This window comes from Streptomyces sp. NPDC058678, from assembly GCF_042714835.1.
Lineage (GTDB): Bacteria > Actinomycetota > Actinomycetes > Streptomycetales > Streptomycetaceae > Streptomyces.
Map to the genome: position 1 here is coordinate 56100 of NZ_JBHXSG010000042.1, position 44469 is coordinate 100568.

Consider the following 44469-nt stretch of genomic DNA (forward strand, 5'->3'; position numbering starts at 1 on the left):
GTTCGGGAGGGGGTGGTGGCGGGGGCTCGTCCGCAGGTGGGCGCGGGAGGGCGGTGACTAGGGCACCGCCACCGGCGCCGTGCTCGCCCTCACCACCAGTTCCGTGCCGAGTTCGACCCGTGGTGAGTCCGGCTGTTCGTCGCGGGCCAGGCGCAGGACCGTGCGGGCGGCCAGCTTGCCCATGTCGGCGAGGGGCTGGCGAACCGTGGTGAGGGGCGGGGCCGACCAGCGGACTTCCGGAAGGTCGTCGAAACCGACCAGGCTCATGTCCTCCGGGACGCGCAGGCCGCGCCGGCGCAGCGCCTCGATCGCGCCGAGTGCCATCTGGTCGCTGGCCGCGAACACGGCGGTCGGCGGCTCGGGCAGGTCGAGGAGGGCGTTGCAGCCGGCGAAGCCGGACTCCGGGCGGAAGTCGCCGGGGGCGACGAGCGAGTCGTCCACCGCCAGGCCGGCGCCCTCGAGGGCGGCCCGGTAGCCGTCGAAACGGGCCCGCGAACAGAGCAGCCGGGGCGGGCCCGCGATCAGGCCGATCCTGCGGTGGCCCAGCGACAGCAGGTGTTCGGTGGCCGCCATGCCGCCCGCCCAGTTGGCGGCGCCGACCGTCGGGACATCGAGGGCGGGGGAGCCGGCCGGGTCGACGACCACCAGCGGGACGCCGAGGATGCGCAACTCGTCGTGCAGGACCGGCTCCAGCGCCGAGGTGACGAGGATGACACCGTCGGAGGCGCGGGCCCGCAGGTTGCGCATCCACTCGCGGGCGTCGCCGGTGCGGCCGTGGATCGCCGACACCACCGTGCCGACCCCGGCCGCGTGCGCGACCTCCTCCACGCCCCGGATGATCTCCACCGCCCAGGGACTGTCGAGGTCGTTGAAGACGAGGTCGAGGAGGGCGGCGCGGGTGCCGGGTGCCGCGGGCCGCTTGCGGTAGCCGTGCCGTTGCAGCAGGTCCTCGACCCGTGCCCGGGTCTGCGGCGAGACGTCGGACCGGCCGTTGACCACCCGGGACACCGTCGGCACCGAGACTCCGGCCCGCCGGGCGATCTCCGTGATCGTCACCTTGCCCCGGGCCTCGGGCGCCGTCCCGGCGTCGGCCTCGCGTGCTGCCACTTCCCCACCTCCGTACCCGACTGCCCTCGAAACTTCCAGGAGTCTTCCGGAAAGAGGGTGACCGTGGGAAGAGGCCGCGCCCGTGAGCGGAGGAGACAGGGCACGACGGACCATCAGAACCCGCACGAGGGGCTACGCGGAGTGACCGTCCCAGGACAAGCGTCGGGGCCGGTGCGCAGTCGCCGCTGCGAGCCGGCCCCTCAGTACTCCGGGCGGGTGCGGTGTGCCGCCCGGCGCCGCTCAGGCGGCGGTCATCACCTGTGCGGTGCCCAGCGGGCGGTGCGGGTCGATGACCCGTCCGTCCGGCAGGAGCTCACCGGTGTCCTCGAAGAGCAGAACGCCGTTGCACAGCAGGCTCCACCCCTGTTCCGGGTGGTGCGCCACGAGACGGGCGGATTCCCGGTCGGCGGAGTCGGCTGTCGGACACGGTGTCTGGTGCTGGCACATGGGTGGGATCTTTCGCTCTGTCGTGATGAATGGGATGGCTGTGTTGTCTGTCCCGCGGCTTGAAGCGTCGTTCATGCCGGCCCCCGTTGTGATAAGTCGGTCGGAACCCAGTGTTGCCCCACGGGCGTCGATCCGCAGGGATTTCGCAGCACCGCTTCTCACAGGTTGATGACGCATCACTCGCGCGGACGGTTCATTCCAACTGCACTGTCGTTTCGGGTGGTTCGCGGTGGCCCGATAGGGCTAGTCCGGACGGGCAACACGCCAAATCCGGCTCGTACGAGCCATAAAGAGCTCGTACGAGCGAATGGGCCGACGAGGAATCACGGTATGAGCCCAAAGGCGTCGCACACAGCGTCGTACCCCGCCACCCGGGAGATCGGGAACGGGGTACGAAGGCCGCCGCGAGGGGAGCGTCAGGCCGGTGAACTCAGCAGGGGTGCCGGAGTCGCCCGATGCGTCAGCACCGGAAGCAGATCGGCCACCCGGTGCGGACGGTGCGCGGCGATTCCGGGCGGCGCCGGCGCCAGCGGCACGAGCAGGTCGGTGGCGGCGGGGTGGCCGGTGGCGCCGTCCGCGGTGCAGTCGTCGTGCAGCCAGAGCGTGAGCATGTAGAGACGGGGTACCGACAGCAGGCGAGGTTGATAGGGCCGCGTCATGTTCTCCGCCTGGCGCAGCGCGAGCTCGGTGGAGGCGATGTACGGGCCCTCGAAGAAGCGGGAGAACGCCCAGCCGTCGGGGGTCAGCATGGTCTCCGCCGCGGCCACCGCACGGTCGCCGCAGCGGATCAGGAAACGCCAGCCGGCCAGCCGGGTGACCGGGACGCCCGCGGCGTCGACGCCGTCCAGGACGTGCACCGGCAGTGGGAACTCAGGAGTGACGGGGCCCTGGGCGTGCAGCAAGGAAGGAGTTCGGGCTTCACGGACCGCGGTGGGGGAACCCAGCGCGGTGAGGACGGAGCGAAGTGCGGGCGCGGGAGCCGGGAGGACATGCAGCGGCATGGTGGGTCGCCTCTCATTCGACAGGCACAGTGGCGCGAGGGCGGGGCTGGGCGGACGACGCTGTCAGCTCACGTGGTCAGAGAGGCGGGGGCCGTGGTCCGGTAACCAGGGGTGCACGCGAGGCCTGCCGTACGTCACCTGGTGGCAGGATCGAGGGCCGCGGGCGCCAGCCTTCTGCCTTGTTCGCGGAGTTTATACGACACATGTTCAGACGATGTTTCGTCTAGCCGTTTCCGGCGAGGAGAGCAAGGGGCCATTCGGTCGGCGATTCGCGGTAATCATCCCGATTCCGCGCCGACTGCGCGGCGGTGACCTCGGAAAATGCCGGGAGGGCGGACGGCCCATTCTTGTCGGCGTTTTTCACGAGCTCCGGTGGGAACTCGAAACTGCACGGTGCACCATGCCTGGTGAATGTGCCACGGGGCACATCCATCAGAGTAGCGGTTGCCGGTCCCGCCTGTGACGTTATCGATCGTCTCGGCTGGGCATCATCCCACCTGACCCGGACACCGGCGGCCGTTCGTCGGCCCGCCCATGCGAGGAGGGACGTTGCGATGGGGGAGAAGGTCGTGGCAGGTCAGTTCGACCTGTCCGATCGCCAGCGCTACCGCGACAAGCTCCGCCGGAATCTGACGGGGCTGGAGCGGCTCCTGGCCGAGAAGCGGTTCGACCGCCCCAAGAACCTCATGGGGCTGGAGATCGAACTGAATCTCACCGGCGCCGACGGTATGCCGAAAATGCTCAATGCGCAGGTGCTCGAACGCATCGCAAGCCGAGATTTCCAAACAGAACTCGCCATGTTCAACCTGGAAGTCAACATAGCCCCACACCGATTGGGTGGGCGGGTATTCGACCGGCTGGCCGAGGAACTCCGCACCTCGTTGGCATATGCCGACAGGAAAGCGGGAGAGCTCGACGCGGGAATCGTGATGATCGGCATTCTGCCGACCCTCGACCGCGACGACCTGGTCTCCTCGAACCTCTCCGACGTCGACCGCTATGTCCTGCTCAACGACCAGATCGTGGCCGCCCGCGGCGAGGACTTCGCCCTCGACATCGACGGCGTGGAGCGTCTGACCTGCAGCTCGAAGTCCATCGCGCCCGAGGCCGCCTGCACCTCCGTACAACTCCACCTCCAGGTCACTCCGGGCCGCTTCGCCGACGTGTGGAACGCCGCCCAGGCCGTCGCCGCCGCGCAGATCGCCGTGGGTGCCAACTCGCCGTTCCTGTTCGGCCGCGAGCTGTGGCGCGAGTCCCGGCCGCCGCTCTTCCAGCAGTCCACCGACACCCGCCCACCCGAACTCCAGGCCCAGGGAGTGCGCCCGCGCACCTGGTTCGGCGAGCGGTGGATATCCTCCGCGTACGACCTCTTCGAGGAGAACCTGCGCTACTACCCGGCCCTGCTGCCCATCTGCGACGACGAGGACCCCCTGGAGGTCCTCGACGAGGGCGGAATCCCGAAGCTCGCCGAGCTCGTCCTGCACAACGGCACGGTGTACCGCTGGAACCGCCCGGTCTACGGCATCGCCGACGGGGTCCCGCACCTGCGCGTCGAGAACCGTGTGCTGCCCGCCGGTCCCACCATCACCGACGTCATCGCCAACGCGGCCTTCTACTACGGCCTCGTACGCGCGCTCGCCGAGGAGTCGCGGCCGGTCTGGAGCAGGCTGCCGTTCGAGGCCGCCGCCGCCAACTTCGACGCCGCGTGCCGGCACGGCATCGACGCCCGCCTCACCTGGCCCCGGCGCGGCCGGTACGGCGGCACGACCGAGGTCGACGCCGTCAGCCTCGTACGCGACGAACTGCTGCCGCTGGCCGCGGCCGGCCTCGACGCGTGGGGCGTCGAGCCCGCTGACCGGGACCTGTACCTCGGCGTCATCGAGGAACGGTGCCGACGCCGGGTCAACGGCGCGTCCTGGCAGGCCGCGACCTTCCACCGGGCACTGGAGAGCGGCCTGTCCCGGGAGGCCGCACTGGCCGCCACGACCCGGTGGTACCGCGAGCTGATGCACAAGGGCGAGCCGGTGCACACGTGGCCGGTGGGGCTGCCGGAGCCGGTGCCGCTGGGCTGAGTGGTGCTGCGCCGGAGCCGGCCCGCCGTCGCGGTTCGCCCCGTGCGCGCGGCGGGCCTCACCGTCGCCCCGGCCGCCCGCCGCGTCACCTGAAGCGGGGGCGTCGGTCGGTGCACTGGGAACACTCCCGCCGCCGCCACCGGCTTCAGGATCACCGAGTGGATCCGGGAGGGCTCGCCGACCTCGCCGACCTCGCCGACTCGCCGACCTCGCCGACCTCGCCGACTCGCCGACCTCGCCGACTCGCCGACCTCGCCGACTCGCCGACCTCGCCGACCTCGCCGACCTCCTGGACCGAGCCGCCGGTCGCTTCGGCGATCGGTCATGAGCGGGGGTCGCTGCCGCCCGTCCGATACTGATCGGGCAAGCTGTGACGTCCCATGACGGTGGCGGGCCTCCCTGTCGAGTACCGGCGCTGTGGGGATGCGCGGGAATATCAACTGGAGGCCGGTGTGCAGTCGGAGGCGGGCTCGGTGGCCGATTCCTTTCCTGAGGAGCGGCCCTCACGACGGATCCTCCGGGACGAGACCCTGCTCGTTCTGGGGCTCTCGCTCGGCGCGAGTGGGGTGTCCGCCCTGATCAGCTTTGTCGGATCGGTCACCAAACCCGGAGGTCTCAAGGACCAGGCGGCCACCCTCAACGCATCGGCCGCGCCCGGCCGACCCTGGCTGGATCTCGCCTGGCAGCTGTTCGGGATCGCCTCGGCGCTGGTGCCCGTCGCGCTGGTCGCGCACTTCCTGCTCCGCGAGGGGCAGGGTCTGCGCACCCTCGGCTTCGACCGCACCCGTCCCTGGCCGGACCTGGGCCGCGGGGCCGCGGTCGCGGCGGTCATCGGCAGCACCGGAATCGCCTTCTACCTGGCCGCACGCGGTCTCGGCTTCAACCTCACCGTGGTGCCCGAGGCGCTGCCCGAGGTGTGGTGGAAGTACCCGGTGCTGATCATGTCCGCGATGCAGAACGCGATCCTCGAAGAGGTCATCGTGGTGGGCTATCTGCTGCGGCGCCTCGGCCAGTTGGGCTGGACGCCCGGCACCGCGCTGGTGGCCAGCTCCGTACTGCGCGGCTCGTACCACCTCTACCAGGGCATCGGCGGCTTCATCGGCAACATGGTGATGGGCGTGGTGTTCGTGTACCTGTACCGCCGCTGGGGGCGCGTCGGCCCCCTGGTGGTGGCACATTCCCTGCTCGACATCGGGGCGTTCGTGGGTTACGCGCTGCTGGCGGGCAAGGTGGGATGGCTGCCGACGGCGTGAGCCACCGGCAGCATGCCGTACCCCGTTGCGGACCTGCCTGGCTAGACCAGTAGCTCGCCCTCGATCACCGTCACCGCGCGGCCGGTAAGCAAGGTGCGGTCGCCACGGAGTTCCGTCCGGACGCGCCCGGAGCGCGGGGAGGCCTGGAGGCCGGTGAGGTCGGGTCGGCCTAGGCGCTCGGACCAGTAGGGGGCGAGCGCCGTGTGGGCGCTGCCGGTGACCGGGTCCTCGTCGATGCCGATGCGTGGGAAGAAGCAGCGGGAGACGAAGTCGTAGCCGCGGGCGGGGTCCTCGGCGCGGGCGGTGGCGATGATGCCGCGCTCCGAGTGGGCGACGAGGGCCTTGTGGTCGGGCGCGAGGGAGCGGACCGTCTTCTCGTCGGGGAGCTCGACGAGCAGGTCCCGGATGTTCGGGCCGGTGTCGAAGGCGGTGAGCGGCTCGGCACCGAGGGCCCCGGCGACGCCGTCCGGGAGCTCGACCGCAGTGAGCGGCGCGGTCGGGAAGTCCAGCGTGATCGAGCCGTCCTCGTGGGGGGTCGCGACGAGCACACCGCTGCGCGTGGCGAAGCGCACCGGGCCGTCGTGGGCGCCGGTGGTGTGCAGGACATGGGCCGTGGCGAGCGTGGCGTGACCGCACATGTCGACCTCGGCGGCGGGCGTGAACCAGCGCAGCGCCCAGTCGGCCTCGCCGCCTCCGGGCAGCCGGTGGGCGAACGCCGTCTCGGCGTGGTTGACCTCCAGGGCGATGTTCTGGAGCCGGTCGTCCCGCGGGAAGGCGTCGAGGAGCAGGACCCCGGCCGGGTTGCCGGCGAAGGGGCGGTCGGTGAAGGCGTCGACGATTCGGATGCGCATGTCCCGACGCTAGGGGCTCCGCGGAGGCGGGAACCAAGGCCAATTCCGGAGTGCTGGACCCAATTCGGGGGCCGGTGCCGTGTGAGGAAGCCCTGTCCTGGGGGCTTGCCTTGCGAACAGTCCCGATATATCGTTGACGCATCGCGACAGATCAACGATGGATGGAGTGATAGCGATGCGTTCCCATGGATTCGAACGTGGACATGGTGGTGCAGGTCGCCAGGGCGGCCGGGGCGGTTTCGACGGTCGGCGTGGTGCCTTCGGGCCCTTCGGGCCGGGTGGCCCCGGTGGCGGTCCCGGCTTCGGCGGACCGGGTTTCGGGCCGGGGCCCTGGGGGCCCAGGGGTCGAGGCGGACCGCGGGGGAGGGCGCGGCGCGGTGATGTACGCGCGTCGATCCTGGCCCTGCTGAAGGACCGGCCCATGCACGGGTACGAGATGATCCAGGAGATCGCCGAGCGCAGTGGCGGGGCGTGGAAGCCCAGCCCCGGCTCGGTGTACCCCACCCTCCAGTTGCTGGAGGATGAGGGGCTGATCACCAGTGCGTCCGAGGGCGGCAAGAAGCTGTTCTCGCTCACCGACGCCGGCCGTACCGCGGCCGAGGAGGGACCCGAAGCGCCCTGGGAGGAAGCCTCCCGCGGCGTCGACTGGGAGGCCCTCGGTGAGATCCGCCAGGCCGGCTTCGGTCTGATGGAGGCCTTCGGGCAGGTCTGGAAGACCGGCAGCAAGGAACAGCGCGAGAAGGCGGTCGGCGTGATCAACGACGCCCGCAAGAAGCTGTACCTGATCCTCGCCGATGAGGACTGACGGCCGTACGGCAGTGAAGTGGCGCCCCGCGGAGTGATCCGCGGGGCGTCTTCACGTGGGCGGTCGGGCAGTCGTACGGCGTACGGCCGTCAGCCCACCAGGCCTGCCAGCTTGCGCAGTGACTCGTTCAGGGCCGCCGTCGCCGAGTCCTTGAGCTTGCCCGCCATCAGCGAGACGGCGGCGCCGGTGAACTCGCCGTCGATGCGGACCGTCGTGGTGTCGGCGTCGGGGATGAGGGTGTAGCGCGTGGCGACGGTCACGGCCATCGGGCCCTTGCCGCGGATCGCGAGCACCCGGGCCGGCTCCAGTTCCTCGATGGTCCACTCGACCTCGGCGGGGAACCCCATCAGCCTCATGTTCTCCTGGAACGTCCCGCCCACGGCGAGGGTCTCCGGGCCGCCCTCGGGGAAGCTGGTGTGGGTCGTGTTCCACTCGCCGTACGCGGACCAGTCGGTCAGCCGGGCCCAGACCTTCTCCGCGGGTGCCTCGATACGTGCCTCCGCGCTGACTTCGGCCATGCGACCACCTCTTCGTGTCGGGCTGGGTGTCGCGGAACGTAGCCGTAGGACCCGGAACATTCAATACTGACGAGTCGTCAGAAATGCTTCGTGGGGGAGACCTCGGTCGGAGGTTGCGGGGCGCAGGGCAAGGCGGCGCGCCTCTCTCGGGGCACAAGGGCGTGATCTCATCCGTAAGGAGGAGATTCCGGCCTCGTGGGTCCGCTTCCCGTGGGACGCGAAGATGCTTCCTTTCGCGGATGACCCGAGAGGGCGGGACTGATGGGGTAGGGGATGTGCAACACCGTATCCCCCGGCAGTCGGCCCAAGAGCCCGTCGACCGGCCCCCGGTCCCTTCGGACAACGATGCCAGGCCCAGTGCCGAACTGGCAGCGGTGGTCTCCGGTGCCCGCCGGAGGGCGGTCAGGGACGGCGACCGGCAGATCGACACGGCCCATCTGCTGCACTCCCTGTTGGAGAGCGACCCGGAGGTGCGGGACTTCTTCGACGCCGAACCGCAGTTCGCCCGTCTCCTCGGCTACCTCGTGCAGCGCAGCATCGGCTACGGGCTGCGCTGGCAGGGCACCGTCGAGGATTCCGGTGCCGTGCCGGTCGTGACCGAGGCTGAGGGCTTCTCGCCGCTGGCCGCCGGGGCGATGGAGTACGCCTGGGCGCGCGCCGCCCGGCGTGGCGGCGGCCCGCCCCGGGGGATCGACCTGCTCGCGGCGATCGTCGTGGACCCGCAGGCACGGGCCGTCGAGGTGCTCGGCCGAGCCGGGATCGACGCGGCTGAGGTTCTCACGCGAGTGCACCGCCACTTTTCGGCTAACCCTGTGAACGGGACCTAGGCAAACCGTGTGAGCGAGACCTAGGCGAACCGTGTGAGCGGGACCCGGGGGAAGCCCCGCGGTCCAGCCGCTGAGACAGGTGTCAACAGGGATGACGCTCATGTCATCGCCTGTCATCATGTGCCGGTGCATACGTCTGAGAGCAGTCAGGGCAACCGCGGAAGGGGCGTCGGGCTCAGCCTCGCGCTCGGGTCCGCGCTCGCCTTCGGCGGATCCGGAGTGGCGGCCAAGCCGCTGATCGAGGCGGGCCTCGACCCGCTCCACGTGGTGTGGCTGCGCGTGGCGGGCGCGGCCGTGGTGATGCTCCCGGTCGCCGTACGCCACCGGGCGCTGCTGCGCCGCCGCCCCGCCCTGCTCGCGGGCTTCGGTCTGCTCGCGGTGGCCGGCGTCCAGGCCTGCTACTTCGCCGCGATCTCCCGTATACCCGTCGGGGTCGCGCTGCTCGTCGAGTACCTCGCGCCCGCCCTCGTGCTCGGCTGGGTGCGGTTCGTGCAGCGGCGGCCGGTGACCCGTGCGGCCGCGCTCGGCGTGGTCCTCGCGGTCGGCGGACTCGCCTGTGTCGTCGAGGTCTGGTCGGGTCTGAGCTTCGACGCCCTCGGCCTGCTGCTCGCGCTCGGTGCCGCCTGCTGCCAGGTCGGCTACTTCGTCCTGTCCGACCAGGGCAGCGATTCCGGCGACGAGGCACCCGACCCGCTCGGGGTCATCGCGTACGGCCTCCTCGTCGGCACCCTTGTGCTGACCCTCGTGGCGCGCCCCTGGACCATGGACTGGTCCCTGCTCGCCCGCAGCGCGGACATGGACGGCACGCCGGTCGCCGCCGGTCTGCTGCTCGCCTGGATCGTGCTCGTCGCCACGGTCCTCGCCTACGTCACCGGGGTGGTCTCGGTGCGCCGACTCTCCCCGCAGGTCGCCGGCGTCGTGGCCTGCCTCGAGGCGGTCATCGCCACCGTCCTCGCCTGGGTGCTGCTCGGCGAGCACCTCTCGGCACCGCAGATCATCGGTGGCGCGGTCGTCCTGGCGGGAGCGTTCATCGCCCAGTCGTCGGCGCCCGCCAAGGGCTCTCCGGAGCCGGTGGCGAGTGGCGGCTCGGAAAGTGAGTTGTCGGCCCGCGGAACCGCCACCTAGGCTCCCGATCATGCATCTCCACCGCATCGTTCTTCCGCCGCCGGCCGCCTGAGGCGGGCCATCCGGCGAAGCGGGGTGTTCTGAGACCCCCCGAGCCCGGCAGCACACCGCCGGGCGGAACGGTGCTGCCCGCAGACGAAGTCCGTGGACCCCGCCCAGCGGGCGTCCTTTCCCGAACTTCAGCGCACCTTGCGCACTGCGGAGAGAACGCGTGTCGAATGCTGCTTCCGGCCTGCCCATCGGGCGAGGCCTTCTCTACCTGATCGTCGCCGGTTTCGCCTGGGGCACCGCCGGCGCGGTCGCTTCCCTGGCCTATGGCGCCAGTGACATCGGACCCGTCGCCCTGTCCTTCTGGCGCTGCGCCGCAGGGCTCGTGCTGCTGCTCGCCGCCCGCCTCCCGCGAACGGGCGGCGCGCGGACGGTTGTACGGGAACCACTGCGTCACAAGGCGCGGCGGGCCGGTGTCACGGGTCTGTGTCTGGCCGTGTTCCAGACGGCCTACTTCGCGTCCGTCGAGGCCACCGGTCTCGCCGTGGCCACCGTCGTCACCCTCGGCGCGGGTCCCGTCCTCATCGCGCTCGGGGCGAGGCTGACCCTGGGGGAGCGGATCGGGCGGGGCGGGTCGCTCGCCGTTGTCGGGGCGCTCGCCGGACTCGGGGTGCTGATGCTCGGGGGTGAGGACGCGTCCGTGCGCCCGTGGGGGGTGCTGTTCGGGCTGGTGTCGGCGGCTGGGGGCTGTGTGATGACCCTGGTCACGCGGAGCCGGGGCCGGGAAGGCGGTGCGGATGCCGCGAGTGCGTCCGTGTGGACGCTCGCGGTCACCAGCCTGTGCCTGCTGCCGTTCGCCCTGGCCGAGGGACTGGTGCCGCACACCGCGGAACCCGGCCTGCTCCTGTGCCTGTTGGCGTACATCGCGGCCGTCCCCACGGCGCTCGCCTACGTCCTCTACTTCGCGGCCGCCGCCGTCGTCCGGTCCACCACCGTGTCCGTGGTCATGCTGCTGGAGCCGGTGGGAGCCGCGGTGCTTGCCGTGGTGCTGCTCGGTGAGCGGCTCACCGCGACCACGCTGGCCGGCACCCTGCTGATGCTCGGGTCGGTCGCCGGGCTCGCGGTGGCGGAGGCGCGGGGCGCGGCGGACAGGGAACCGGTGCTGGTGTGACGACGAGTGGCCCTTCCTGTCCGGAAGGGCCACTCGGAGCTCAGGTCGCGCGCCGGTTCAGCAGGTGCTCGCGCGCCGCCGCGTCCCCCGGACCGTTGCGGTCGGCGAGGCCGGCCGCGATCCGGTCCTGGACCTCCGCGGGCCGGTGCCCCGCGTACTTGAACTTCGCCCGTACGGCGACCACGTCGAGCCGAAGACCCCGGATCCCGGACAGCAGCCGGCCGTACGGCGCCTCACCCACCGCCGCCGGTGCGGAACCGCCCTCCGGCTGGAAGTGGCCGACCTGCCGGTTGAGGAGCGCGGCCTTCTCGGCCGGGTCGTCCACGATGTGGGCCGTGCAGCGGAGTTGGACCGCCGCGTACAGGCTCGTCGGCGTGCCGTGCTCGGAGGGGACGTCCGACGGCGCCTGCCAGGGGCCGGGGATGAACGCATAGTCGTCGACCACGCTCAGCAGAACCTCGGGGGTCGTCTCCAGTGCGTCCCACAGGGGGTTCGGACGGGCCAGGTGCGTGAGCACCTCGCCGCGCTCGGCGTCGTAGGCGAAGTGCAGGGGCTGGACGTACGGCGGCTCTCCCGGAAGGCCGTTGACGGCGAGCTGTCCAAAGTCGTGGACGTCCAGCCAGCCTTGCCATTCGGCGTCGTCGCGGGGCGCGTCCCAGGGGTGGATCAGCATCAGAGGGCCTGGAGGTAGTCGGGGACCTCGGTGCCGGCGGCCAGATCGGCGTCGGCGAGGGGAGTCCCGTATCCCTTGCGCAGCGGGACGACGCCGGCCCAGTGCGGGAGGGCGAGGTCCTCGGGCTCGTCGTTGACGCCGCCGGTACGGAGCTTGGCGGAGACCTCGTCGAGGTCGAGGCGGATGACGGCGGTGGCGGCGAACTCCTTCTTGTTGGCCGGCCGCGAGTCGCGGGACCGGCCGGGTACGACGTGGTCGACCAGCGCGTCCAGGGCCACCCGCTTCTCCTCGGGGTCCGTCACGTCGTGGGCGATGCCGTGCACGACGACCGAACGGTAGTTGATCGAGTGATGGAAGGCCGAGCGGGCCAGGATCAGCGCGTCGACGTGCGTGACCGTCAGGCACACCGGGAGTCCGGGGTCGGCCTGTCCGGTCATCCGCAGCGGGCGCGAACCCGTCGAGCCGTGGACGTAGAGCCGCTCACCGACCCGGCCGTACAGCGTGGGCAGCACGACCGGGGCGCCGTCACGGACGAAACCCAAGTGGCAGACGTAGGCCTCGTCGAGTATCGCGTGCACCAGTTCCCTGTCGTACGAGGCCTTGTGCGCGGCGCGCGTGGGGACGCTGCGGTCGGTCGGGGCGTAGTCGGCGGGCTGCGTCGTCGTCTGCGGGGTCCCCTGCATTGCGCTCTCCATTGTACTAGTGCATAATTGGCTTTGTGCTAGGAGATTACCGGATCACAGGTCGGCGCGCAGCGGAGATTTCGGCGAGCATCGAGCAGGCGGTGGGTGCCGGTGAGCTGGCCCCCGGCCAACCTCTGCCTCCGATGCGGGAGTTGGCCATCGAACTCGGGGTGAATCCCAATACCGTCGCGGCCGCCTACCGCACCCTGCGTGAGCGCGGGGTCATCGAGACCGACGGGCGCCGGGGCAGCCGGGTGCGGCCCAAGCCGGCCACCACGGGGCGCGAGCACATCCGCGTGGACGTGCCCGAGGGTGTGCGGGACGTGTCGCACGGCAACCCGGACCCCGCGCTGCTGCCCTCCCTCGCGCAGGCGTTCGCGGCGGCCGCCGAGCAGAGCGACCGGCAGCCGGTCATGTACGGAGATGCGCCCGTCGAACCGGAGTTGGCCCGGCTCGCACGGGCCGGACTGGACGCCGACGGGGTGCCGGACGGGCCCCTCGCCGTCGTGTCGGGGTCGCTGGACGCCATCGAGCGGATCCTCGCCGTCCATCTCAAACCGGGGGACGTCGTCGCGGTGGAGGACCCGGGGTGGGGCGGTCTGCTCGACCTCGTCCCGGCGCTCGGGCTGCGCACCGCCCCCGTGCGGGTCGACGACGAGGGGCCGCTCCCGGACGACGTACGGGGCGCTCTGGAGTCCGGCGCGCGCGCCCTGATCGTCACCGACCGGGCCCAGAACCCGACGGGGGCGGCGGTGAGCGCCACGCGCGCGCGTGCCCTGCGGTCCGTGCTGCGGAGGCACCCGGAGACCCTGCTGATCGAGGACGACCACGGCCACGGAATCGTCGACCTGCCCTTGCATCCCCTAGCGGAGGTCACCCGCAGCTGGGCCTTCGTGCGCTCGGTCGCCAAGGCGTACGGTCCCGACCTGCGGCTCGGCGTGTTCACCGGGGACGCCGTCACCGTCGACCGGGTGCGCGGGCGGCAGCGGCTCGGGCCCGGCTGGGTCAGCCGGATCACGCAGGGGGCCGTGCGGCGGCTGTGGGCCGACGGGGCGCTGGACACGCCGGCGGTGGCGGCCGCGTACCGGACGCGCCGGGATCTGCTGATCGACGCGCTCGCGGCCCGCGGCATCGAGGCACACGGGCGCTCCGGCCTGAACGTGTGGATCCCCGTGCCCGACGAGACCGGGGCGGTCGCCCGGCTGCTGCACTCCGGCTGGGCCGTCGCACCCGGCGCCCGCTTCCGGATGAGCGCACCGCCGGGAATCCGGATCACCGTCTCGACACTCGCCGCGGCCGAGACCGGCCCGCTGGCGGACGCGGTCGCCTCCGCCGTCAGGCCGGCCCCGGTTCGCAGTTACGTATAGGACCTGGCTTCGGTGCAGGACTGCGCGGGGCTGTTCTGGCTGTCGGCCGGAGCGCCGGGCACGGAGCCGGAGCCGGAGTCGGCCGCGGATTCCCACGCGGCGATGGCGCCACCGGTGGATCCGGTCGCGGGCGTGGACTCGGTCCCCGCCTCGGCGCGGCGGTCGCGCCCCTTCGGCCTCGCCTGCGTCAGCGCCGCCCCCGCCAGCACGATCGCCGCGCCGACCGGTGTCGACCAGCTCAGCGACTCCCCGAGGATGGCGACGCCGGCGGCGGTGGCGATGACCGGGATGAAGTAGGTGACCATCTGGGCCGTCGTGGGGCCGACCTCGGCGACCAGGCCGTACTGGAGGAGGACCGCGAGCCCCGTGCCGAGGGCGCCCAGGGCGGCGATCGCCAGCAGGGGAGTGACGGGGAAGTGGCTCGGCAGGCTGGTGAACAGCGGGGTGACGACCGCCAGTTGCAGCGTGGCCAGCAGCAACTGGGCGCCGGTGAGCGACAGGTTCGAGTGGCTGGAGCCGGCCAGGGTGCGACGGACGTAGATCCAGCCGATCGGATAGCTGAGCGAGGCCAGCAGGGCCATCGCCGTGCCCGTGGCGTCCAGGCCGTGGAAGCCCTGCCAGGCGCCGAGGACCGTCAGGACGCCGAGGAAGCCGAGGCCGAGGCCCGCGACCCTGACCCGGGTCGGCCGGTCCTCGGAGAGGGCGACCAGGGACAGGGCCATGCCCCACAGGGGCGAGGTCGCGTTGCAGATGCCGGCGAGCGTGGACGGGATCGTCAGCTCGGAGTAGGCGAAGAGCGAGAACGGCAGCGCGTTCAGGAAGAACGCGGCGACCGTCAGATGCGCCCAGGTGCGCGCGCCGCTCGGGAGGCGTTCCCCTCGCACGGCCATCGCGGCGGCGAGCACCGCCGTGCCGAAGACCAGGCGGCCGAGAGTGACCTGGAACGGGGCGTAGCCCTCGGTGCCCACCTTGATGAGCAGGAAGCTGAAGCCCCAGATCAGCGAGAGGGCGCCGAAGCGCAGGCGCCAGTCGAGGGCGGGGCGGGGGCCGGAAGGGGTCCGGGCCCCGGTGCGGGTGGCGGTGACGGTGCTCATGGCCACAACGATGGTGCGTGCGATCTCGTAGCACAATCGAAAATTCGCGAGCGGTATCTCGTAGTATTGCTTACATGTTGAACCTGGAGCGCCTGCGCACCCTCGACGCCCTCGCCCGGCACGGCTCGGTCAGCGGCGCCGCCGAGGGTCTGCACATCACGACCTCGGCCGTCTCGCAGCAGATGTCGAAGCTGGAGCGGGAGGTCGGACAGCAGCTCCTCGCCAAGAACGGGCGGGGAGTGCGGCTCACGGACGCGGGCCGACTGCTCGCCGAGCACGCGTCGCGCATCCTGTCGCAGGTCGAACTCGCCCAGTCCGACCTGGAGGCCCAGCGCGGACAGGTCGTCGGCGAACTCAGGCTGTCGGCGTTCCCGACCGCCGCGCGCGGCCTGTTCCCCACCGCGCTCGCCGCCCTGCGCGCGCACCACCCGGCGCTGCGGATCCGCTCCTCCGAGCTGGAACCCGAGAGCGGCATCGCCGGGGTGATCCGCGGCGACCTCGACCTCGCGGTCGTGCTCGACTGGTACAACAAGCCGATGCCGCTGCCCGACGGCCTGGTCAAGGCGCCGATCCTGGACGACCCCGCCGACGTGGCGATGCCGGCCGGCCACCGGCTCGCACACCGCGACGAGGTGGACCTCGCCGAGTTCGCCGAGGACGAGTGGATCACCTGGGGCGAGGGCGAGTTCTGTCACGAGTGGCTGATGTTCACGCTGCGCTCCAAGGGCATCGAGCCGATCGTCGGCCACCGTGCCGCCGAGACACACACCCAACTCGGCTTGGTCGCCGCGGGGTTGGGGGTGTGCATCGCGCCCCTGCTGGGACGGCACCCGATGCCCGCGGAGGTCGTCACCGTCCCGCTGAAGCAGCGGGTGCGCCGGCATGTGTACGTCGTCTGGCGCGCGGACGCCGACCGCCGCCCGTCGATCCGGGCGGCGGTGGAGGCTCTCAAGGCCTCGGCCGAGAAGCTGGGTTAGGCCCGTTGTCGCACCACCGGGCCCTGTCGTCGAAGGGGTCCGGCTACAGCGGCCCCAGCTTGCGGAAGTCCCAGGAGACGATCTTCTCCGGGGTCAGCCGGATCCACGCGTGCCGGCCGTCGTGCGGCATCTCGTCCAGACGGAAGTTCTTGCGGGCGAACAGGGTCTCGGGCAGGTCGAGTTCCGCGCGCAGCTCCCCGATGCGCGGGGCCTCGCCCACGAAGTCCACGATGCCGGACAGCTCGACGCCGCGCAGTTCGTCGTACTCCTCGCCCGTGTCGACCACGATCGCCACCCGTGGATCGCGCCGCAGATCGGTCCACCGCTTGCTGCGCACCACCGAGTAGAGCCACATCGACGTGCCGTCCCAGGCGAACCACAGCGTGCTCACGTGCGGGGCGCCGTCCGCGGACACGGTGGCGACCCGGCAGGTGCGCTGGCTGGTGAGGAACTCGTCCAGCTCACCGGGTGTCATCATGATCTTCCGGCCCCGGCGCTGAGTGACGGTCATGCGGCCCCCTCTTTCTCTCACGTCGTGTCAGAGGAGATCCTCTGACATCACGTCAGAAAAGGATGGGACGTCTTCCGTCCACACGCAACGGTGACTACTCTCACCCGCTGCACACCGTTGGCGACCAGGGGGAACCATGCCGTCGTACGACCGGCTCGGCGAGCTTCTCGACCCCGCGACCACCGTCCTGCTCACCGTCGAGTGCCAGCAGGGCGTCGTCGGCCCCGACAGCGCCCTGCCCGAACTCGCCGAGGAGGCACGCTCGTCGGGGGCCCTCGCCAACGTCGCCCGGCTGGTCGCCGCCGCGCACCAGGGCGGCGTCCAGGTGATCCACGCGATCGCCGAGCGCCGCCCCGACGGCCGGGGTGCCAACCGCAACGCCCGCCTGTTCCGCGCCGCCGAACGGCTGCCCGTCCAGCAGCTGTCCGGCACCACCGCGGTACGTCTGGCGGCGCCGATCGAGGCCGCCGAGGAGGACCTCGTCGTACGACGGCTGCACGGGCTGTCGCCGATCCAGGGCACCGAGGTCGACGCGCTGCTGCGCAACCTGGGCTGCCGGACGCTGATCGTCACCGGGGTGTCGGCCAACGTGGCGATCCCCAACGCCGTGTTCGACGCGGTGAACCGCGGCTACACCGCCGTCGTACCGACGGACGCCATCGCGGGGGTGCCCTCCGACTACACCCCCGCGATGATCCGCAACACCCTCGCATTGGTCGCCACGGTCGCGACCACGGACGAGGTGCTGGTCTGCGTCAGCTGTCAGCGCCGTACGGTCCGGCGCTGACGGTCACGCGAGGGTGATCGAGTCCCCGCTCACGGCTATCTGCATCTCGGGCAGCGGCTTCTTCGCCGGACCGCTCTTCACGCTGCCGTCGGTGATCGAGAAGTTGCTGTTGTGACAGGGGCAGTTGATGACGCCGTCGGCGACGCTCTTCACCGCGCAGCCCTGGTGGGTGCAGGTGGCCGAGAACGCCTTGAACTCGCCCGCCGTCGGCTGCGTGACCACCACCTTCTGGTCGGCGAAGACCTTCCCGCCGCCCTCGGGGATGTCGGCGGTCGACGCGAGCGCCGTGCCGCCCCCGGCCTTGCCGCCGGCCGAACCGTCCCCGGTGGGGCTGCTGCTGCCGGACGAGTCGGCGGGGGCGGACGAGCTCGACGAGTCGTCGTCCGAGCCGCCGCACGCGGTCAGCGCGACGGCGAGCCCAGCCGCTCCGGCCGCCGCCACGACGGTACGACGGCCCGGCCCCGGCGTGGACTTGAACGATGCGCTGGTCATGGTGCGCTTCCCTTCGGGGAGGTTGCGTGGTCTGCCGACAGGTACGGTCGGCGGAGATCGCCTGTTCAGACGATGTCGAAATCTTGACCTGCTCTCGTTGAGCCGCGGGTAAAGCGGAGCTATCGGTTCGCTGTCCGGCCCTGTCGGTTTCCTGTCGGAGCCGGCGCACCGCCGTCCGGGGCCGCCTCCGATGCCCGTCCATACGTCGGTAATCCGGGGCGATGCTCAAGCGGGCAGGGAGGTGAGGCGGGGCCAGGTCGGCTCAACCTCACCGTCGCCCCAGTCGCGCCCTTCGCCGTCGACGGCACCCAGGGCCTCTGACCAGCGCCGGCATGGCCCTCGCTCTCTCCGATCCGCGACCGTCATGCCCCTCTGCCAGGGCCTGGCCCTGCTCTTCACCCCGGAGAAGCAGTGAACAACCGTGAGCTTTCAGGTCGTCGGCTGACTCCCGGCACCAAGGTGCCGATGTCGAGAGTCTGTTGCAGTGGCGCGCGCTCGAACACCTGTAGTTGTGCCGAGTGTTCGAATGCATCTACTTTTGCCGGTCATGACCATGACGCGCAGAGCGATCATCAAGGGCATGGCCACCGCACCGTTCATCGGTGTGGCCGGCAGCGCGCTCGCCCCCGCCACCGCGAACGCGGCCACCATCGACGCCGGCCAGTTCAGCCTCACCAGCCGGCCCTCCAACAGCTATGGCCAGTTCGCCGATCTGGCGGCCGGCCTGGCGAACAGCCTCACCAAGGTCGGCGCGACCACCGTCATAGCCGACACCAACCGCAGCGCCAAAGCCCTCACCAGCGCGCCCAGTACCGCTACGGCCTTCCAGACCGGCTTCGCCTGGGACACCGACGACCAGGCGGTGGACTACTGGATACCCCAGGGCGTCACCACCAGCGCCGACGCCTATGGCAACGGGCTCTACCCGGAGGGGGGAAGCAACAAGGTCGTCCTCGTCTCCTGGTACTTCGAGACCGATCCCGACGCCGACGGCGTCGACGAGTACCCGCTCGACAAGGGCCTGCGAGTGACCTTCGTCGACTACAGCAGCCCGTCCGCACCGACGTACCGGCATGTGCTGCTGGTCGAACCCGTCAAGACCAGCACGGGTGCGTACTCCTTCAATCCCGTCCGCAAACACGCCGGCGGCATCATGTGGTACGGCGACCTGCTCTATGTCGTCGACACCTACAAGGGGCTCCGGGTGTTCGACCTGCGCAGCCTCTTCCAGGTCGCCACCGCGGAGAAGGACGTGTGCGGACTGCACACCGACGGGCAGTACTACGGCTACGGCTACCAGTACGTCCTGCCGCAGAGTCACGCCTACGACAATGCAGGAACGTACCTGCGCTACACGGCGGTCGGACTCGACCGCGCCAGCAGCCCCGACAGCCTGGTGGTCAGCGAGTACTCGCTCTCCGGCACCGTCGACTACTCGGACGGCAACTTCAACGGCATGGGCCCGGGCAGCACCACCCCCAAGGTGGTCCGCTGGAACCTCGACTACACGGACCGGCAGCTGGCCTCCCTCACGGCGGCGGAAGCCGTCACCGTCAGCCAGCAGAAGATCCAGGGCGTCGTCTCCCGCAACAGCAAGCACTACCTCTCGGTGAGCAACGGCCCTTCCGGCAAGGGCGCTCTGCGTACCTTCAACTCCGGCGGCTCCACCGCGAGCACCGTCTGCGACCTGACCGTCGGCTGCGAGGACCTCAGCTACCACAGCAGCGGGGCGTCCGGCTGGTCGTACAGCGAGTCCGTGATCTGGAACGCCAGCGAATACACCGGCAAACGCTACGTCTACGCGGTCCGCGCGGACGGCTCCTGAAAAGCCTGTCCGGCGGATCATCCGGTCTCCGACATGATCCGCCGGACAGGCCCTCGGCCGCCGATCGCACTGCCGGGACAGGACTTCCTCGGCCACGGCTTCCCCGGTCACCCATCGCACTGGCCGACTACATCGCGATGCACTGGGCGCCCGGCAGAGGCGGTGCTGCGAAACTCCGTGGTGACCTTGGCGCGGTGGCTCGGGCACTCCTCACCGGCGATCACCCTCGGTTACTATGCTCACTTCATGCCGGAGGCCGGGAGTAGGGGGCGCACCGCCCTCGACGGACTGCTCGGGAGACGGGGAGATCTTCCTGCCGGCCGAAACTCCCCCGATTCTCCCCAGGGCCGTTGACGGGTCGTTCCCGCTCCTGTGCCCTCCGGGGTAAGTCGTGGATTATAAGGCTGAAGAGACAGGTGGCCTGGGAAAATGCTAAGAGAGGTCACCGCGACCCGCTACGTCACGCCCCTGCGTGAGGGCGGCTCGCTGCCGGGGCTCGTCGAGGCCGACGACCACGGGACGTACGTCATGAAGTTCACCGGTGCCGGGCAGGGCCGCAAGACACTGGTCGCCGAGGTCGTGTGCGGCGAACTCGCCCGGCGGCTCGGCTTTCGGATGCCGCGGCTCGTGACGATCGGCCTGGACCCGGTTCTGGGGCTCGGCGAACCCGACCCGGAGGTACAGGAACTGCTCAGGTCCAGCGGCGGCACCAACCTCGGCATGGACTTCCTCTCCGGGGCCCTCGGCTTCGACCCGCTCGCCTTCCCGGTGAGCCCGGAGGAGGCCGGGCGGATCGTCTGGTTCGACGCGCTGGTGAACAACGTCGACCGCTCCTGGCGCAACCCCAACCTGCTGATGTGGCAGGGCGGTCTGTGGCTCATCGACCACGGCGCGACCATGATCTGGCACCACAACTGGCCCGGCGCCGAGGCCTCGGCGGCCCGCCCGTACGACGCCTCCGACCACGTGCTCACGTCCTTCGCGCCGGACGTCGCCGCTGCCGCAGCCGCGCTCGCGCCGCAGGTCACCGAGGAGCTCCTGGCCGAGGTCACCGCGAAGATCCCGGAAGCGTGGCTGGCGGACGAGCCCGGTTTCGACACACCGGACGACCTCCGCCGGGCCTACGCGCGTCCCCTGGCCGCGCGCGCCGCCGTCGTCCACGACCGCATCAACGGCATCGAGGGAAGCAAGTGAGCGAGCGCCACATCATCCGGGGGAGCGAGCGGAACGAGCGGGACGTGTTCGAGTACGCGCTGCTGCGCGTCGTGCCCCGCATCGAGCGCGGCGAGTGCATCAACGCCGGGGTGCTGGTCTACTGCCGGGCCAAGTCGTACGTCGGTGTGCGCACCCACCTCGACGAGACGCGGCTCCTCGCCCTGGATCCGGACGCGGACGTGGCCGGCGTGAGGGCCGCCCTGCGTGGCGTCGAGGGTGTCTGCAAGGGCGGCGAAGCGGCAGGTCAGGCCGCCCGCGACGACGCAGGGCGGCGCTTTCGCTGGCTGGTCGCGCCCCGCTCGACGGTCGTCCAGCCGGGGCCCGTGCACACCGGACTGACCAACGACCCGGCCGCGGAGACCGACCGGCTTCTCGGCCTGCTGGTGCGGTGACGGAGCCGGCGCCGCCGCCGGCCGGCCGTCAGGCCCGGCGTCGCCTCACCACATGGCCGGTGGCGAGGACGCCGGCGGCCACCAGGGCCAGGCCGATCCCGGTGGCCCAGCCGCTCGGTCCGGAGGTCGACGCCCCGCCCAGCCCGCCGCGCACGCCCTGCGTCGGGGTGACGGCCGCCGGAGTCGCGGGACCGACGGTCGCGGGAGTCGCGGGACGGACGGGACGGGCGGTCGAGGAGATGACGGGGGCGCCGCGCCGGGGCAGTACCTCGCAGGCGATGCCGTCGTCCGCGCCCTGGTCCTCGTCGAGTCGGTTCGGATCAACGGGGTTCGAGTCGAAGACGGCCTGCGCCTCCTCCTGGTAGGTGAAATCGCGGCAGTCCAGATCCTGGGCGTGAGCGATGTCGGCCAACGGCACTATCGCGGTGATCGCGATCAGCGTGCCGGCGGCACCGGTGCGACGGCGCATCGAGCGCCTCCTTTCCGGCCACGAGTGGTCCGCGCTCCGACGCTATGGGCCAGATGGCGCAGGGGCGCGCAGCGCTGGGCCGATCGGGTGCCGCCGGCGGTCCCCGATGCGGGACGATGACGGGCGGGTATGCGGGACGACGACGGGCGGGCGCGGCCTGCCGGGGCCGGCCGCGCAGGTAATGGATCACACCGGGCTCGTGTGACGTTGACACCGGGTGCCAGGGCTTCTAGCGTCACGTCTGCTGAAGGTACTAAGCGGTCGCTCACCAGATGGGCGTCCTTCTCGAGGGCGAGGAGAACCAGCAATGTCCACCACTGAGCAGCGGGTCGCCGTGGTCACCGGCGGAGCGCGCGGCATCGGCGCCGCCACCGCCGTACGACTGGCCGCCGAGGGTCGCGCGGTCGCCGTGATCGACCTCGACGAGGGAGCCTGCAAGGACACCGTGGAGACGATCACCGCGGCGGGCGGCAAGGCGATCGCGGTCGGCGCGGACGTCTCCGACGAGGCCCAGGTCGAGGCGGCCGTCGCGCGCGTCGTCGCGGAGCTCGGCGCCCCGACGATCCTCGTCAACAACGCGGGCGTGCTCCGCGACAACCTGCTGTTCAAGATGAGCGTCACGGACTGGGACACCGTCATGAACGTGCATCTGAGGGGCTCGTTCCTGATGACGCGAGCCGTCCAGAAGTACATGGTGGACGCCAAGTTCGGCCGCGTCGTCAACCTCTCCTCGTCCTCGGCGCTCGGCAACCGCGGCCAGGTCAACTACTCCGCCGCCAAGGCCGGTCTGCAGGGCTTCACCAAGACGCTCGCGTTCGAGCTCGGCAAGTTCGGCGTCACCGCCAACGCCGTGGCGCCCGGCTTCATCGCCACCGACATGACCGCCGCCACCGCCGAGCGGGTCGGCATGGGCTTCGAGGAGTTCAAGGCCGCGGCCGCCACCCAGATCCCGGTCCAGCGCGTGGGCAACCCGGACGACATCGCCAACGCGATCGCCTTCTTCACGGGCGACGCGGCCGGATTCGTCTCCGGCCAGGTGCTGTACGTGGCCGGCGGACCGCTCAACTAGGGCTGAGGAACAGGGACATGACTGTGGAACTCTCGGGCAAGGTCGCCCTGGTCACCGGCGCCAGCCGCGGCATCGGTTACGGCGTCGCCGAGGCGCTGATCGCGCGCGGTGACCGTGTCTGCATCACCGGGCGCAACGAGGAGGCCCTCAAGGAGGCCGTCGAGCAGCTCGGCGCCGACCGGGTCATCGGCGTCGCGGGCAAGGCCCACGACGAGGCCCACCAGGCCGTCGCCGTCGAGCGCACGATGGAGGCCTTCGGCCGCGTCGACTACCTGGTCAACAACGCCGGCACCAACCCGGTCTTCGGGCCGATCGCCGACCTCGACCTGGGCGTCGCCCGCAAGGTCTTCGAGACCAACGTGGTCTCGGCCCTCGGCTTCGCGCAGAAGACCTGGCACGCCTGGCAGAAGGACAACGGCGGCGCGATCGTCAACATCGCCTCCGTCGCGGGCGTCTCCGCCTCGCCCTTCATCGGCGCCTACGGCATCAGCAAGGCCGCCATGATCAACCTGACCCTCCAGCTGGCGCACGAGTACGCGCCGAAGGTGCGGGTCAACGCCATCGCCCCGGCCGTCGTCAAGACCAAGTTCGCGCAGGCCCTGTACGAGGGCCGCGAGGCGGAGGCGGCCGCGGCCTACCCGCTGGCCCGGCTCGGCGTGCCCTCCGACATCGGCGGCGCCGCCGCCTTCCTCACCTCGGAGCAGTCCGACTGGATCACCGGCCAGACGCTCGTCGTCGACGGCGGCATCTTCCTGAACGCCGGCGTGGGCTGACTTTCGTTGCAGTTCGGCACGGGCGCCCGTCGACCGGAAACGGCGCCCGTGCCGACGTATGAGAGCCGCACGGGACCGATGACAACGTCGTCATCACAGAATCGATCAAGAGAGCGAATCCCGGAGAGGTTCAGCGGGCGGAGCGCTGCGGTATGGTCTGCCGACCCTTGGTACGGCATTTCGAGGAGCAAGCGCGTGTTCATCCGGAACCGATACCTGCCGCCGCTCGCGGCCCTGGCGTCCATATCCATGGTGGCCGGATGTGGCGTGTTCACCTCGGACGCCTCCGGAGACGAGGCGCCGCTCGTCGTGGGAACCACCAGTGCTCCGGCCACGCTGGATCCCGCGGCGTCCTGGGACAACTCCTGGGAGCTGTTCCGCAATGTGTACCAAACCCTGCTGAACTACAGCCCCGGCGCGGCCGAGCCCGAGCCGGACGCCGCCGAGAGCTGTGGTTTCACGGACGATTCGAGCACCGTGTACAGCTGCACGCTGCGTAAGGACCTGAAGTTCTCCGACGGGCACCCGCTGGACGCCCAGGCCGTCAAGCACTCGTTCGACCGGATCAAGGAGATCAACGTCAATGGCGGTCCCGCGGGGCTGCTGGGGACTCTCTCCCGGGTGCAGGTGAAGGGTGACCGTGAGGTCGTCTTCCATCTCAGCCAGCCCGACGCCACCTTCCCCCTGGTGCTGACCACGCCCGCGATGTCGATCGTGGATCCCGACGAGTACCCCGCCGACGCGCTCCGCAAGGACGGAAAGATCAGCGGCTCGGGGCCCTACAGCCTTGCTTCCTACGAGGAGGGAAAGAAGGCCGAGCTCGTCCGCAACGACAACTACAAGGGCATAGCGGACCGCAAGAACAGCGCCGTCACCATCCGCTACTTCCAGCAGTCGGACGAGATGGTCAAGGCCCTCAAGGACAAGCAGATCGCGGTCATCTACCGCGGTCTCGGCGCCTCGGACACCGTGGACCTCGACGCCAACCAGAAGGCGGAGAAGCTCCAGCTCGTCGCGAACCCCACCACCGAGATCAGTTACCTGGTCTTCAACCCCAGCGACCCGTGGGCCGCGAAGCCCGCGGTCCGCAAGGCGGTCGCCCAGGTCATCGACCGCCCGGCGCTCGCGCACAACATCTACAAGGACACCGTCGAGCCGCTGTACTCCATGGTCCCCAGGGGCCTGGTGGGCCACACCACGGGCTTCTTCGACGACTACGGGGCCCCCAGCGTGCCCAAGGCCGAGCAGATCCTCACGGAAGCGGGCATCACCGAGCGCGTCCCGCTGACGCTCTGGTACACGAGCGACCGCTACGGCTCGACGACCAAGCCCGCCTTCGAGGAGCTGAAGCGGCAGCTCGAGGCCTCCGACCTGTTCGAGGTGACCCTCAAGAGCCGCCCCTGGAAGAGCTACGTGGAGGGATACCAGAAGGGCGAATACCCGGTGTTCGGGCGCGGCTGGTTCCCCGACTTCAACGACGCCGACAACTTCATCGCGCCCTTCGTGGGCAAGCAGAACGCGCTCGGTACCCCGTACGAAGAGCCCGAGATCACCGGCAAGCTGCTCCCGGAGTCGCGCGCCGAGAGCGACCGCGGTGCCGTCGCCAAGCAGATCGAGGCGGCCCAGCGGATCCTCGTGGACGACGCGCGCCTGCTGCCCCTGTGGCAGGGCAAGCAGTACGTGGCCGCGAACGAGGAGATCTCCGGTCTGGAGAAGGTCATCGACCCGGCGACGATGATGGTCATGTGGGAGCTGTCCTGGAAGACCAGCTGGTAGGGGGCCGTCGGTGCGGTCCGCGGGCCCGCTGTCAGTGCTCGCCTGTAGGTTCTGTGGCCTGGACGTGACCGCACGTCGCAGTGACCGCACACCGTAAGGAAGTTGACGTGACCGACATCGCCATGCTGCCCGAGTCCTGGCGCGGGGTCCTGGGCGACGAACTGCAGCAGCCCTACTTCAAGGAGCTGACGGAGTTCGTCGAGGAGGAGCGAGCGAGGGGTCCCGTCCACCCTCCGCGCGAGGAGGTCTTCGCCGCGCTGGACGCCACGCCGTTCGAGCAGGTGAAGGTCCTCGTCCTCGGTCAGGACCCGTACCACGGCGAGGGCCAGGGCCACGGGCTGTGCTTCTCGGTCCGTCCCGGCGTGAAGACACCGCCCTCGTTGCGCAACATCTACAAGGAGATGAAGGAGGAGCTCGGGCTGGAGGTCCCGGACAACGGCTATCTGATGCCGTGGGCCCGGCAGGGCGTCCTGCTGCTCAACGCGGTGCTCACGGTCCGGGGCGGCGAGGCCAACTCGCACAAGGGCCGGGGCTGGGAGAAGTTCACCGACGCGGTGATCCGCGCGGTGGCCGACCGGCCCGACCCGGCGGTCTTCGTGTTGTGGGGCAACTACGCGCAGAAGAAGCTCCCCCTGATCGACGAAACCCGGCATGCCGTGGTCAAGGGCGCCCACCCCTCCCCGCTGTCGGCCAAGAAGTTCTTCGGCTCCCGCCCGTTCACGCAGATCAACGAGGCGGTCGCCCGCCAGGGCCACCAGCCCGTCGACTGGACCATCCCGAACCTGGGCTGACCGCCGCCGGGCCGGTTCCCCGCCGAACCGGCCCGGTGCCGCCTGACCGTGATTGTCGGTGGCGGCGGTTAGCGTCGGCAGGGACAGCCGGCGAGGGTGCGGAGGACGCGGTGGCGGAGCGACAGGGGCAGGCGGCCGTGGATGCCGTGATGACGCGGATCGGGCAGGTCGTGATGCTGCATCACGCCGGCGACCGCGAGGAGGCCCGGCAGCGGTTCCTGAGCCTGTGGGCGGAGATCGGTGAGGACGGCGACCCCCTGCACCGCTGCACGCTGGCTCACTACATGGCAGACACCCAGGACGACCCGTTCGACGAACTCGCCTGGGACCTGAGAGCGCTGACGGCCGCGGAGGAGCTGACGGACGACCGGCTCCACGAACACGAGGGAGCGCTCGCCGTGCGGGCGCTGTACCCGTCCCTGCATCTGAACCTGGCCGCCGACTATGTGAAGCTCGGCCGCACGGAGGCCGCCCGCACCCATCTGCGCCGGGCGCGGGAAGCGTCCGGCGCACTGGGTGACGACGCTTACGGGGACGGGGTACGGGGAGCGATCAACCGGCTGGAGCTACGGCTCGGCGAAGGGGACGCCTCCCGCGGATGAGCAGGGACCACCCGCACGTCCGCCTCCCGGCTCACCGCCCGTACGTCCGGTCGCAGATCACCGACTCCGGGCTGCCCGCCTCCCAGCCGCCGTACTGCCTGCCGAGCGCGCAGACGTCCTTCGCTTCCTTGGGGACCGACCCGGCCACGTCGGGGATCTCGACGCGCGGCTTCGCGCGGTGTCCCACCTCGGGGTGGCGGGGTTTCGGATGCGCCGGGAGTGCCGGGCGGTAGCGCGGAGGCGGTTCCTCGGCCCGTCGCGGGGCCGCGGGGTCGGCACCGTGCGACGCGGCCGACGTCGGGTCCGGGCGGCGGGACGGGCCGATCATCTCCAGGGCCTCGCGGGCCGGCGCCTGCACGACTTGCTGCTCCGCCTGCCCGTCCGGCCGGGGCGCCGACGGCCGGGAGGGCGCCGCCGGCGGTCCGGACACGGGTGGGTCCTGGACCGTCACACAGCCGGACAGGGCCGAGACAGCCACGGTGACGAGGAGCGTTGCGGTGGTCGTCGTTCGATGCACCCGCGCAACTCTGCTGGTTCGGGCGGCCTTTGGACAGTTGACAAGCGGAGGATGCCCCGCACGGGTGATCTCCGGCCCCGTACGGAGGGGGCGTGTCCGCGGCGGCTGACGCCGGCCGGCCTCAGTCGCCCGTCCCGCCGTCGACGCGCTCGCGGATCAGGTCGGCGTGGCCGTTGTGACGGGCGTACTCCTCGATCATGTGCGTGTAGATCCACCGCAGGTTGAACGGTTCGTCGGTGAACCGGCTCCTGCCGCGCGAGAGTTCGTCCAGGCCGAACTCCGCGGAGTTGCGCCGGGCGATCTCGATCTCGGCCTGCCAGGTGCCGTACGCCTCGTCCCAGGTGTCCGCCTCGGTGAGATGGAACTCGCCGTCCCGGTCCTCCTCGGTGTAGTAGATCGGCCCCGGATCATCGCCCACCAGGACCTTGCGGAACCAGCCCCGCTCCACCTCCGCCATGTGCCGCACCAGACCCATCAGGGACAGCTCGGACGGCTCCGCCGAGGCGGTGCGGAGCTGGGCGTCGGTCAGGCCCTCGCACTTCCACGCGAGGGTCTGCCGGTGGTACTCCAGCCAGCCCTCCAGCATGGTGCGTTCGTCGGCGTTCTGGGCGGGTTCGGTGCGCTGCGTCGTCATGCACGCATCGTCGCCGACTGCGCCCGCCCCCCACCACGCGTTTTCCACGCCTTCGCCGACCGGTGGCCGCTGCGCCGGCCGTATGCTTCCGGCATGACCCCGGCAGGCCACAACCGCTGAAGGAGAGCCCGTGAAGGTCGGCTGCATCGGACTCGGTGACATCGCGCAGAAGGCGTATCTGCCGGTGCTCGGCGGCCGCCCCGGGGTCGAGCTGCACCTCCAGACCCGCAGCCCGGCGACACTCGCCCGGGTCGCCGACGGCCTCCACCTCCCCGAGGAGCGGCGTCACGCCGATCTGGACTCCCTCCTCGGCCAGGACCTCGACGCCGCCTTCGTGCACGCGCCGACCGCCGTGCACCCCGAGATCGTGACGCGGCTCCTCGAGGCGGGTGTACCGACGTACGTCGACAAGCCGCTGGCGTACGAACTCGCCGACTCCGCACGGCTGGTGGAGCTCGCCGAACAGCGGAGCGTGAGCCTGGCCGTCGGCTTCAACCGGCGCTACGCCCCCGGGTACGCCCAGTGCGCCGATCACCCGCGCGAGCTGATCCTGATGCAGAAGAACCGGATCGGGCTCCCCGAGGAGCCCCGCACGATGATCCTCGACGACTTCATCCACGTCGTGGACACCCTGCGCTTCCTCGTGCCCGGCCCCGTGGACGACGTGACCGTGCGCGCCCGCGTGGAGGGTGGTCTGCTGCACCACGTCGTGCTGCAGCTCGCCGGGGACGGCTTCACCGCGCTCGGCGTGATGAACCGGCTCAGCGGCTCGGCGGAGGAGATCCTGGAGGTGTCCGGGCAGGACACCAAGCGGCAGGTGGTCAACCTCGCCGAGGTGATCGATCACAAGGGCCAGCCGACCGTGCGGCGGCGCGGCGACTGGGTGCCGGTGGCCCGGCAGCGCGGCATCGAGCAGGTCGTGCTCGCCTTCCTCGACGCCGTGCGCGCGGGCAGGGTGCTCAGCGCCCGGGACGCGCTGGCGACTCACGAACTGTGTGAGCGGGTGGTACGGGCGGTTCAGGAGAAGGCCGCCTGACCCGCAGCGTCCGTACGCCCTCGGTGACGCCCCACACCCCGAGGATCAACAGGGCCGCCTGCACCGGCCAGTCGCCGAAGCGGACGTACGGCGTGACGCCGTCGGCCAGCGGCACCTCGTACACCGCGCTCGTGCTCGCGCTCGTGCCGAGCCACGGTCCGATGCGCTGCCCGCTCGCGCCGTAGACCGCCGACACACCCGTGAGCGTCGCGTGGACCATCGGGCGGCCGGTCTCCGCCGCGCGCAGCGCGGCCAGTGAGGCGTGCTGTTCGGGGGCCCAGCTGTGCTGGAACGTCGACGTGGAGGACTGGCCGACCAGGACGTCGGCGCCGTCCTCGGTGAGATGGCGGGTCATGTCGGGGAAGGCGGTCTCGAAGCACACCATCGGACCGATCCTGAGCCCGTTCCCGGCGTCCATCACCACCTGCTCGGAGCCCTGCCTGCGGTTCTCGCCCGCCGCCTTGCCGACGGAGGTCGCCCAGCCGAGCAGTGAGCGGGCCGGGACGTACTCGCCGAAGGGGACGAGTCGCATCTTGTCGTAGCGGTCGCCGGTGAGGCCGTCGGGCCCGACGAGCACCGAACTCTTGTAGATGCCGGGCTTGTCGGAGCGCCGGGCGTCCACGTTGACGAGTATGTCGGCGTCGGTGGCGCGTGACAGCGCGGCGATCCTCGTCGCGAGGTCGGGCCGGTCCCCGAGGTCGTAGCCGACACTGCTCTCACCCCAGACGATCAGGTCGACGTCCTGTCCGACCAGTTCGCGGGTGAGCTGCTCCTCCCGTGCGAAGCGCCTGTCGGCGCCCTCGACGACGCCCGGCTGGACGACCGCGATCCTGGCCCGCCCGTCGACATCGGGGCGCGGCGACCACGCCCAGGCCGCCGAGGTGGCCGCCGCCGTGGCGACCAGTCCGGCCACGGCCGGCACCCGGGACTCACGGACCGCGACCAGCACGGCGACCGCCACGTTGACGGCCACCACCAGGAAGCTGAGCAGCCACACCCCGCCCACCGAGGCGAGCCTCAGCGCCGGTTCCACCTGCCACTGGCCGGCGCCGAGCACGCCCCAGGGCCCGCCGAGCCCCTGCCAGGAACGTACGAGTTCGACCGCCAGCCAGCCCGACGGCAGGACGAGGAGGGCCGCCCCGATCCGGGCACGGGAGGGTGTTTCGGCGAGACAGCGGCGCACCAGCCAGGCCCACGGGGCCCACAGGGCGCCCAGCAGCGCCGCGAGGACGAACGTGAACACGTGCAGGCTCGGCAGCAGCCAGTGGTGCATCGCCAGCATGAATCCGAACCCGCCCCACCAGCCGTCGTACGCCGCCCGTTTCCCGGTCGGTGCCGAGCGGGCCAGCACGATCCAGGGGACGAGGGCGACGTACGCGCACCACCACAGCGACGGGGCGGGGAAGGCGAGTACAGGCAGGGCGCCCGCCGCCGCGGCGACGGTCGAGCGCCGCCACGGGGAGGTGAGCCAGTGGCCGAACGACTTCATACGGCACCTCCTACCCCGTGGGTGTCTCCAGTGTGCGTGCGGCGGACGACCCCGGGCCAGAGGACGTCGGCTCAGTCGATCACGGCTGCCGGACGCGGGTCCGGCCGGCGGCGCCACTTCTCCTGGACGAGCACCTCGCTCAGCCGCCAGCCGTCGTACGTGCGCAGCAGCCCGAAGACGTACCGGCCGCCGCACACGAAGTCGGGGGTGGCCGGGCCGCCGTCGGCGTCGGCCAGGCGCATCGGATTGACGTAGTCGGCCTGGACATGGGCCGTGTCACCGGTGTCCTGCTCCAGGAGGTCGAAGCGGACCCGGCGGTTGACGATCAGATGCTGGCGCATCGCGAACAGCCGCATGCTCTCCTCGAGCCAGGCGGCGACCTTTCCGGCGTCCCCCTCGATGCCGCCGGCCGAGCGGTAGTCCGCCCTCCCGTCGGGTGTGAACAGCCCTCGGTACGTCTCCCAGTCGCCGTCGTCCACCGCCGTCGCGTAGTCGGTGATCAGTTCGTCGACGGCCAGTCGGTCCATCACGGTCGCGAGCTCCACACGCTGCGTCATCGGCTCAGTGTTGGGCATGGCGCGGGCGCCGCCAAGGGGGGCACGGTGATATTCGGTTGTGACTTGATCGCCAATAGAGTGACCCCCATGTCTGCCACGTTGAGTTCCCCGAGAGCCCGCGCCGCGCTCCGCACATCGGCTCGTGTCTCCGTCGATCTGCTGCTGGTGCTCGTGATGCTCGCGGTGACCCTCTGGACGTTGGGCCGCATGTGGTCCGTCGTCTGGCCGCTCATAGTCGGCCTGCTCCTCACCACACTGACCTGGCCGTTGGCTCGGTTCCTGCGGCGTCGCGGGTGGCCCGCCGCTTTGGCCGCGGCGGTGGTGACGGTGCTGTTCCTCCTGGTCGCCCTCGGTGTGGTGGCGCTGATCGCGGTACCCGTGGCGTCCCAGTCCGGCGAGCTGACCGACGGCGTGGTCGAAGGTGTCCAGAAGCTGCGCGACTGGGCCGCCGGGCCGCCGTTGAACATCGGTGACGCGCAGGTCACCAAGGCCATCGACACGGCGGTCGCCCGCGCCCAGGACGGCCTCGGCAACATGGTCTCCACGGTCGTCACGGGAGTGAGCACCGTGGTCAACGGCGTGGTCACCGCCGTCCTGGCGCTCTTCCTGATGTTCTTCTTCCTCAAGGACGGACCGCGTTTCCTGCCGTGGCTCGCCCGCCAGCTGCCCGGCCGGCTCGCCACCGACATCCCGACCGTGGCCGCGCGCAGCTGGGACACCCTGGGCGCGTTCGTGCGTTCCCAGGCCGCCGTCGGCCTGCTCGACGCCGTCCTGATCGGCCTCGGCCTGTGGATCGTGGGAGTGCCGCTGGTGCTGCCGCTGGCGGTGCTGACCTTTGTCTCCGCGTTCGTGCCGATCGTGGGCGCCCTGTTCGCCGGTTTCGTCGCGGTCCTCATCGCGCTGGTCTCGAACGGTCTGACGGACGCGCTGATCGTGCTGGCCATCATCGTCGTGGTGCAGCAACTCGAGGGCAACGTGTTCCAGCCGATGATCCAGAGTCGAGGGCTCGGCCTCCACGCCGCGGTGATCCTCTTGGCGGTGACGCTGGGCGGCAGTCTCTCCGGCATCGTGGGCAGCCTGCTCGCCGTACCGGTCGCCGCGCTGATCGCGGTGGTCTGGAACTATGTGCGCGAGCAGCTCAGCGACGCCCCGCCGGAGCCGGGGACAGACGAGTCACCCGCGGGCGACGTCGCCCCCGCGTAGCGCCCGGGCAGGCCGGCCGCGGACGTCGAGTGGCCGGCCCGCCCGACATCGCAGCGGGGCACGGGTGTTCAGGCCGCCTCGACGACGGCGCCGCGGATCGCGGCCGCCCACTCGACCACCAACAGCTCGTACTCCGCGCGCTCCTGGGTCGAGAGGGTGCCGCCCGCGCGCAGCCAGAGTGCGCGGATCTGCTCGTTCACCTCGGCGGCAGAGCGCATGGAGGCAGGAGCCATGGAATCGGGGGACATGCGTACAAGCCTAGGCGCAAGCACTGACAGTGCGCTACCAAACGGCTACGCAACTCCTATGTCATGGGTCACGGGTGACCGGCCGTCAGCCCGCCGACTCCGCCGCGTGCGGGCTGAGCACGCCCATCGTGACCAGGACGACGATCAGGATGCCGAGCGCGATGCGGTAGTACACGAACGGCATGAAGCTCTTGGTGGAGATGAACTTCATGAACCAGGCGATCACGGCGTAGCCGACCGCGAACGCGATCACCGTGGCGAAGATCGTCGGACCCCAGGAGACGTGGTCGTTCTCCATCGCGTCCTTGAGTTCGAACAGGCCGGAGGCGAGCACCGCGGGGATGGCGAGGAGGAAGGAGTAGCGGGCCGCGGCCTCGCGCTGGTAGCCCATGAAGAGGCCGCCGCTGATGGTGGCGCCGGAACGGGAGACGCCCGGAATGAGGGCGCAGGCCTGGCAGAGGCCGTAGATGAGGCCGTCCTTGACGCTCAGGTCCTCCAGTGTCTTGCGCTGCTTGGCCGCGCGGTGCCGGCCGCCGCTCTCGTCGCGAGCCGCCAGCCGGTCGGCGAAGCCGATGATCACGCCGACCACGATCAGCATCGTCGCGGTGATCCGCAGATCACGGAACGGTCCCTCGATCTGGTCCTTGAGCGTCACGCCCAGCACGCCGATCGGGATCGAGCCGACGATGACCAGCCAGCCCATCTGCGCGTCGTGGTCGCCGCGCATCTCCTTGTTCGTGAGCGAACGGGTCCAGGCCGAGATGATCCGTCCGATGTCCTTGCGGAAGTAGATCAGGACAGCGGCCTCGGTGCCGATCTGGGTGATCGCGGTGAAGGCCGCGCCGGGGTCCTCCCAGCCCGAGAAGGCCGCCGTCAGGCGCAGGTGCGCGCTGGAGGAGACGGGAAGGAACTCGGTCAGCCCCTGGACGAGTCCGAGGATGAGGGATTCAAACCAAGACATGAAGTTACGGAGTCCAAGCGCTGATCGTGGTGAGGAGCGACGGGCACACCGAACCGCCGGGTGCGGTGGTCGGAAGTGTCGAGGGGCAGCGTAGCGTCCTGAAGTGACGGCCCTGGCACAGGGGTTTGGTTCCGGCAGCGCGGCCTAGGCCGCCGTGGGCCCGGCCACCGTCCACCCGTCGGTCTGCGGATGGGCCGCCAGGTCCCCGTGGCGGACCGGGTCGCCGCAGGCCCGGCAGGTGACGACCGGGGCGAGTTCGTTGCCGCAGGAGTGCTCGATCACCATCGGGCGGTCGTCGTCCGTGTGCAGATGGCGGTCGCCCCATGCCATCAGGGTCATGAGGACCGGCTCCAGTTCGAGTCCGGCCTGTGTCGGCCGGTACTCGAAGCGCTGTGGCCGCTCGCTGTACGCCTTCTTCGTCAGGATCCCGGCGTCCACGAGCCGGCGCAGCCGGGCGGCGAGGACGTCGCGGGGGGCGCCGATGTTGCGTACCAGCTGGTCGAAGCGGCCGTTGCCGAGGCACACCTCGCGCAGGACCAGCAGGGAGTACTTCTCGCCGACGAGTGCGAGGGTGTCGGCGATGGAGCAGGGGCGCGGGTCCTTGGTGGCGGCCATGGTGGCCAGTCTAGGGGAGGGTTTGAATTTCCAACTCGTAGGACTATGGTGAGTTTGGATTTCCTACTCACCGGTAGTCGCCGGTGGTCCTGGCAGTCATCCTGGAGGCCGCACCATGCGCGACGCAGTGATCGTCGAAGCCGTACGCACTCCCGTGGGCAAGGGCAAGCCGAACGGCGCCCTCGCGCACGTCCACCCCGTCGAACTCCTCGCCCACACCCTGCGCACCCTCGTCCAGCGGTCCGGCGTCGACCCCGCGCTGATCGACGACGTCATCGGCGGCACCGTCGACCAGGTCGGCGAACAGGCCATGAACACCACCCGTTACGCCGTCCTGTCGGCGGGCTTCCCGGAGACCGTCCCCGCGACCACCGTGGACCGTCAGTGCGGCTCCTCCCAGCAGGCCGTGCACTTCGCGGCCCAGGGCGTCATGTCCGGCGCGTACGACCTCGTCGTCGCCTGCGGGGTGGAGTCCATGAGCCGCGTGCCGATGTGGTCGAACGTGCCGGCCGGCAAGGACCCCTTCGGTCCCGGAGTCGCCGAGCGCTACCGGGAGGGCCTCGTCCCGCAGGGCATCAGCGCCGAACTCATCGCCGCCAAGTGGTCCATCACCCGCGACCAGATGGACGCCTTCGCCCTCTCCTCCCACCGCAAGGCCGCCGCGGCCTGGGACGCGGGCCTGTTCGACGCGGAGGTGGCGCCCCTGGAGGGCGTCACACGGGACGAGTGCGTACGCCCGGACACCACGACCGACATCCTGGCCGGCCTGAAGCCCGCGTACCACGACCCGGACTTCGCCGAGCGCTTCCCGCAGATCGAGTGGAACGTCACCGCGGGCAACGCCAGCCCGATCAACGACGGGGCGTCCGCCGTGCTCATCACGTCCGGCGAGACCGCGGCCCGCCTCGGACTGCGCCCCCTGGCCCGGCTGCACAGTTTCGCCGTCACCGGATCCGACCCGGTCCTCATGCTCACCGGCGTCATCCCGGCGACGGAGAAGGTGTTGCGCAGGGCGGGCCTGTCCCTCGGCGACATCGACCTGTTCGAGGTCAACGAGGCCTTCTCCAGCGTGGTCCTGGCCTGGCAGCAGGAGACCGGCGCCGACCTCGCCAAGGTCAACGTGCACGGCGGTGCGATCGCCCTCGGCCACCCGCTCGGCGCGAGCGGCACCCGGCTGACCACCACCCTCGTGCACGCGATGCGGGAGCGCGGCGCCCGCTACGCCCTGCAGACGATGTGCGAGGCGGGCGGGCTGGCCAACGCGATGGTCCTGGAGTCCGTGTAACCGGCTACCGGACTCCGCGCAGTTGGTGGCGCTTGCGCCAGGCCACCACCGCGCCCACCAGCGCCGGCAGGGCGATGCAGGCCATCGCGACCAGGAAGGCCGGCGACGTCGGCGCCGAGGCACGGGCGCCCGCGACGACGTACGCGGCGGTGTTCGGGATGGAACCGAGCGCCGTCGCAACGAGGAAGGGGACGTAGCCCATGCGGGAGACGGCGGCGCAGTAGTTCGCGGCCCAGAACGGCACTCCGGGGAACAGCCGGGCCGCCAGCATCGAACGGAAGCCGTGCCGGCTGAGCTGTCCGTCCGCGGCCTTCAGCCACCGGCCGCGCAGCAGCGGGCGCAGCGCGTCCTGCCCGAGCACCCGGCCGAGACCGAAGGCCAGCCCGGCACCGAGCACCGTGCCCGCGATGGCCGAGCCGACGCCCAGCTGGGAGCCGAACAGCGCGCCGGCCCCGAGGTTCAGCAGCGGGCGGGGCACGAAGGCGACCGTGCACAGGCCGTACGCCGCCGCGAACACCAGCGCCGCCGCGGCTCCGCCGAGCTGCGGCGGCCAACCGTCCGCCAGCAGTCGCTGCGGTTCGAAGAGCAGCACGGCGGCCGCGGCACCCGCGAGCAGGGCGATGAGCAGGGACAGGCGCGACCACGGCGAGAACAGCACTCTCGAGCAGCGCGCGGCGAGGCCCACCGGAGCGGATACGGCGAGCTCCGGAGCGGGGACGGCGACGGCGAACTCCGTGGCGGCGGCCGGGGGAGTGGCCGTGGCGGTGCCCCCAGAGCGGTTGGTGGCATCGAGCATCCGGTGACACTAACCGACATATATGTGTGATCGCCGTATGGATGCCGTCCGTTGTGCGGTCCGGCGCCCCTGAAAACCATTCGACGTGGGACAACGCGTCGGCAATGATCTGCGTCATGTACCGGTTCGCCTTCCACCTCGCAGCATCCGCGGTCGCGGATGCCCCGAAGGCTGCCGCTCTCGTCTTCCTGACCGCCGTCGACGGCGCCCGAAGCTGACCCTCCCCGGATCGTCCGGCGGACCCCGCAGGGGGAGGGTCGGCGAGTTGCCGGGGTCCCCGAATTCCACGAAGAGGCTTCGAGGTATCGCCATGCCCAAGACGGCATACGTGCGCACCAAACCGCATCTGAACATCGGCACGATGGGCCACGTCGACCACGGCAAGACCACCCTGACCGCCGCCATCACCAAGGTGCTGGCCGAGCGCGGCTCCGGCACGTTCGTGCCGTTCGACCGCATTGACCGGGCACCGGAGGAGGCGGCGCGGGGCATCACCATCAACATCGCGCACGTCGAGTACGAGACCGACACCCGGCACTACGCGCACGTGGACATGCCCGGCCACGCCGACTACGTCAAGAACATGGTCACCGGCGCCGCGCAGCTCGACGGGGCGATCCTCGTCGTGTCCGCGCTGGACGGGATCATGCCGCAGACCGCCGAGCACGTGCTGCTCGCCCGGCAGGTGGGCGTGGACCACGTGATCGTGGCGCTGAACAAGGCCGACATGGCCGACGAGGAGCTGGCCGACCTCGTCGAACTGGAGGTCCGCGACCTGCTCACCGCGCACGGCTACGGCGGTGACTCCGTGCCCGTCGTACGCGTCTCCGGGCTCAAGGCCCTCGAAGGGGACCCGCGCTGGACCGCGTCCGTCGAGGCGCTGCTCGACGCGGTGGACACCTACGTACCGATGCCCGAGCGGTACCTGGACGCGCCGTTCCTGATGCCGGTGGAGAACGTGCTCACCATCACCGGCCGGGGCACGGTCGTCACGGGTGCGGTCGAGCGGGGGACGCTCCGGCTGGGAGACCGGGTCGAGGTGTTCGGCGCGGGCGTGGAGAGCGTGGTGACCGGCCTGGAGACGTTCGGCAAGCCCATGGAGGAGGCCCAGGCCGGGGACAACGTCGCGATGCTGTTGCGTGGCGTGCCGCGCGACGCGGTGCGGCGGGGGCATGTGGTGGCCGCGCCCGGGAGCGTGCCGGCCCGGCGGCGGTTCACGGCGCGGGTGTATCTGCTGTCCGGCCGGGACGGCGGGCGTACGACTCCGGTCTCCACCGGATACCGGCCGCAGTTCTACATCCGGACGGCGGACGTGGTCGGGGACGTGGACCTGGGGGAGGTCGCTGTCGCGCGGCCCGGGGAGACGGTGACGATGACCGTCGAACTCGGGCGCGAGGTGCCTCTGGAGCCGGGGCTGGGGTTCGCCATCCGTGAGGGCGGCAGGACCGTCGGGGCGGGGACCGTGACCGCCGTCGCCTGAGGGTGGCAGGTGTACGTGGGGGACTGTGGGGCCGTCGTGGTCGCGCGGTTCCCCACGCCTCTCAGGGGCGCGCTGCGGCACAGGCACAATGTGAAGGTGAACGAGCCCATACCCGTCACCCGCGACGTCGACCACGGGACCGCCAAGCTGATGCCCGACGTCGACCGGGAGCGGGCGTGGCTGCTGACGGTCGACGGGGCGCCGCAGTCGTACGTCGATCTGGACGAGCCGGAGCATCTGGAGTTCGAGTACGCGCGGCGGCTCGGACATGTTCTGGACGTCGTCGCGCAGGCGGGGCGTCCGCTGGACGTGCTGCACCTCGGCGGGGGCGCGCTCACCCTGCCCCGGTACCTGGCGGCGACCCGGCCCGGCTCGCGACAGGACGTCGTGGAGGCGGACCGGGGCCTGTTGGAACTCGTCGGGGAGTATCTGCCGCTGTCCGAGGGCGCGGGAATCGCGCTGCACACTGCCGACGCCCGCGCCTGGCTGGAATCAGCCCCTGCGGAATCCGCCGACGTCCTTGTCGCCGACGTCTTCGGCGGCTCCAGGGTGCCCGCGCACCTGACGTCCGTCACCTACGCCGGCGAGACCGCCCGGGTGCTGCGCGGCGACGGCGTCTACCTGGCCAATCTGGCCGACGCCGCGCCCTTCGACTTCCTCCGCTCCCAACTCGCCACCTTCGCCGCGGTGTTCGAGGAGCTGATGGTGATCGCCGAGCCGGCCGTGCTGCGCGGGCGTCGCTTCGGCAACGCGGTACTCGTCGCCGCCCACCAGCCGCTCGACACGTCCGCCCTGACCCGCCGCACCGCCTCCGACGCCTTCCCGGCCCGCGTCGAACACGGTCCCGCCCTGCGGAAGTTCATCGGCGGCGCCCAACCGGTGCGGGACGAGGACGCCGTGCCGTCACCCGTGCCCCCCGACGGGGCGTTCGGCATCGGCTGACCCGTTGCCCACGGACAGCACGGCAGCCGGCCCCGCTCCGTCGGTCCTGGCCCGGCCGGCCAGGACCGACAGACCGTGATCAGCCCGTCGGATCCCCGTGCACCCGTACCGTGCTGAGGATCTTCATGATGGTCTCCTTGGAGACCTCTTCCTTGACGCCCTTGGCCCCGTAGAAGTTCCACGACACGAAGTCACCGGCGGAGTTCTTGAAGCCGAAGGTGATCGCCTTGCCGTCGGTCACGCACTTGCCCGTCGCGGGTGTGTCCTTCGACGACGCCCAGGCGTAACTTCCCTGGATGCCGGACGTGGTGGTGTAGGGCGTGGCCTTCTTGTCGAGCGTGATGCTCTTCTTGTCGGGCTGCGTGTAGCCGCCGAAGACCCACCAGGCCGGGGTGTTGATCGCGATCTCGTCGGTGTTCTTGGCGCCGTTGGCACCCTTGGTGCCGGTCGCGGCCAGGGACATGGTGTCGGTGCGGCCGTCCTTGTCGTCGTCGGACTCGCACCAGTTGGACTTGAGGATCGCCGGTGCCGACATCGTGATGATCGGCTTGAGGTCGTCCGAGTTCTCCTCCTCGAAGGCGACGGCCGACGTCGGGGACTGCACCTCCCAGTCCGCCGGCACGTCGAAGGCCGTGCCCCACTTGGGGTTGACGACGATCTTCCAGCCCTTGATGGTCGCCTGCTCGGCGTCACCGCCGCGCGGGTCGTCCTCGGAGGGCGACGCGCTCGGCTCGGTGGACGTGCTCGCGGACGGCTTCGCATCCTTGCCGCCGTCCGCCTCGTCGTCCTTGTCGCCGCCCAGGACGAGGAATCCGGTCACACCGGCGGCCACGACCACCGCCAGCGCCGCCACGATCGCGACGACCTTCGTCCGGCCGCCGCCACCGCCCGGCGGTGGCGGCGCGGGCGCGCCCGCCGGCGCCGGAGCACCCCACTGCGGCTGCTGCGCATAGGGGTTGGGCTGCTGGAAGCCGGGCTGCTGATACGGATTCGGCTGCTGGTACCCCGGCTGCTGGTACGGGTTGTTCTGCTGCTGCGGGTTCTGCTCGCCCCCGGGCGGCTGCTGTCCTGGCCACATGGGCAGCCACCCTAGCCCCGCCCGGGACACGTTTTGGTCACCGGTCCTTGTCAGGGACGTAGCAAATCAGCGCTCGTCCCCGGACGTGTAGAGCCGCACGGTCTTCATGATCTTCTCCACCGTGGCGGCCGGCACCTCGTCACCGACGCCCGCGGCACCGACGAACGACCAGGACGCGAAGTCGCCGTCCGCGTCCTTGAAGGCGAAGGTCGTCGCCTTGCCGTCGGTGTCGCACTTGCCCTTCTTGGCGACGCCGGAGGACGTCGACGTGGCGGCAGTGCCGGTGAGGCCGGAGGCGGTGGTGAAGGAGGTGACCGGGCCGGTCGTGACCTTCTTCCGGTCCGGCTGGGTGTAGCCGCCGTAGACCCAGGCCGAGGAGTCGGCGCGGGCCGCCGCCTCGGTGCTCTTCGCCCCGTTGTTGCCCCTGGTGCCGACGCCGGCCAGTGCCGAGTAGTCCGTCTCGCCGTCCTTGTCGTCGTCCGTCCCGCACCACTTCTCCTTGAGGAACGCGGGGGCCTTCATGGCGACGAGGGGCTTTTCCTCCGGGTCGTCGTCCTCCGCGACCCACGAGACCCAACTCGTCGACCGCAGCGCCCAGTCGGGCGGCACGTCGAAGGCGACGCCCAGGTCGGGGTTCACCACGACCTTCCAGCCGGCCACGGTGGGCAGCATGTCGTCGGCGGTGCGGGGGTTCCTGGACGCGGAGGGCGACCCCGAGGCCGGCGAATTCGTCGGACCGGGGCCGGCCTGGTCGTCCGTGCCGCCGCCGAGCAGTACGGCCCCGGTCACGGCGGAGGCCACGACGACGGCCGCCGCCACGGTGATCGCGACCACCTTCGTACGACGCCCGCCGCCCGGCGGCCCGGGAACCGCGACGCCGCCGGGCGCGGTGGGCGCCTCCCACGGGGCCGGCTGTTGCGGGACGTACGGATTCGCCTGCTGGTATCCGGGCTGCTGGTAGGGGTTTCTGTCAGCCGGGGGCTGCTGCGGATTCTGTCCGCCCCCCGGCGGCTGCTCTCCTGGCCACATGGGCCGTAACGATACGGCGATCACTGGGCGGCTCTGGCCCCGCGAGGCTACTCATGGGTAACATGTCGGCATGAACGCAGATCAGATGTCCATCGGCGAGTTGCTCGCCGCCACGGTGCCGATGGTTCGCACGCTGAACCTGGAGTATCTGGAGACCACCCCGGAGAAGGCCGTCCTGGCCCTTCCGGACCAGAGCGAGTACCGCAACCACGTCGGCGGGCCGCACGCCGGAGCGATGTTCACGCTGGGGGAGTCGGCCAGCGGTGCGATCGTCCTGGCCGCCTTCGGGGACCAGCTCTCCCGTGCCGTCCCGCTGCCGGTCACCGCCGAGATCGCGTTCAAGAAGATCGCCCTGGGTCCCGTCACCGCCACCGCGACGCTCGGCCGACCCGCCGCCGACGTCGTCGCCGAACTCGACGAGGGCAAGCGCCCGGAGTTCCCCGTGACCGTCGCCATCCGGCGCGCGGACGGAGCGGTGACCACCGAGATGACGGTGCTCTGGACGCTGCGGCCCAACGGCTGAGCGACGGCTTGCCGGGGGCGCCGGCCGGGGCGGGCGGCTCGACCGGCGTCCGTTCGCGGACGACCCGACCGGCACCCCTTCGTGTACGACCCGACCGGCGCCCTCCCGCCCGTGATCAGGCCGCGAACCGCTCGCGCCCGGTCGCCGCTCCGCTCTCCAGCCCCGCGACGAACTCCTTGAGCCAAGCCGTGAATTCGGGCCCGAGGTCGGGCCGGTCGCAGGCCAGCCGGACCACCGTGCGCAGATAGTCGGCCTTGTCGCCGGTGTCGTAGCGCAGCCCGTCGAAGACGACTCCGTGCACGGTGCCGCCCGCGGCGAGGTCCTGGAGCGCGTCGGTCAGCTGGATCTCGCCGCCGCGGCCGGGCGGCGTGCGTTCCAGGGTGTCGAAGACGGCGGGGTCGAGGACGTAGCGCCCGATGACCGCGTAGGCGCTGGGCGCGTCCTGCGGTGACGGCTTCTCGACCAGGCCGGTGACGCGGACGACGTCTCCCTCGCCGGTCGGCTCCACGGCCGCGCAGCCGTAGAGATGAATCTGTTCGCGCGGGACCTCCATCAGGGCGACCACGCTCCCGGCGTACTGGTCGCGTACGTCGAGCATCCGGCTGAGCAGGGTCTCGCGCGGGTCGATGAGGTCGTCGCCGAGCAGGACGGCGAACGGTTGGTCGCCGACGTGCCGGCGGGCGCAGAGCACCGCGTGGCCGAGGCCGAGAGGTTCGCCCTGGCGGATGTGGTGGATGGCGGCCAGGCGGGCCGGGTCGCGCACGGCGTCCAGCCGCACCGCGTCACCCTTGGCGGCGAGTGTCTGCTCCAGCTCGAAGGCGTTGTCGAAGTGGTCCTCGATGGCCCGTTTGTGCCGGCCGGTGACCATCAGTACGTCGTCGAGACCGGCCGCGGCGGCCTCCTCGACGACGTACTGGATGGCCGGCTTGTCGACGACCGGCAGCATCTCCTTCGGCGTCGCCTTCGTCGCGGGCAGGAACCGTGTACCGAGCCCGGCGGCCGGGACGACCGCCTTGCGGACGGGGCGGGCAGGGGCGGGGGTGGCTGTCGTGTGGGGGGCGATCATGCGGCTCATGCTGGCGTACGGGGATGAGAGCGCGCCGGGAGAAACCTTTCAGCCCGCTGTGGGGACCGGACGGGAACTTGGAGATTTCGTGTGCCAACGGGCCTTCGAGGCACACAACTTGACGGGCCGCCTCCGGTGTTTTTTCGAATACGGGTGCGGGTACCGCCGGTAACTTTTCTGAAGCGGCCGCTTTTTGGACGTGGGTCACTCGCACTTCTTGTTTCCTGTGAGCCCTTTGTGCGAAAGTGAGCGGCCCCTTGGCCAACCGCTCATTACGACCGCCCGTAACGCCCCGTACCTGACGCGGCATAGGTATGCACCAATCAGGCACCTGCTTTCCTACGGACGCGTATTTCGCATGCCGTCCTGCGGCTTGGAAGGAATTGGTCCAGTGCAATCCCCCTACCCCCCACGTCCCCCGTACCCGCCGCGGCCCGGTTCCAGCCCCGGGGAATCCGACCGTGATCTCATGGCCCGGCTCGACACGGCCGGCGCGGACGCCCACGCCGTCGCGCTCCTGATGGCCCGGCACTGGCGGGCGACCTACGACTACGCGGCCATCTGCCTGGTCTCCTCGGCGGGTTCGGCGTCCATGGCGGCGGCCGCCGCCTTCCACCGGGTGCTGGGAGCGGCTGGCGGCGGCGCGGTACGGCCCCGGCTCCTGCGGGCGGTTCGGGAGACCGTCAAGGAGTGGGCCGCGGACGACGGCATTTCCGCCGTACTGCCGGAAATCCGCAAACCGACCGGCGGCCGCGGTCTGCGCGCCGCGAGGTCGGTCACCCCCGAAAGGCGACAGCTCGCCGAGCGCGCATTCCAGGCTCTTCCGGGAGCCTCCCAATGCCTGCTGTGGCACACGGAGGCCGAGGCCGAGCCCATATCCGTACCAGCCGGTCTGCTGGGAGTGGACACGGCCCGGGCGTCGGCCGCCCTGGAGCAGGCACGCGAGCAATTCCGGACGGGCTGTGTTCGGGCCCACCGGGAACTGGCGCCCACCACGGAATGCCGCTTCTACAACCGCCTCCTCGACGTCCCCATTCGCCGGGGCGGAGGCCTGCTGCCCGATGTCCAACAGCACCTGATGGCGTGCCGGTACTGCCGGCACGCGGCCGAGCAGCTCAGCCATTTCGAGGGCGGGCTGGAAGACCTGCTCGCCGAGACGGTCCTCGGCTGGGGCGCCCACCGCTATCTCGACTCGCGGCCCGGCCGGGGGAACGCCCAGGCCGCGTCGGCCGCGGGCCTCGCCCTGCGGCCCAGGTCCGGCGGCCGCCACCGCCCCGATCAGGCCGGCCACCGCCCCGCCGGGGCCGGCCTCCTCACCGCGCCGCGCAGGCACCCGAAGGCCATGCTCGTGGGCGCCGGTCTGACGTCCCTCGCCCTGCTGGTGACCGTGCTGGTCACCAAGGGCTGGTCCGACGAGGGCGGTACCCCGGATCCGCGCGCCACCTGGGGTGCGGCCAGCGGCAACTCCGTCTCCCCGGGTGCCGTCGACGAGACACCGGCCGCCGGATCCCCGTCCGCCGCAACCGTGGGCAACCGCGTCGAGGTCGGACACGGCAGGCTCCGCAACGTCGTCGCCGACCTCTGCCTCGACGTACGCGGGGGCCGGTCCGAGGACGGCGCCGGGACCGTCCTGACAGCGTGCTCGACAGCCGGGTCACAGCAGTGGTCGTACCAGGACGACGGTCTGCTGCGCAGCGCCGTCGCTCCCACGCTCTGCCTGGACGCCGACGCCGACGAGGGCTCGGTCGTCCTGGCCGACTGCGTGGTGCACGCCGGTGAGGTCCGCTACGACCTCACCGTCCGCGGCGAACTCCTGCTGCGCCGGGGCGGAGGCCTGCTCGTCGCGCCCGGAGCCGGGAAGGCGTTGGTCGTCACCGAGCGGGACGGATCGGCGGAGCAGCAGTGGGTCCTGGAATCCGCGAGCGGTGACGCCGCCGGCGCGAACGAGCGGGGCGAGACGCGGGACGGCAGCCCCGGGACACCGGGCTCGCCGCCGGCCGCCGGTCCGTCGCCCGACGCCGATCCGCCGCCCAAGGACACCGAGGCTCCGCAGGGCGACCAGCCGCTCGCGCCGCCGCAGTTCGAGAGGCGGATGGCCCAGGTCGGCACCGACACCTCCGGCGACGACCGCGAACCGCCCGCTCCGGTGGCGGAGGTGGCGAACCTGCCGGGCGCCGCGCTGGACACGGCGGGGTCGGTCGCCGACACCGTGGCCACGACCGTCGACACGGTCCTCGGCTAGGGCCTGTCCAGCGGATCAAGTCGCAGGAAAATCCGCGGCGACTCATCGACGCAGATGAGCGGGGCCTGGCACGCCGCAGATCGGCGTGCCAGGCCCCGCGTCTGCGG

The 44469-nt window shown here is 71.1% G+C and carries 46 protein-coding genes and 2 pseudogenes; 26 read left to right on the forward strand and 22 right to left on the reverse strand.

The window, feature by feature from the left end:
- Window positions 1–57 precede the first annotated feature (57 nt).
- From ACFWWR_RS31715 to ACFWWR_RS31725, 3 genes are all read right to left on the reverse strand, one after another.
- Window positions 58–1107, reverse strand: coding sequence for a LacI family DNA-binding transcriptional regulator (locus tag ACFWWR_RS31715; protein ID WP_383874286.1), 1050 nt, complete (start codon window positions 1105–1107; stop codon window positions 58–60).
- A 240-nt stretch (window positions 1108–1347) separates the two neighbouring features.
- Window positions 1348–1554 (reverse strand): DUF5999 family protein, encoded by a 207-nt coding sequence (locus tag ACFWWR_RS31720; RefSeq protein WP_217242136.1) that lies wholly within the window; start codon window positions 1552–1554, stop codon window positions 1348–1350.
- A gap of 416 nt (window positions 1555–1970) precedes the next feature.
- The gene (locus ACFWWR_RS31725; protein ID WP_383874284.1) at window positions 1971–2555 is read right to left on the reverse strand and encodes a hypothetical protein; all 585 of its coding nucleotides are present in this window, start codon (window positions 2553–2555) and stop codon (window positions 1971–1973) included.
- Between the two features lie 554 nt (window positions 2556–3109).
- Here ACFWWR_RS31725 and ACFWWR_RS31730 point away from each other — a divergent pair.
- From ACFWWR_RS31730 to ACFWWR_RS31740, 3 genes are all read left to right on the forward strand, one after another.
- Window positions 3110–4627 (forward strand): glutamate--cysteine ligase, encoded by a 1518-nt coding sequence (locus tag ACFWWR_RS31730; protein WP_383874282.1) that lies wholly within the window; start codon window positions 3110–3112, stop codon window positions 4625–4627.
- A 158-nt stretch (window positions 4628–4785) separates the two neighbouring features.
- Window positions 4786–4986, forward strand: a complete 201-nt coding sequence (locus ACFWWR_RS31735; protein WP_384306812.1) for a hypothetical protein — start codon at window positions 4786–4788, stop codon at window positions 4984–4986.
- Window positions 4987–5079: 93 nt separating this feature from the next.
- On the forward strand, window positions 5080–5880 hold the full coding sequence (locus ACFWWR_RS31740) for a CPBP family intramembrane glutamic endopeptidase (RefSeq protein WP_383874280.1): 801 nt from the start codon (window positions 5080–5082) through the stop codon (window positions 5878–5880).
- A 41-nt stretch (window positions 5881–5921) separates the two neighbouring features.
- Here the strand turns inward: ACFWWR_RS31740 and ACFWWR_RS31745 are convergent, their stop codons facing one another.
- Window positions 5922–6731, reverse strand: a complete 810-nt coding sequence (locus tag ACFWWR_RS31745) for a PhzF family phenazine biosynthesis protein (protein ID WP_384306815.1) — start codon at window positions 6729–6731, stop codon at window positions 5922–5924.
- A 175-nt stretch (window positions 6732–6906) separates the two neighbouring features.
- Between ACFWWR_RS31745 and ACFWWR_RS31750 the strand changes: the two genes are divergently transcribed.
- Complete coding sequence (locus ACFWWR_RS31750; RefSeq protein ID WP_383874277.1) at window positions 6907–7536, forward strand: PadR family transcriptional regulator; 630 nt, start codon at window positions 6907–6909, stop codon at window positions 7534–7536.
- Between the two features lie 89 nt (window positions 7537–7625).
- Here the strand turns inward: ACFWWR_RS31750 and ACFWWR_RS31755 are convergent, their stop codons facing one another.
- Window positions 7626–8054: an SRPBCC family protein gene (locus ACFWWR_RS31755; protein WP_384306818.1), complete on the reverse strand. Its 429-nt coding sequence runs from the start codon at window positions 8052–8054 to the stop codon at window positions 7626–7628.
- A gap of 275 nt (window positions 8055–8329) precedes the next feature.
- Between ACFWWR_RS31755 and ACFWWR_RS31760 the strand changes: the two genes are divergently transcribed.
- The 3 genes from ACFWWR_RS31760 (at window position 8330) to ACFWWR_RS31770 (ending at window position 11165) form a co-directional block, all read left to right on the forward strand.
- The gene (locus tag ACFWWR_RS31760; protein ID WP_383874274.1) at window positions 8330–8881 is read left to right on the forward strand and encodes a Clp protease N-terminal domain-containing protein; all 552 of its coding nucleotides are present in this window, start codon (window positions 8330–8332) and stop codon (window positions 8879–8881) included.
- Between the two features lie 120 nt (window positions 8882–9001).
- Window positions 9002–10006 (forward strand): DMT family transporter, encoded by a 1005-nt coding sequence (locus ACFWWR_RS31765; protein ID WP_383874272.1) that lies wholly within the window; start codon window positions 9002–9004, stop codon window positions 10004–10006.
- Window positions 10007–10217: 211 nt separating this feature from the next.
- Entirely contained in the window at window positions 10218–11165 is a 948-nt protein-coding gene (locus ACFWWR_RS31770; protein WP_383874270.1) for a DMT family transporter, read from the forward strand.
- A 40-nt stretch (window positions 11166–11205) separates the two neighbouring features.
- Here the strand turns inward: ACFWWR_RS31770 and ACFWWR_RS31775 are convergent, their stop codons facing one another.
- Both ACFWWR_RS31775 and ACFWWR_RS31780 read right to left on the reverse strand, forming a co-directional pair.
- Window positions 11206–11838 (reverse strand): FMN-binding negative transcriptional regulator, encoded by a 633-nt coding sequence (locus ACFWWR_RS31775; protein ID WP_384306821.1) that lies wholly within the window; start codon window positions 11836–11838, stop codon window positions 11206–11208.
- Window positions 11838–12521, reverse strand: a complete 684-nt coding sequence (locus ACFWWR_RS31780; protein WP_383874266.1) for a pyridoxamine 5'-phosphate oxidase family protein — start codon at window positions 12519–12521, stop codon at window positions 11838–11840. Before ACFWWR_RS31780 ends, ACFWWR_RS31775 begins: the two co-directional genes overlap by 1 nt.
- Before the next feature lie 35 nt (window positions 12522–12556).
- On the opposite strand from ACFWWR_RS31780, the gene ACFWWR_RS31785 reads away from it, so the two are divergent.
- Window positions 12557–13888, forward strand: a complete 1332-nt coding sequence (locus ACFWWR_RS31785; protein ID WP_383874265.1) for an aminotransferase class I/II-fold pyridoxal phosphate-dependent enzyme — start codon at window positions 12557–12559, stop codon at window positions 13886–13888.
- A gap of 170 nt (window positions 13889–14058) precedes the next feature.
- Here ACFWWR_RS31785 and ACFWWR_RS31790 read toward each other — a convergent pair.
- Window positions 14059–14982: pseudogene (locus ACFWWR_RS31790) on the reverse strand (DMT family transporter); the annotation flags it as partial.
- Window positions 14983–15056: 74 nt separating this feature from the next.
- Between ACFWWR_RS31790 and ACFWWR_RS31795 the strand changes: the two are divergent.
- Window positions 15057–15959, forward strand: a complete 903-nt coding sequence (locus ACFWWR_RS31795) for a LysR family transcriptional regulator (RefSeq protein ID WP_383874263.1) — start codon at window positions 15057–15059, stop codon at window positions 15957–15959.
- Between the two features lie 43 nt (window positions 15960–16002).
- On the opposite strand, the gene ACFWWR_RS31800 is transcribed toward ACFWWR_RS31795, so the two are convergent.
- A complete protein-coding gene (locus ACFWWR_RS31800; RefSeq protein ID WP_383874261.1) occupies window positions 16003–16470 on the reverse strand; it encodes a pyridoxamine 5'-phosphate oxidase family protein in 468 nt (155 codons plus the stop codon).
- A gap of 136 nt (window positions 16471–16606) precedes the next feature.
- Here ACFWWR_RS31800 and ACFWWR_RS31805 point away from each other — a divergent pair, with 136 nt between their 5' ends.
- Window positions 16607–17257 (forward strand): cysteine hydrolase, encoded by a 651-nt coding sequence (locus tag ACFWWR_RS31805; RefSeq protein ID WP_384306823.1) that lies wholly within the window; start codon window positions 16607–16609, stop codon window positions 17255–17257.
- 3 nt (window positions 17258–17260) lie between these two features.
- On the opposite strand, the gene ACFWWR_RS31810 is transcribed toward ACFWWR_RS31805, so the two are convergent.
- A complete protein-coding gene (locus tag ACFWWR_RS31810) occupies window positions 17261–17749 on the reverse strand; it encodes a Rieske (2Fe-2S) protein (protein ID WP_384306826.1) in 489 nt (162 codons plus the stop codon).
- Window positions 17750–18296: 547 nt separating this feature from the next.
- On the opposite strand from ACFWWR_RS31810, the gene ACFWWR_RS31815 reads away from it, so the two are divergent.
- The 4 genes and pseudogenes from ACFWWR_RS31815 (at window position 18297) to ACFWWR_RS31830 (ending at window position 21181) form a co-directional block, all read left to right on the forward strand.
- The gene (locus ACFWWR_RS31815; protein WP_384306829.1) at window positions 18297–19574 is read left to right on the forward strand and encodes a hypothetical protein; all 1278 of its coding nucleotides are present in this window, start codon (window positions 18297–18299) and stop codon (window positions 19572–19574) included.
- A gap of 174 nt (window positions 19575–19748) precedes the next feature.
- Window positions 19749–19928 (forward strand): annotated as a pseudogene (locus ACFWWR_RS31820) (site-specific integrase); the annotation flags it as partial.
- 75 nt (window positions 19929–20003) lie between these two features.
- Entirely contained in the window at window positions 20004–20768 is a 765-nt protein-coding gene (locus ACFWWR_RS31825) for a HipA family kinase (RefSeq protein WP_384306832.1), read from the forward strand.
- Window positions 20765–21181, forward strand: a complete 417-nt coding sequence (locus ACFWWR_RS31830; RefSeq protein ID WP_383874252.1) for a DUF3037 domain-containing protein — start codon at window positions 20765–20767, stop codon at window positions 21179–21181. The genes ACFWWR_RS31825 and ACFWWR_RS31830 overlap by 4 nt, the downstream gene beginning before the upstream one ends.
- Before the next feature lie 28 nt (window positions 21182–21209).
- Here ACFWWR_RS31830 and ACFWWR_RS31835 read toward each other — a convergent pair whose 3' ends face one another.
- Window positions 21210–21650, reverse strand: a complete 441-nt coding sequence (locus tag ACFWWR_RS31835) for an excalibur calcium-binding protein (RefSeq protein ID WP_383874251.1) — start codon at window positions 21648–21650, stop codon at window positions 21210–21212.
- 307 nt (window positions 21651–21957) lie between these two features.
- On the opposite strand from ACFWWR_RS31835, the gene fabG reads away from it, so the two are divergent.
- The 5 genes from fabG to ACFWWR_RS31860 all read left to right on the forward strand — a co-directional run bounded on the left by fabG (window position 21958) and on the right by ACFWWR_RS31860 (window position 26661).
- The gene (fabG, locus tag ACFWWR_RS31840; protein WP_384306834.1) at window positions 21958–22719 is read left to right on the forward strand and encodes a 3-oxoacyl-ACP reductase FabG; all 762 of its coding nucleotides are present in this window, start codon (window positions 21958–21960) and stop codon (window positions 22717–22719) included.
- A 17-nt stretch (window positions 22720–22736) separates the two neighbouring features.
- Complete coding sequence (locus ACFWWR_RS31845; RefSeq protein WP_383874247.1) at window positions 22737–23492, forward strand: SDR family oxidoreductase; 756 nt, start codon at window positions 22737–22739, stop codon at window positions 23490–23492.
- 195 nt (window positions 23493–23687) lie between these two features.
- Window positions 23688–25268 (forward strand): ABC transporter substrate-binding protein, encoded by a 1581-nt coding sequence (locus tag ACFWWR_RS31850; RefSeq protein WP_384306837.1) that lies wholly within the window; start codon window positions 23688–23690, stop codon window positions 25266–25268.
- Window positions 25269–25375: 107 nt separating this feature from the next.
- The gene (gene ung, locus ACFWWR_RS31855) at window positions 25376–26059 is read left to right on the forward strand and encodes a uracil-DNA glycosylase (RefSeq protein ID WP_383874244.1); all 684 of its coding nucleotides are present in this window, start codon (window positions 25376–25378) and stop codon (window positions 26057–26059) included.
- 110 nt (window positions 26060–26169) lie between these two features.
- Window positions 26170–26661, forward strand: a complete 492-nt coding sequence (locus tag ACFWWR_RS31860; RefSeq protein WP_383874242.1) for a hypothetical protein — start codon at window positions 26170–26172, stop codon at window positions 26659–26661.
- Between the two features lie 31 nt (window positions 26662–26692).
- Here ACFWWR_RS31860 and ACFWWR_RS31865 read toward each other — a convergent pair whose 3' ends face one another.
- On the reverse strand, window positions 26693–27178 hold the full coding sequence (locus tag ACFWWR_RS31865) for a hypothetical protein (protein WP_383874240.1): 486 nt from the start codon (window positions 27176–27178) through the stop codon (window positions 26693–26695).
- 121 nt (window positions 27179–27299) lie between these two features.
- Window positions 27300–27812 carry a DinB family protein gene (locus ACFWWR_RS31870; protein ID WP_383874238.1) on the reverse strand — a complete coding sequence of 171 codons (513 nt, stop codon included), beginning with the start codon at window positions 27810–27812 and terminating at the stop codon, window positions 27300–27302.
- Between the two features lie 130 nt (window positions 27813–27942).
- On the opposite strand from ACFWWR_RS31870, the gene ACFWWR_RS31875 reads away from it, so the two are divergent.
- Window positions 27943–28848 (forward strand): Gfo/Idh/MocA family protein, encoded by a 906-nt coding sequence (locus ACFWWR_RS31875; protein ID WP_383874236.1) that lies wholly within the window; start codon window positions 27943–27945, stop codon window positions 28846–28848.
- Here ACFWWR_RS31875 and lnt read toward each other — a convergent pair.
- The gene (gene lnt, locus ACFWWR_RS31880; protein WP_383874234.1) at window positions 28772–30337 is read right to left on the reverse strand and encodes an apolipoprotein N-acyltransferase; all 1566 of its coding nucleotides are present in this window, start codon (window positions 30335–30337) and stop codon (window positions 28772–28774) included. The two genes, ACFWWR_RS31875 and lnt, sit on opposite strands and share 77 nt — an antisense overlap.
- 71 nt (window positions 30338–30408) lie before the next feature.
- The gene (locus tag ACFWWR_RS31885) at window positions 30409–30894 is read right to left on the reverse strand and encodes a nuclear transport factor 2 family protein (RefSeq protein ID WP_384306840.1); all 486 of its coding nucleotides are present in this window, start codon (window positions 30892–30894) and stop codon (window positions 30409–30411) included.
- A gap of 87 nt (window positions 30895–30981) precedes the next feature.
- On the opposite strand from ACFWWR_RS31885, the gene ACFWWR_RS31890 reads away from it, so the two are divergent.
- Window positions 30982–32097, forward strand: a complete 1116-nt coding sequence (locus ACFWWR_RS31890) for an AI-2E family transporter (RefSeq protein WP_383874231.1) — start codon at window positions 30982–30984, stop codon at window positions 32095–32097.
- Between the two features lie 68 nt (window positions 32098–32165).
- Here the strand turns inward: ACFWWR_RS31890 and ACFWWR_RS31895 are convergent, their stop codons facing one another.
- The 3 genes from ACFWWR_RS31895 to ACFWWR_RS31905 all read right to left on the reverse strand — a co-directional run bounded on the left by ACFWWR_RS31895 (window position 32166) and on the right by ACFWWR_RS31905 (window position 33921).
- The gene (locus ACFWWR_RS31895) at window positions 32166–32345 is read right to left on the reverse strand and encodes a hypothetical protein (RefSeq protein ID WP_383874229.1); all 180 of its coding nucleotides are present in this window, start codon (window positions 32343–32345) and stop codon (window positions 32166–32168) included.
- Between the two features lie 85 nt (window positions 32346–32430).
- Window positions 32431–33306, reverse strand: coding sequence for an undecaprenyl-diphosphate phosphatase (locus ACFWWR_RS31900; RefSeq protein WP_383874227.1), 876 nt, complete (start codon window positions 33304–33306; stop codon window positions 32431–32433).
- 144 nt (window positions 33307–33450) lie between these two features.
- Window positions 33451–33921 (reverse strand): winged helix-turn-helix transcriptional regulator, encoded by a 471-nt coding sequence (locus ACFWWR_RS31905; RefSeq protein WP_383874225.1) that lies wholly within the window; start codon window positions 33919–33921, stop codon window positions 33451–33453.
- Between the two features lie 115 nt (window positions 33922–34036).
- On the opposite strand from ACFWWR_RS31905, the gene ACFWWR_RS31910 reads away from it, so the two are divergent.
- The gene (locus ACFWWR_RS31910) at window positions 34037–35206 is read left to right on the forward strand and encodes a thiolase family protein (protein ID WP_384306842.1); all 1170 of its coding nucleotides are present in this window, start codon (window positions 34037–34039) and stop codon (window positions 35204–35206) included.
- A 4-nt stretch (window positions 35207–35210) separates the two neighbouring features.
- Here ACFWWR_RS31910 and ACFWWR_RS31915 read toward each other — a convergent pair whose 3' ends face one another.
- Window positions 35211–36002, reverse strand: coding sequence for a TVP38/TMEM64 family protein (locus ACFWWR_RS31915; protein WP_384306845.1), 792 nt, complete (start codon window positions 36000–36002; stop codon window positions 35211–35213).
- Window positions 36003–36312: 310 nt separating this feature from the next.
- On the opposite strand from ACFWWR_RS31915, the gene tuf reads away from it, so the two are divergent.
- Both tuf and ACFWWR_RS31925 read left to right on the forward strand, forming a co-directional pair.
- A complete protein-coding gene (tuf, locus tag ACFWWR_RS31920) occupies window positions 36313–37482 on the forward strand; it encodes an elongation factor Tu (protein ID WP_384306847.1) in 1170 nt (389 codons plus the stop codon).
- Window positions 37483–37578: 96 nt separating this feature from the next.
- The gene (locus ACFWWR_RS31925; RefSeq protein ID WP_383874217.1) at window positions 37579–38424 is read left to right on the forward strand and encodes a spermidine synthase; all 846 of its coding nucleotides are present in this window, start codon (window positions 37579–37581) and stop codon (window positions 38422–38424) included.
- 79 nt (window positions 38425–38503) lie between these two features.
- Here the strand turns inward: ACFWWR_RS31925 and ACFWWR_RS31930 are convergent, their stop codons facing one another.
- Window positions 38504–39502, reverse strand: a complete 999-nt coding sequence (locus ACFWWR_RS31930; protein WP_384306850.1) for a hypothetical protein — start codon at window positions 39500–39502, stop codon at window positions 38504–38506.
- A gap of 66 nt (window positions 39503–39568) precedes the next feature.
- Window positions 39569–40531, reverse strand: a complete 963-nt coding sequence (locus tag ACFWWR_RS31935) for a hypothetical protein (protein WP_383874214.1) — start codon at window positions 40529–40531, stop codon at window positions 39569–39571.
- A gap of 85 nt (window positions 40532–40616) precedes the next feature.
- Between ACFWWR_RS31935 and ACFWWR_RS31940 the strand changes: the two genes are divergently transcribed.
- Entirely contained in the window at window positions 40617–41054 is a 438-nt protein-coding gene (locus ACFWWR_RS31940) for a DUF4442 domain-containing protein (protein WP_383874301.1), read from the forward strand.
- A gap of 115 nt (window positions 41055–41169) precedes the next feature.
- On the opposite strand, the gene galU is transcribed toward ACFWWR_RS31940, so the two are convergent.
- Window positions 41170–42120, reverse strand: coding sequence for a UTP--glucose-1-phosphate uridylyltransferase GalU (galU, locus tag ACFWWR_RS31945; protein ID WP_383874212.1), 951 nt, complete (start codon window positions 42118–42120; stop codon window positions 41170–41172).
- Window positions 42121–42589: 469 nt separating this feature from the next.
- Between galU and ACFWWR_RS31950 the strand changes: the two genes are divergently transcribed.
- Window positions 42590–44362, forward strand: coding sequence for an RICIN domain-containing protein (locus ACFWWR_RS31950; RefSeq protein WP_384306853.1), 1773 nt, complete (start codon window positions 42590–42592; stop codon window positions 44360–44362).
- Window positions 44363–44469 lie beyond the last annotated feature (107 nt).

Bases quoted from the DNA above. Each gene is read 5' to 3' on its own strand.
- ACFWWR_RS31720 (WP_217242136.1), bottom strand. From the start codon at position 1,554: ATGTGCCAGCACCAGACACCGTGTCCGACAGCCGACTCCGCCGACCGG.
- ACFWWR_RS31725 (WP_383874284.1), bottom strand. From the start codon at position 2,555: ATGCCGCTGCATGTCCTCCCGGCTCCCGCGCCCGCACTTCGCTCCGTC.
- ACFWWR_RS31730 (WP_383874282.1), top strand. From the start codon at position 3,110: ATGGGGGAGAAGGTCGTGGCAGGTCAGTTCGACCTGTCCGATCGCCAG.
- ACFWWR_RS31745 (WP_384306815.1), bottom strand. From the start codon at position 6,731: ATGCGCATCCGAATCGTCGACGCCTTCACCGACCGCCCCTTCGCCGGC.
- ACFWWR_RS31750 (WP_383874277.1), top strand. From the start codon at position 6,907: ATGCGTTCCCATGGATTCGAACGTGGACATGGTGGTGCAGGTCGCCAG.
- ACFWWR_RS31755 (WP_384306818.1), bottom strand. From the start codon at position 8,054: ATGGCCGAAGTCAGCGCGGAGGCACGTATCGAGGCACCCGCGGAGAAG.
- ACFWWR_RS31775 (WP_384306821.1), bottom strand. From the start codon at position 11,838: ATGCTGATCCACCCCTGGGACGCGCCCCGCGACGACGCCGAATGGCAA.
- ACFWWR_RS31780 (WP_383874266.1), bottom strand. From the start codon at position 12,521: ATGCAGGGGACCCCGCAGACGACGACGCAGCCCGCCGACTACGCCCCG.
- ACFWWR_RS31795 (WP_383874263.1), top strand. From the start codon at position 15,057: ATGTTGAACCTGGAGCGCCTGCGCACCCTCGACGCCCTCGCCCGGCAC.
- ACFWWR_RS31800 (WP_383874261.1), bottom strand. From the start codon at position 16,470: ATGACCGTCACTCAGCGCCGGGGCCGGAAGATCATGATGACACCCGGT.
- ACFWWR_RS31805 (WP_384306823.1), top strand. From the start codon at position 16,607: ATGCCGTCGTACGACCGGCTCGGCGAGCTTCTCGACCCCGCGACCACC.
- ACFWWR_RS31810 (WP_384306826.1), bottom strand. From the start codon at position 17,749: ATGACCAGCGCATCGTTCAAGTCCACGCCGGGGCCGGGCCGTCGTACC.
- ACFWWR_RS31815 (WP_384306829.1), top strand. From the start codon at position 18,297: ATGACCATGACGCGCAGAGCGATCATCAAGGGCATGGCCACCGCACCG.
- ACFWWR_RS31825 (WP_384306832.1), top strand. From the start codon at position 20,004: ATGCTAAGAGAGGTCACCGCGACCCGCTACGTCACGCCCCTGCGTGAG.
- ACFWWR_RS31835 (WP_383874251.1), bottom strand. From the start codon at position 21,650: ATGCGCCGTCGCACCGGTGCCGCCGGCACGCTGATCGCGATCACCGCG.
- fabG (WP_384306834.1), top strand. From the start codon at position 21,958: ATGTCCACCACTGAGCAGCGGGTCGCCGTGGTCACCGGCGGAGCGCGC.
- ACFWWR_RS31845 (WP_383874247.1), top strand. From the start codon at position 22,737: ATGACTGTGGAACTCTCGGGCAAGGTCGCCCTGGTCACCGGCGCCAGC.
- ACFWWR_RS31870 (WP_383874238.1), bottom strand. From the start codon at position 27,812: ATGACGACGCAGCGCACCGAACCCGCCCAGAACGCCGACGAACGCACC.
- lnt (WP_383874234.1), bottom strand. From the start codon at position 30,337: ATGAAGTCGTTCGGCCACTGGCTCACCTCCCCGTGGCGGCGCTCGACC.
- ACFWWR_RS31885 (WP_384306840.1), bottom strand. From the start codon at position 30,894: ATGACGCAGCGTGTGGAGCTCGCGACCGTGATGGACCGACTGGCCGTC.
- ACFWWR_RS31890 (WP_383874231.1), top strand. From the start codon at position 30,982: ATGTCTGCCACGTTGAGTTCCCCGAGAGCCCGCGCCGCGCTCCGCACA.
- ACFWWR_RS31895 (WP_383874229.1), bottom strand. From the start codon at position 32,345: ATGTCCCCCGATTCCATGGCTCCTGCCTCCATGCGCTCTGCCGCCGAG.
- ACFWWR_RS31900 (WP_383874227.1), bottom strand. From the start codon at position 33,306: ATGTCTTGGTTTGAATCCCTCATCCTCGGACTCGTCCAGGGGCTGACC.
- ACFWWR_RS31905 (WP_383874225.1), bottom strand. From the start codon at position 33,921: ATGGCCGCCACCAAGGACCCGCGCCCCTGCTCCATCGCCGACACCCTC.
- ACFWWR_RS31910 (WP_384306842.1), top strand. From the start codon at position 34,037: ATGCGCGACGCAGTGATCGTCGAAGCCGTACGCACTCCCGTGGGCAAG.
- ACFWWR_RS31915 (WP_384306845.1), bottom strand. From the start codon at position 36,002: ATGCTCGATGCCACCAACCGCTCTGGGGGCACCGCCACGGCCACTCCC.
- tuf (WP_384306847.1), top strand. From the start codon at position 36,313: ATGCCCAAGACGGCATACGTGCGCACCAAACCGCATCTGAACATCGGC.
- ACFWWR_RS31930 (WP_384306850.1), bottom strand. From the start codon at position 39,502: ATGTGGCCAGGACAGCAGCCGCCCGGGGGCGAGCAGAACCCGCAGCAG.
- ACFWWR_RS31935 (WP_383874214.1), bottom strand. From the start codon at position 40,531: ATGTGGCCAGGAGAGCAGCCGCCGGGGGGCGGACAGAATCCGCAGCAG.
- ACFWWR_RS31940 (WP_383874301.1), top strand. From the start codon at position 40,617: ATGTCCATCGGCGAGTTGCTCGCCGCCACGGTGCCGATGGTTCGCACG.
- galU (WP_383874212.1), bottom strand. From the start codon at position 42,120: ATGATCGCCCCCCACACGACAGCCACCCCCGCCCCTGCCCGCCCCGTC.
- ACFWWR_RS31950 (WP_384306853.1), top strand. From the start codon at position 42,590: ATGGCCCGGCTCGACACGGCCGGCGCGGACGCCCACGCCGTCGCGCTC.